This is a genomic window from Amycolatopsis sp. NPDC057786 (genome assembly GCF_042797905.1).
In the GTDB taxonomy this organism is placed as follows: Bacteria; Actinomycetota; Actinomycetes; order Mycobacteriales; family Pseudonocardiaceae; genus Amycolatopsis.
This window is the reverse complement of the sequence record NZ_JBHVKW010000010.1, coordinates 1-55485: the sequence shown is the minus strand read 5'-3', so window position 1 is coordinate 55485 and position 55485 is coordinate 1. Positions and strand designations below refer to the sequence as shown.

The window sequence follows — 55485 nt, the reverse complement described above, 5'->3', positions numbered from 1 at the left end:
GGCAACCGCGAGCGTAACCAGATCTTCCAGGGCGTCGTGCTGCGTCGCCAGGGCGGCGGCATCCGCGAGACCTTCACGGTCCGCAAGGTGTCGTTCGGCATCGGCGTGGAGCGCACCTTCCCGGTGCACTCGCCGAACATCGCCGAGGTCGAGGTCTTCAAGCGCGGCGACGTCCGCCGGGCGAAGCTCTACTACCTCCGCGAGCTGCGCGGCAAGGCCGCCAAGATCAAGGAACGCCGCGAAAACCGCGAGACGACCTCCGCCAAGTAGGTAGCCGCACGGTTACAGGTAACCTGGCGTCGTGGTCGAACCCGTGTCCCAGAACACCTCCGAAGACGAGCCCGATCGCCCCGACGAGGAGCGCCCTACCAGGGCCTCCCGACGGGGCCGATCCGGATCCAAGAAATTCGGCAAGGTCAACAAGAAGCGGTCGTTCTGGAAGGAACTGCCGATCCTGATCGTCGTGGCACTCGTGCTGACGATCTTGATCCAGCAGTTCCTCGCCAAGGTCTACATGATCCCTTCGGGGTCGATGGAGACCACGTTGCACGGCTGCGCGGGATGCACGGGCGACCGGATCCTGGTCGACCGGATCACGTACGACTTCACCGATCCCGGCCCGGGCGACGTGGTGGTCTTCAAGGGACCGCCCGCGTGGGTCGGCGAGATCGACACGCCGGAGTCCAGCAACATCTTCGTCACCGGATTCCGCACGCTGGGTTCCCTGATCGGGTTCGCGCCGCCGGACGAGCGTGACTTCGTCAAGCGGATCATCGCGACCGCCGGGCAGACGGTGCAGTGCTGCGACCCGCAGAACCGGGTGATCGTGGACGGCAAGGCGCTCGACGAGCCGTACATCCACTGGGAACCGGGTTCCAACGTGGACGAGAGCGGCAAGCCCGTCCAGGACACGTTCGCTCCGGTCAAGGTGCCTGCCGGCTATGTCTGGGTGATGGGCGACAACCGCAACAACTCGAGCGACTCACGGCGCCAGGGCGGCGGCGGGGTCAACGGCGCGATCCCGGTCGAGAACATCATCGGGAAGGCGCGGATCATCGTGCTCCCGCCCGGCCGCTGGGGTGGCGTTTCGGACCACAACCCGCAGGCGAACGCCCAGCCGCTGGCGCTCAGCGCGCCCGCCTGGCAGCAGGGGCTTCCCCTCGGCGTCGGTATCGCCTCGGCGTGGCCCGTGCTCTTCCTCGGCAGGCGGATGACGGCCGGAGTGCGCAAGGCGGTCGACCGGAGGCGGTAAGGCCTTGAGATTTCCTGTACCGCTCACACCGGCCGAGCCGCTTCGGCCGCCGCGGGCAGTGGTGCGTGGTGACCTCTTCTGGGGGTTGCAGGGTGCGCTGGACCGGCGGGGCCTCGGGCCCGTCGCCGGAGTCGACGAGGCAGGGCGCGGTGCTTGCGCCGGCCCGCTCGTCGTGGCCGCCTGTGTCCTGCGTCCGGGTGACGCCGCCCGCCTGCCCGAGCTCACCGATTCGAAGGTGCTCACGGCCAAGGCCCGCGACCGGGTGTACGACCGGGTCGTCCAGCGTGCCGTCGACTACTCGGTCATCGTCATCCCGGCGGCCGAGATCGACCTGTTCGGCATCCACGTCATGAACCTCGAAGGCATGCGGCGCGCCGTCTCGGCGCTGCGGAACACGCCCGGCTACGTCCTGACCGACGGATTCCGCGTGTCCGGGCTGCCCGCCCCGAGCGTCCCGGTCCTCAAAGGGGACAAGGCGGTCGCGTGCGTGGCGGCGGCGTCCGTGCTGGCCAAGGTCACCAGGGACCGGATCATGGGCGACCTGCACGACGCCCACCCGCATTACGGTTTCGACGTGCACAAGGGCTACAGCACCACCGACCACAGCGCGGCACTCGACACTCACGGTCCGAGCCCGGTCCATCGCTGGTCGTACACGAACGTGGCCACCGCGGCCGCCGCACATCGCGTGCCACCACCTCATCCGGTGGTGCTGACCGTCGCGGCACTGGAAAACCCGAGCGTGCCGATACGTGCCCTCGGCCCGTACGTGGGTAACAATGAACGCTCCGCCGCTGGAACAGCAGCAAAATCGCGAGGAGGGGCGCGGATTTCATGAGCGCAGAGGATCTCGAGAAGTACGAGACCGAGATGGAGCTCTCGCTTTACCGCGAGTATCGCGACATAGTCGGCCAGTTCTCGTACGTGGTGGAGACCGAGCGGCGGTTCTATCTGGCCAACGCCGTCGACGTGCAGGTGCGCGACGGCGGCGGTGAGGTGTACTTCGAGGTCCGCATGTCCGACGCGTGGGTCTGGGACATGTACCGGCCGGCGCGGTTCGTCAAGCACGTCCGGGTCATCACGTTCAAGGACGTCAACGTCGAAGAACTCGACAAACCGGATCTGCGGCTGCCGGAGGACGGGCCGTTCTCCGGCTGATCTCCGGAACGTCCGTGAAGGCCCCCTTCATCGCTTGAAGGGGGCCTTCGTATCTCCAGGACGCCGTATAGCACAGCCCACCGACGATTCCGCCCGGCGACCTCCCGTGACGGCCGAACCATCCACAACACCCCGGTTGTCCACAGGCGGCGAAATCAGACCTGTCCGCCGCCCCCTCACCCCGGCAGCATTGATCGCACACGCACCGTGACGATCGCTGAGGGGGATCGAGATGACGAGCACGGCCGAACAGCCGTCCACCGGGGCAGCACATATCGAACTGGGCCGATGGGGCGAGGACCTCGCGGTCCGGCATCTGGAAAAGACGGGTTACGTCGTCCTGTGCCGCAATTGGCGTTGCCGTGACGGCGAACTGGATCTCATAGCGACCGATACCAAACGTCTCGTCTTCTGCGAGGTGAAGACGAGGTCCGGGGTGGGGTTCGGCACGCCAGCCGAGGCGGTGACCCCGGACAAGGCGGATCGCATCCGTCGTCTGGCGTACCAGTGGCAGCGTCAGTTCATGCTCCGCTGGTGCCCTGTCCGCTACGACATCATCGCGATCGTCGCCCGGCCCGACGCCAAGCCCAAGGTGCGGCATATCAAGGCGGCGTTCTGAATGGCGCTCGCGAGGGCCTGGTCCGTCGCGTTGCTCGGTGTCGAAGGCCGGATGATCGAGATCGAGGCCGACATCGGCGGCGGCTCGCCGAAGGTGACGATGGTCGGGCTGCCCGACACCGGGCTGAGGGAGGCCAAGGACAGGGTCCGCTCCGCCGTCCGCAATTCGGGGCGGACCTGGCCGGACGAGCGGGTGATCCTCGGTCTCTCGCCGGCGAATCTGCCGAAGGTGGGGTCCGGCTACGACCTGGGGATCGCGGCGGCGATCATGGCCGCGACCGGGTCGGTTCCCGCCACGAAGCTGCTGAACACCGTGCTGCTCGGCGAACTCGCCCTGGACGGCCGGGTGCGAGCGGTCCGTGGGGTCCTGCCTGGACTGCTGGCGGCGCGCAACGCGGGGTACCGGAGGGCCGTCGTTCCCGCCGAGTCGCTGTTCGAAGCCGCTCTCGTGGACGGCTTGGAGGTCGGCGGGGTAGCGCGACTGACCGAATTCGTGGACTGGCTCAAAGGCGAAGGGGAACTCGCCCGCCCCGAGCCGTCCGTCGTCCAGGAGCCGGCGCGGGTCCCCGACCTCGCCGACGTCGTGGGTCAGCCGGAAGCGCGGTGGGCACTGGAGGTGGCCGCGGCGGGCGGGCATCACCTGCTCATGACCGGACCGCCAGGGGTGGGCAAGACGATGCTCGCCAAACGCCTTCCCGGCCTCCTTCCGCGACTGACCACCGAAGAGTCGTTGCAGGTGACAGCCGTTCATTCGATCGACGGTTCCCTGTCGCGGTCCGCGCCGCTCGTCACCGTGCCGCCGTTCGTCGCGCCGCATCATTCGATCAGCGTGCCCGCTCTGATCGGTGGTGGAAGCGGCCTCGCCGTGCCCGGCGCGATCAGCCGGGCGCACCGGGGAATCCTGTTCCTCGACGAGGTGTGCGAATTCGGCCCGGAGCGGCTGGAGTCGTTGCGCACGGTGCTGGAAGAGGGTGAAGTGAGGATCGCGAGGGTCAAGGGTGCCGTGCGGTACCCGGCACGGTTCCAACTGGTGCTGGCGACCAATCCCTGCCCTTGCGCTCCGGCGAAGGACGCCGACTGCACGTGCTCCGCGACCGTGCGGCGGCGCTACTTGAGCCGGCTCTCCGGGCCACTGCTCGATCGGGTGGATTTGCGGGTTCGGCTACGCCCGCTTTCCGCGCTCAGCGCGCACCTGAGCGAGCCGCCCGAAGCGTCGGCGGCCGTCCGGGAGCGAGTGCTGGAGGCGCGCGAACGAGCCGGAAAGCGCTGGGCGGAGCAGGGCTGGCTCACGAACGCGGAGGTGCCGGGCCCGGCGCTGCGCCGCGAGTTCGCGCTGCCGCCGCAGGTCACGGCGTTGCTGGACCGGGCGTTGGAACGGGGCGCGATCACCGCGCGCGGCGCCGATCGCTGCCTTCGCATCGCTTGGACGCTCGCCGATCTGAAGGGCGCCGACAAACCGGAGGCCGACGAGGTCGCGGCCGCCCTGAACTTCCGAGAGAGGTCATCCGGATGAGTGAATTCGACGCCGAGCGCATCGCCCGGTCGTATCTTCTGCGCGTGGCCGAGCCGCCGGCGCCCGCTTTGGCCGATTTCATCGGTGAGCTCGGCCCCGTCGCCGCCGCGGAACGGGTGCGGAGCGCCGAGTGCCCGCCGAAGGTGCGCGACGAGACCGCCGCGCGGCGAGCACACGACTACGCCGAGCGGGATCTGGAGCGAGCCGAGGCGGGCGAGGCCCGTCTCGTCATCCCGGAAGACGACGAATGGCCTGCCTGGCCGTTGCTTTCGCTGGCCGTGGCCCAGCGCAGGGGCGTTTCCGGCGTGGCACCCCCGCCGGCGCTGTGGGTACGCGGCCCCGCGAGACTCGACGAGGCCGTGGACCAGGCGATCGCGATCGTCGGTGCCCGCGCGGCGACCGGGTACGGCGAGCACAACGCGGCCGAGGTGGGCTACCACCTCGCGAGCCGCGGGATCCCGGTGTTCTCGGGGGCGGCGTACGGCATCGACGGCGCGGCGCACCGGGGCGCGTTGAGCGCGGACGGTACGACGGTCGCCTTGCTCGGCTGCGGTGTCGACGTCGGCTATCCGGCCCAGCACGCGACCTTGTTGCGTTCCATCGGGAAGACCGGGGCGGTGGTCAGCGAGTACCCGCCGGGCACCACACCCGCGAGGCATCGCTTCCTCGTCCGGAACAGGCTCATCGCGGCGCTCACGGAAGGGACCGTCGTGGTCGAGGCGGGCAGGCGCAGCGGCGCGCGGAACACCGCGGGGACGGCGGGAGCGCTCGGCAAGGTCGTGATGGCCATGCCGGGACCGGTGTCTTCGGCGATGTCCGCCGGCTGTCACGCGCTGATCCGCGAAGGCGAGGCCACGCTGGTGACCTCGGTCGACGAGATCCTCGAAACGGCGGGACGGTTCGGGGTGGCGGGAGCGGATCCGCCGAAACCGGGCCGTCGCACCGATCGGCTCGGTCCGGAGGCTCTGCGAGTGCACGACGCGCTGTCCGATCGGTCGGCGAGGCAGGTGGAACGGATCGCCGCCGAGTCCGGCGTCCCGGTCGACCGTGTCCGTTCGCTGCTTCCGGCGCTCGAACTCGACGGCTTCGCGGAAAGGGGTGACACAGGGTGGCGAAGACGGGCAGCCAAGACCTGACTGGCCTACCCCTGAGACGCCATCCCGGCACGATCCGACCACGGACACCGCAACAGGGTGCGGCGATACTTGACCATCCGCCGTACATCGCGCAGCGTGATCGGCATGCCGTCGACCGAAGGTGCCCACGGCACGGGGAAACGCGCCCGCAGACCCGATCTGCGCGCCGCCCGTGCCGCGCTGCCGGAGCCTGTCCGGAAGCTGATCGACGACTACGAGCGGCACCTTTCCCTCGAACGGGGGCTGTCCGCGCATACGGTGCGTGCCTACCTCGGCGACGTGGTGTCGCTGATGGGTTTCGTGGACGGGAGCGGCGGCCGGTTCTCCGACCTCGACATCGGGACGCTGCGCGGCTGGCTCGCCCGGCAACGCGAGGAGGGGGCCAGCCGGACGACGCTGGCGAGGCGGGCCGCGGCGGCTCGCACCTTCACCGCGTGGGCCCACCGAGGCGGCGCGCTCGCGTCGGACCCGGGTGGGCGGCTGGTGGCGCCGCGCGCGCATCGCAAGCTTCCCGGGGTCCTCCGTGCGGAGCAGGCCAGCGACGTCATGCGCTTCTCAGCCGCCGGTGCCGAACAGCGCGACCCGGTGGCTTTGAGGGACAGTGCCATCGTGGAACTGCTCTACGCGACCGGTGTGCGGGTCTCGGAACTGTGCGGGCTCGACGTGGGCGACGTCGATTTCTCCCGCCGGGTCGTGCTCGTGCTGGGCAAAGGCGGCAAGGAACGGGTCGTGCCGTTCGGCGTCCCAGCCGAGGCGGCCTTGCGGGCGTGGCTGGACGAGGGCAGGGGAAAGCTCGCCGTCGAAACGAAGGGACCCGCGGAAGCGGCGCTCTTCTTGGGGGCGCGGGGAGGCAGGCTCGATCCGCGGGCGGCCCGCCGGGTCGTCCACGAAGCCGTCGGTTCGGTGCCGGGCGCGAACGACATGGGGCCGCACGGCCTGAGGCATTCCGCGGCCACCCATCTGCTCGAAGGCGGCGCTGATCTTCGAAGCGTTCAGGAACTGCTTGGTCACGCTACGCTGGCCACAACGCAGCTCTACACTCATGTGACCGTCGATCGGCTGAAGGCGATCCACGACCGCGCGCACCCCCGGGCCCGATGATGCCGGGGAGAACTCGGCAGGAGACCCGGCGGCCCGAACCGGCGGCGCACGCGCATCCGCACGAGCACGGAGAACACGCTGAGTCGCATGCTGAGAACGGCGGCCCGATGACCGCCGACCCACATGTCACCGAAGCCGCCGGGAAACACCGCCCCGGCGGGGACGGTCCTGCCGTCGCGCCCGAAGCGCGGACCGGCTACGAAGTGGACGCCGGGATCCAGGCGCTGTGGCGTGAGTTCACCGAGTCGCCGGACCAGATCGTGCGCGACCGGCTCGTGCTGCACTACGCCCCGCTCGTCAAGTACGTCGCCGGCAGGGTCGGCACCGGGCTGCCGACCCACGTCGACGTCGGCGACCTGATCCAGTCCGGGATCTTCGGCCTGGTCGACGCGATCGAGAAGTTCGAACCCGCCAGGGGCCTGCGCTTCGAGACCTACGCCATGCAGCGCATCCGGGGCGCGATCCTCGACGACCTCCGCTCCCAGGACTGGGTGCCCAGAGCGGTACGCAGCAAGGCCCGCGAAGCCGAACGCGCCCTGGAACGCCTCGGCGCCCGGCTGAACCGCACCCCGACCGACGCCGAGCTCGCGGCCGAGCTCGAAATCAGCGTCGACGACCTCCGCGAGTTCTACGGCCAGATGCAGCTGACCAGCGTCATCGCACTGGAAGACCTGGTCGCCGCGGGCAAGGACAGCGGCTCGCTGGTCGACACCCTGCCCGACGACGGCGCCGTCGACCCGGTGGCTGTCCTGGTCGACCAGGACAACCGCCGTCAGCTCGCGCAGGCGATCGCCCAGCTCACCGAACGCGACCGGATCGTGGTCGGTCTCTACTACTTCGAGAGCCTGACGCTCGCCGAGATCGGCAAGGTCCTCGGCGTCACCGAGTCGCGGGTCAGCCAGCTGCACACCCGCGCCGTCATGCGGTTGCGGGCCAAACTGGTCGAGCAGGCCTAGCGCCGCCGGTGACAGCGGGACGACACGTTTGTCCAGCCGGATCACCTGGTGCGGAACCCGGTCCCGGCGTGTTCGCTCCCCAATCACGCGTGTTCCGTCTCTGATCACGCGTGTTCCGCGCCTGAACACTCGAATCGCGCCATCCGCCAAGGAAGGGCACGGGCCACAGGCGCCGAAGACGAGACAAGGGCGACGAGGACTCCGCGACCCGCCCTGGCGACCTCGCGGGCAACGCCTGGCGCGACACCACAAGACCCAGCCTGCCGTGGAGACCTCATCGGGCCACGGGCGCGGCCTTTCCCCGCAACGATCACTCAGTCTCCTTCCCAGGGTTTGAGGCGGATCTCGGACGGCTCACCGATCACCGTGAGCGGATCGACGTACTCCTCGCCCCGCCGCACGCCGAAATGCAGGCACGCCGGCTCCGGGCAGCCAGGGTGGCCCGCCGCGAGCGTTCCGAGCACCTGGCCGCGGTAGACCTGATCACCCGCGGTGACCGTCGCGGCGAGCGGTTGGTAGGTGGTGCGCAACCCGCCGTCGTGATCGATCGACACCACTCCGCGGCCCGCCACCTGCCCGGCGAACATCACCACTCCCTCGGCGGCCGCGAGCACGTTCGCGCCCGGTGGCGCGGCGAGGTCGACGCCCCGATGGCCGGGGCCGTACGGCGTCGAGGGCGGCTCGAAGTACCTGGTGACGCTCGGTGCCGGCGAGAGCGGCCAGGAGAGGCGTCCCTGTGGTGAGGGCGCCCCTCTCGCCGTCCCGGGCATCGCCGCGGACGTGAGGATCGCGAGCACGGTCGCGAAGATCGCGAGGCGGGGAAGGCGCCTGGCGTGCCCTGGGCGGCGGTGCCTGCCGCCGGTGCGGTCGAGTGCGAAGGAATGCCTGGTGACAGGGCGGGAAGAGGTCGTCGAGGTCATGTGTTCCAGGTTGGGGGTACGGCGTGGCGTGCGGGGCGCGCCGGTGGAATCTGTGGATAACCGAGGCGGTTGTGGACAACCCCTCTCATCCGGGGCTGCCGGTGCGGTACCCGGTGGCGACAGGGAGTAGACTCTTTTGCGCGGTCCGCGGCAGCGGACTGACTTCGCGTGCACGTGCGCGCTCCCGATGGCCGATCTCCTCACGGAGGGTCAGGACAGCCGGGGGCACACGGCCCGGCGGTCCCTGGGGTACTTCGCTCCCGGGTCCGGGCCCGAGCATCGGCACCAGGGCTCTCGGCCACCCGGCCGAGAGCGACGAACCGAGCAAGCGCGTCCCGGCGGAGCCGGGCGCGCACGACACAGAAGAGGTTGATTCCGGCAATGGCCGTCGTCACCATGAAGCAGCTGCTCGACAGCGGCGTGCACTTCGGGCACCAGACCCGTCGGTGGAACCCGAAGATGAAGCGCTACATCTTCACCGAGCGCAACGGCATCTACATCATCGACCTGCAGCAGACGCTGACCTACATCGACCGTGCGTACGAGTTCATCAAGGAAACCGTCGCGCACGGCGGCACCATCATGTTCGTCGGCACGAAGAAGCAGGCTCAGGAAGCGATCGCCGCCGAGGCTTCGCGTGTGGGCATGCCCTACGTGAACCAGCGCTGGCTCGGTGGCATGCTGACCAACTTCCAGACGGTGCACAAGCGTCTTCTCCGCCTGAAGGAGCTCGAGTCGCAGGAGCAGACCGGTGGTTTCGCCGGCCTGACCAAGCGCGAAATCCTCACGCTCACCCGTGAGAAGGACAAGCTCGAGAAGACCCTCGGCGGTATCCGCGACATGGCCAAGGTGCCGAGCATCGTGTGGATCGTCGACACGAAGAAGGAGCACATCGCCGTCGGCGAGGCTCGCAAGCTGAACATCCCGGTCGTCGCGATCCTGGACACCAACTGCGACCCGGACGAGGTCGACTACCCGATCCCGGGTAACGACGACGCCATCCGTTCGGCCGCGCTGCTGACCAAGGTCGTTGCCGAGGCCGCCGCCGCCGGTCTGATGGCCCGCTCCAGCCGCAACGGTTCCTCCGCCGACGCCAAGCCCGAGGCCGGCGTCGCCACGGACGAGCCGCTGGCCGAGTGGGAGAAGGAGCTGCTCGCCGGCTCCGAGACCGCCGCCGCGGACGCCAAGGAAGCCGCCGCCGCGACCGAGGCCCCCGCCGAGGCTCCGGCCGAGCAGGCCACCGCCTCCTCCTGATCCACCCCGCTCGTGGGGCCGCCTCCGGGCGGCCCCACGGGTGACTTCCCCAAAAGACTTTCTCGTACCTGAAATAGGACGGACACACCCACGATGGCGAACTACACCGCCGCAGACGTGAAGCGTCTCCGGGAGCTGACCGGCTCCGGAATGATGAACTGCAAGAAGGCGCTGGAGGAGAACGACGGCGACTTCGACAAGGCCGTCGAGTTCCTGCGCATCAAGGGCGCCAAGGACGTCGGCAAGCGCGCCGAGCGCGCCACCGCCGAGGGCCTCGTCGCCGGTGACGGCGGCGTGCTGATCGAGCTCGACTCCGAGACCGACTTCGTCGCGAAGAACGAGGACTTCCAGGCGCTCGCCGCGAAGATCGTCGAGGTCGCGAAGGCCGAGAAGACCAGCGACGTCGAGAAGCTGAAGGCCGCCTCGCTCGACGGCAAGACCGTCGACGAGCAGGTCCAGGAGCTCGCCGCCCGCATCGGTGAGAAGCTCGAGCTGCGCCGTGTCGCCGCTTACGAGGGCACCACCACCACGTACCTGCACCGTCGCGGTGCGGACCTCCCGCCCGCCGTCGGCGTGCTCATCGAGTACACCGGTGAGGGCGAGGCCGCCGCGGAGGCCGCTCGTGGCGCCGCCATGCAGGTCGCCGCGCTCAAGGCCAAGTACCTCACCCGCGAAGAGGTCCCGGCCGAGATCGTCGAGAACGAGCGTCGTGTCGCCGAGGCCACCGCCCGCGAAGAGGGCAAGCCGGAGCAGGCCATGCCCAAGATCATCGAGGGCAAGGTCAACGCGTACTACAAGGACAACGTCCTGCTCGAGCAGCCGTCGGTCAAGGACAACAAGAAGACCGTCAAGGCCCTGCTCGACGAGGCCGGCGTGTCCGTGAGCCGGTTCGCCCGGTTCGAGGTCGGCCAGGCCTGATCCAGGCGCGGAACACAAGAATCACCACTGTGCCCCGTCTCCGTCCATCGGGGACGGGGCACAGTCGGGTTCGGAGCATTAGGGAGGGCGACATGGGTGTCCGGGTCGAAGGCGGATACCGGCGGGTGCTGCTGAAGCTGGGCGGCGAGATGTTCGGCGGCGGTTCCATCGGGGTTGATCCGGATGTGGTGCACTCGGTCGCTCAGCAGATCGCCGACGTCGCGCGGACGGGCGTGCAGATAGCCGTCGTGATCGGCGGTGGCAACTACTTCCGCGGCGCGGAGCTGTCGCAGCGCGGGATGGACCGCGACCGCGCGGACTACATGGCGATGCTCGGAACCGTCATGAACTGCCTGGCGTTGCAGGACTTCCTGGAGAAGGAGGGCCTGCCGACCCGCGTGCAGACCGCCATCACCATGGGACAGGTCGCCGAGCCGTACATCCCGCGCCGCGCCGAGCGTCACCTGGAGAAGGGCCGCGTCGTCATCTTCGGCGCCGGGGTCGGCATGCCGTACTTCTCGACCGACACCGCCGCCGCGCAGCGCGCGCTCGAACTCGGCTGCGAGGCCGTCTTGATGGCGAAGGCCGTCGACGGCGTCTACACCGCGGACCCGAAGAGCGACCCGACCGCCGAGATGTTCCACGAGATCAGCCACCGCGAGGTGCTCGAACGGGATCTCAAGGTCGCCGACGCCACCGCGTTCAGCCTGTGCATGGACAACAACATGCCGATCATCGTGTTCAATCTGCTCACCGAGGGGAACATCGCCCGCGCGGTCAGTGGTGAGAGGATCGGCACGCTGGTCGACACCCCCGCCGACGGGGTGCCCGCGTAGGCCTGCTCTGATCTTCGCAATCGGTACGCATACACAACTACGGGAGTTGCCGTGATCGACGAGACCCTCCTCGACGCCGAGGAGAAGATGGAAAAAGCGGTGTCCGTCGCCAAGGAGGACCTGTCGTCGGTTCGCACCGGCCGGGCCCACCCCGGGATGTTCTCGCGCATTGTCGTCGAGTACTACGGCGCGCCGACCCCGCTGAACCAGATGGCGAGCGTCAACATCCCCGAAGCCCGGATGGCGTTGATCAAGCCTTACGACCAGACCTCGCTCAACGCCATCGAGAAGGCGATCCGCGAGTCGGACCTCGGGGTCAACCCGAGCAACGACGGCAACGTGATCCGCATCGTCATCCCGCAGCTCACCGAAGAGCGCCGCAAGGAGATGGTCAAGGTCGCCAAGGCCAAGGGTGAGGACGCCCGCGTTTCGATCCGCAGCGTCCGCCGCAAGGCCAAGGAAGAGCTCGACCGGATCAAGAAGGACGGCGAGGCGGGCGAGGACGAGGTCGTCCACGCCGAGAAGGAACTCCAGAACCTCACCGACACCTACAGCCACAAGGTCGACGAGCTGGTGAAACACAAGGAAGCCGAGCTACTCGAGGTCTGATGAGCCAGGTGAGCGAGGAACGCGAGGACCGGGTGGACGCCCCGGAACCGGTTCCGGCCGAGAAGCCGGAACCGGCGAAGAAGGTTTCCCGTGCCGGCCGCAACCTGCCCGCCGCGATCGGGGTCGGGCTGCTGCTGGGGGCGGCGATCGTCACGTCCCTGCTCACCGTGCGCTATCTGTTCATCGGCATCATCGCGATCGCCATCGCGGTCGGCACGATCGAGCTGGCCGGGGCACTGAAGCGCGCGGCGGGCATCCGGATCGCGCTGGTCCCGGTGCTCGTCGGCGGCCAGGCGATGATCTGGCTGGCGTGGCCGTACGGCCGTGAAGGCGCGCTGACGGCGTTCGTGCTGACAGTGCTCGTCTGCCTGCTGTGGCGGTTGCCCGGCGGCGCGGACGGCTACCTGCGCGACATCAGCGCGTCGGTCTTCGCTGCCGCGTACATCCCGCTTTTCGGCGCCTTCGCCGCCATGCTGGTCCCGCCGGAGGACGGCGTCGGCCGGGTGCTGGCGTTCATGATCGGCGTCGTCGCTTCGGACACCGGTGGCTACATCGCCGGTGTGCTGGGCGGCAAACATCCGATGGCGCCCAGTATCAGCCCGAAGAAGACCTGGGAAGGGTTCGCCGGTTCGCTCGTGGCCGGTGTCGTCGCCGGCGCGCTGACCCTGAGCCTTCTCCTCGACGGTCACGCCTGGCAGGGTGTGCTGTTCGGCGCGGCGATCGTCTGCACGGCGACGCTGGGCGATCTCGTCGAGTCGCTGATCAAGCGCGACCTCGGCGTCAAGGACATGGGGAACATGCTGCCGGGCCACGGCGGGCTGATGGACCGGCTCGACTCGTTGCTCCCTTCGGCCGTCGTCTCCTGGCTGCTGCTCTCCGCGTTCGTCCCCGTTTAGCCCGAACCCACGTGACAAGTCCGGGGCGCCGGGCCAAGGTCGGGGTATGCGAACTCGACGGATGAGTAAGCGACTTCTGGCCATGGCACTGAGCGTGGCGACGCTCGGCGCCCTGACGACGACCGTGGCGGAGGCGGGCGGAAGCCCCGTCGTCCGCACGGATTCCGGCCCCGTTCGCGGGGTGAGTACCGCCGAATACCGGAGTTTCCAAGGCATTCCGTTCGCCGCGCCACCGGTCGGCGACCTGCGCTGGGCCCCACCGCGGAGACCCGAGCCGTGGACCGACGTACGGGACGCGAGCAAACCGGGGCCTCGGTGCGCGCAGGGGCCCGGACTCGGCTCTGCGCCGAGCGAGGCCGAGGATTGCCTGTATCTCAACGTGATCAGCCCGGCCAAGCCCGCGCGTAAACCGCGTCCGGTGATGGTCTGGGTGCACGGTGGCGGCTTCACCTCCGGCGCGGGCAGCGACTACGACTTCAAGCGCATGGCCCTCGGCGGCGACGTCGTCGTGGTGACCGTGAACTACCGGCTGGGTGTGTTCGGCTTCTTCGGGCATCCGGAACTCGGCCGCGACTCCGGTGCTTTCGGCTTCCAGGACCAGCAGGCCGCCCTGCGCTGGGTGCAGCGCAACGCGCGTGCCTTCGGCGGGGATCCCCGGAACGTCACGTTGTTCGGCGAATCCGCCGGTGGGATGAGCACTTGCGTCCAGTTGGCCTCCCCTTCGGCCGCCGGTCTGTTCCACCGCGCGATCATCCAGAGCGGGCCTTGCACGCTGACCTGGCCCGACGGCGGGTTCTTCCCTGGTGTCCCCGGGGGCTCGCCGTATCTGCCCCGCGCCGACGTCGAAGCGATGGGTGCCGCGGGGGCCGAGAAGCTCGGCTGCGCCGACGTCGCCTGTATGCGTCGGCTTCCTGTCAAGGATTTGGTGAACCAGCCGCTCGGGACGCCCGCCTTCGGTACCGGCTTGCTGCCCGAGCATCCGGCCGCGGCGCTGAAAGCGGGCCACTTCGCCCGTGTCCCGGTGCTGACGGGGGTCACCAGGGACGAGGCGAGGCTGTTCGTCGCCCTGTTCCCGGGGCATCCGTTCACCGAGGAGCATTACCAGGGACTGCTGCGGACCGCGTTCAAGGAAAAGGCACCGCTCGTCGCCGCCCGGTACCCATCGGCGAAGCACGGCGGCCCGGCGATGGCGTTCGCGGACGTGATGACCGATCGGATCTGGGGCTGCCCGCAGGTGGGGACCGAACGGTTGCTGCGCGAGCGCACACGGACCTTCGGTTACGAGTTCGCCGATCGGGCCGCTCCGCCCCTCGTTCCCGCGCCACCGGGGATGAACCTCGGCGCCGCCCATGGCAGCGAACTGGCTTATTTGTCGGATTTAACCGGATTCCCGGCGAATTTGACGCCCGCGCAGCAGGAACTGGCGGGGCAAATGATCCGGTATTGGACCGCGTTCGCGCGCACCGGTGATCCGAACGGCGAAGAACTGCCGAAATGGCGTCCTTCGCCGCGGACGCAATCGCTGGCGCCGGGTGAAATCGGCCCGGTCGACCTCGCGGAAGTGCACGACTGCCGATTCTGGGCGGGTATCTGACGGAAGAGCCGGGGCGGCCTCGTCGCCCCGGCTCAGTCGTCGTAGGGGTCGTCGACTTCGGCGGTGCCCCAGCGCTCGACGGCCCGCGAGTGGTCGATCACGGCGAACACCGAACCGTCCGGGTCGGCGAGGATCGCCATCCGACCGTACGGGGTGTCGTAGGGCTGGACCACGACGGTGCCGCCGAGCATCAAGGCCTGTCCCGCCGCGGCGTCGGCGCCGCGGGCCGGGTCGAGTTCGAAGTAGACCATCCAGTGCGGGGGAGTGTCCGGCCGGTACTCCGAACCCATCACGTACCGGTACAGCACAGGTTCGTGCTCGATGAGCCATTCGGCGTAGTCGAGCGTGGCGCCGTCGCCGATCTGGTGGCTGGTGTAGTTGAAGAGCCGGCAATAGAAGTGATCCGCCGCCGCCCCGTCGTGGGTGTTGAGATCCGCGCCGCTGAAGGTGTTCGGCACCCCGGTCGCGAACTCCCAGGTGGCGGGCGGCTCCCAGAAGACGACGTGCGCGCCGCAGGCGTCGACGGCGTGGATGATGGTGCCGCGATGGGGAATCGCCACCGGCCCGAGCGTGACCCGGCCACCGAGACTGTCGACCCATTCGGCGGCCGCGGCCGCCTGGGGCACCGAGATGTGGACGCTCCAGCCGGACGGCCCGCCCGAGCCCGCGCGGTACAGACCACCGGCCGGGACGCCGTTCAGCGTCGCGATCGAGTAGCGGCCGGTCGGCGTCGCCGGGTCACGCTGGACCACGTAGTCCCAGTCGAAAAGCCCGCTGTAGAAGGTTTGCGCGGCCGTTTCGTCTCTGCACGCGAGCTCGATCCAGCACGGGATTCCCGAAGGTAAGACGGAAGTGTGGGCGGCCGAGCCGAGCGACATGCGGTTCTCCCTTACCGGTGGGAGTAAAGTCTAGTCGCTGACCGCATTGTTTCCGTCAAGGATTTCGACCGGATGACCCCGGAACCCGGCCCGGTGTCCCTTCGTTGGAGCTTCCGTGCGCTGGTTTCCCCGAGCCCTCTCCTCCTTCCGCCGCGGCGGTGAGGAGGTGCTGCCGAGCCCGAACATCTGGTACTACCAAAAGGCCTACGAGGTCGAGAACCGCGCGCAGGACGTCGACGACGAGATCTGGCGCGTGCTCGCCGGGTATCGCGACTGGTCCGGTGCGGACGTGCTCGACATCGGCTGCGGTGACGGTTTCCATCTGCCGCGGTTCGCCGCGACGGCGCGGTCGGTGGTCGGGATCGAACCCCATGAGCCGCTCGTCCACGACGCGCGGAAACGGGTGGGGCGACTGGAGAACGTCGAGGTGCGGCAAGGGCGTGCGCAGCGGCTTCCCTTGCCGGACGCGGCTTTCGACGTCGTCCACGCGCGCACCGCGTACTTCTTCGGCCCCGGTTGCGAACCCGGCCTTCGCGAAGCGGAGCGGGTGCTGCGTCCTGGCGGGCTGATGATGATCGTGGATCTCGATGTGGCGAGCGAGCCCTACGGACGCTGGATGCGGCTGGATCTTCCGCACTACGACCCGCCGGGAGTGGAGAAGTTCTTCGCCCGTCAGGGATTCGGCTGCCGCAAGGTGATGACGCGGTGGCGGTTCGAGGACGCCGCCGCGATGGAGGCGGTGCTGAAGATCGAGTTCAGCGCTCCGGTCGCGGCGAAGGCGATCGCGGAGGTCCGGCGCCTGAACGAGGTTTCGTCAGGGGCCGGGGAGACGTGGATGACGCTGCCGGTGGGCTATCGCGTGCATACCCGCGTCAAGCCCACCGGCCTCGTCGTACCAGGTCACTCCGAGTCCTCGTCCGGAGCCGCGTCCTCGGCCTCACCGAGGACGCCGTAGATCGTCCGGCGTGCCTCGTTGAGCACGTCGACGGTGCGGGCCTGCTGGCTTTCGCTGCCGGCGTGCATCACCTGGGCGACCGCCGCGGCCAGGGTCGCGCCCGCCTTGCGCAGGTTGACCTCGACCGGGTCGACGTCGTGGGCGATCTGCTCCCACGGCGGGACCGCGTCCTGCTGCTCGGCCGCGGCGCGTCCGGATTCGGTGAGCTCGAACAGCTTCTTGCCGCTCTCGTCCTTGCTGATCACCAGGCCTTCGTCGGCCAGCAGCTGCAAGGTCGGGTAGACCGAGCCGGGGCTCGGCTTCCAGAAGCCGCCGCTGCGTTCGCCGATCTCGCGGATGATCTCGTAGCCGTGCCTCGGCTGCTCGGAAAGCAGCGCCAGGATCGCGGCGCGGACGTCACCGCGTTTGCCGCGCCGCCCTGGGCCACCCCGGCGGCCGTGCCGGTGCCGGTGGCCCGGTCCGCCCGGTCCCGGCGGGAAATCGCCGAAGCCGCCGCGGGCCCAGGGGCCGAAGGCCGGTCGGCCGTGTTCTGGAGGGAAAGGTCGTCGTCGCATGATGTGAATCCTCTCTACGTACTGTTCCGACATGTTCACGATATATCGTAAACAGTCGTATGGCAACCCGTTCTCGGTGATCTGGGTCTCAGGAGAGGTCGAACGCGAGCAGATCGATGCCGCCGGAGTCGAACTCGCCGACCTTCCGCCAGCCCCAGCGGCGGTACAGCCGCCGAGCGGGCGCCTCGACGCGGGACGCCAGTACGGCGAACCGCTCGGGGCGCTCTTTCAGCAGGTCATCGAGCAGAGCGCGGCCAAGCCCGCGACCGCGGAGCTCGGGGAGGAGCGCCAGCTCGTACACGTAGAACAGCTCTTCGCCGTCGAGCCACGAGGGCGCCGGAGCCGTCGCGCGTTCAGGCCACCAGCCTGCTTCTTGCCGGACTCCGTAGGCGAAGCCGCCGAGTGCCCCGGCTTCGCGCACCGTCGTCATGGCGAACCCCGGGAGCGCGGCGTGTTCGGCGAACAGCACGCCGAACCGGGCGACGTCGTCCTCGCCTTCGAGGTACGGCGGTTCGCGGTAGACGCGGCGATAGACGTCGTCCAGCTCAGAGCGCACGGTTCAGTCTGCCCAGTACCACGATGGCCACGCCACAACAGCCGATCAGCACCAGCCACGGCAACGCCGCGCCGTGTGACAGCAGCCAGGTGAACGTCGCCGGCGCGATGACCCGCGCCGCGCTCCAAACGAGTTCTTCGAGGCCGAGATAACGACCGCGCAGCCGCGCCGGGGCGATCGCGACGGTCAGCGCGCTGCTGGTCGGTGCCTGGAGCAGTTCGGCGCCGGTGAAGACGATCATCGCGAGGGTGAGCACGAGGAACGCCATGGTGGGTCGCCCGGTGGGTACCAGCGCGAACAGGACGAACGACGCCGCCCACACCGCGGCGGAGACCTGGAGCGTGCGCGGCATCCGGCGCCGCTCGACCCGGCGGGACACCACGGTCTGCGCGAGCACGACGAGCACCGTGTTGATCGCGAACAGGACCCCGGGCTGCCAGGCCGGCAGCTTCAGGCCGTCGAGGACGTACGCGCTCAGCAAGACGGTCAACGCCAGATCGCACAACGCGAAGACGAAGACCGTCACGAGTACGCCGCGAAAGATCCGGTCGGCGAGCACCTTCCGGTAGCCGCCCGCGGGCACGGCCTCGGATCCGGTCTCGCGAACGGTGCTCGCCGGGGCTCGCCACGACGCGACGAGAACCGCCGCGACGACGAAACTGGCCGCGTTGACGAGCACGATGACCGTGTAGCCGCCGGTGCCGCCCCAGGCGACCATCGCGGCGCCGAGGAGCCCGCCGAGCCCGATGCCGACGTTGCGCAGCGCGCGTTCCATCGCGTACCAGCGGGCGCGCTGGCCGTCGTCGGCCACCTGCGCCACCAGCGCGCCGGTCGACGGCCAGAACATGCCCTCGCCCCAGAACGTCACCGCGGCCAGGACGACCAGATGCCATGCCTCGCCGGCGAAGACGTAGCCGGTGAAGGTCACGGCGCGGATCAGGTTGGCGGTGATCACCATCCGTCCCGGGCCGAACCGGTCGATCAGCCGTCCCGCGAGCGGTCCCGACGGCAGCGCGATCAACGCCGCGATCGACAGCGCCGCCCCGACGGCCGTCAGCGACAGACCCTTCGCCGCGTGGAAGTACACGACGGCGAACGGCAGGAACAAGCCGGTCCCCAGCGCGTCGATGCTTTGCGCCGCGATGAGCGGGAACCGGCCGCGAGTGCTCGGCAGACCGAGCAGGTCGGCGGTGGCCATCACGCGTGGGGGAGCGGGAAGACGTTGAGTTCGTGCTCGGCGAGCGGTTCGTCCCGCCAGCCGAGCGCCACCGCCGCTTCGGCGATCCTTCCGTTGCCCCAGAACGGCGATCCGGCGGGGAAGTTCGAGACGAGGCCAGGGACCAGCGTATGCGCGGCGTGGAATCCGGCGGCCGCGACGTCGCAGGTCGTCAGGTCGACGCTGATCACCTCGAATCCCCTGGCTTCGACGCGGGCTTGGTAGGCCTTGAGCCGTCGCTCCCCGAGGGCGGGAAGGTCGTCCCAGCCGCGGCTCGGCAGGTCCATGAGCCAGGGGGCCACTCGCTTCACGGCCCGAGGGTCAAGGTAGATCTGTTGCTGGCAAAGGAGATCCACGACATCGGCGAAGTCTTCGCGGTACGAGTCCAGGTAACGCCGATCTGCCCGGTGCGGCTTGAGGTTGCCCAGATGCGGCAGATCCCGGCGCATGCCGGACAGTTCGCGTTCGTCGTCGAGGGCGCGGCAGGTGTGCTGGAGCGTGAATCCTTCGGCGAGTGCCTTCTTCGCTGCCTCCAAGGCATCCGGCCGGGTCGCGAAGCCGATCGACAACCAGCGTTTCACGCGGTCGAGTACGACCGCGGCGACCACCGGGACATCGAACTCGTTGTCCAGATGGATGAGCGTGACTTCGTAGTCGTCGGTGGCGTCGGCGATGAGCGACCGGATCTCGTCCGGGATCGTGAGCCTGCCGAGGCGTGGCGTGTTCGCCCACCAGAGCATGGTCGTGTCGCGTTCGAGGACCTCTTCGAGGCCGGAGGTGACGGCGTGCTCCTCGGTGGTCCCGCTCGCGAGGCCGGCGATCAGCGGATCGGCGAAACGCGCTTCCCCCGGTTGGCGTTCGTTCGAGAACAGGAACGCCGGAAGCCAGACGGGTTCGTCGGTGGTGTGGGAGAAGCCTTCCACCCACGAGCATTCCGTGTCCTGGGTCAGCGGCGCGAACGGGAAACCCGGGGACCGGTACTGCGCGGCCGAGTAGAGGTTCAGCCGCTGCGGGTCGAGTGCAGGGATTCCGTAGCGGGCGAATTGCTTGTAGCTGCCGAAGCACACTTCGCGCTCCGGAGCGAGCCAACTTCCGCAGTAGCGCTCCACCGCTTCCCCGATGGCCGACTGACGCGCGAGGTCGAAGTCGTGCCACGACGTCCCGAAGGCCTGACGGTCGTTGGGCCAGTTCGTCACCCGGCGCATGTCCGCGACGTCGACCGCGCAGACCCGCAGCCGGGCGGGCATCCCCGGCGCGGGCGGGATCTCGCCGACGCCGGTCACGATCCCGGTCTGGTCGTCGACCAGCAGTTCGGGGTCGGTCGTGGCGGGAACAGGGCGGGCCCGGTCGGGTACGGGGAGAATCGGACGGCGGATCTCGGTGAGGTCCGCCGGGTTCAGCTCGATCTCGCCGGTGGTCATGCCGGATCGTCCGCCGGAGAGCCAGCGTTCGAGATGGACGGCGAGGGTGGTCAGTGCCCAGCGGGCGTCGCCCGGCCGAAGCGGGGTGGAATCCGAGGGGGCCGAAAGGAACGCCTCGACGACTCGCGGGTCCTGCGCGGCGGAGCGGCGCCGTGCGACGACGTCGGCGAAATCGATGCCGCCCGGCGTGATCGCCGGACCGGCGATCACCCGGCCGCGTTCCCGGCGCAACGGCAGCCAGCGCACCCCGCTGCCGGCGCACAACGCGTCCAGCGCGATCAGTTCGGTATAGGCGGGGTGGTCGAAGGCCGCGACCACGACCGCGTTCTCTATGTCCATTTCGGACAGGTCGTGGAAGTAGGGGACCGTCTCGACGCTCGCGTACCCGGTGCCGTCGAGGATCTCCGCCAAGGGCTCGATCAGCGCGGGCGAGCCGGTGAGAAGGACCGAGGTGGTGGCGACGTCGTCCGCCCCGGTGTCCCGGTCGTGGCGGAGGCAGCCGTCGGCTTCGAGGATGTCCATCATTTCCTCGTAGTCCGGGGCCATGCCAGCCAGCAGCTCGGCGCGGGTCCGGGTGCCGTCACAGCGGCTCGCCCAGACGCGGAACTCCCGGGTGGGCGCGGCGACGTAGAACTGTCCCCCGTTGGGGGTGACGAGAAAGCAGAGCTCCGGTTCGAGATCGGTGATCTCGATTCCGTCGAGCCGCGGTCTGATCTCTTCGGACCCCATGGCAACCCCATCGTTTCCAGGACGCCCGCCTCGCCGCCGCGAGCCCGGTGGCCGGATCGCGGCGGCGCGGGCGGCTTATCGGCCGGTTACTTGGCGGCGGAACGGTTGTGGACGACCGCGCGGTTGTGGACGACGGCCCGGTTGTGCACGACGGCGCGGTTGTGGACCACGGCGCGGTTGTGGACGACGACGGCGGCGGGGCGCTCGTAGGTCGAGATCATGGTTCCTCCTGTAGTTCACTCGGGACCGTCACGCTCCGTGGCGCGACATGACCAAGTCTCGGTCCGGACGTGACCTTCCGACGTCTCCTGAAATGCGATCCGCACGGTTCTTCGGGAAGAACGCACGGTCCGGCCCGGGTGCGGTTCACGTGACCTGGAAAACAGCGATCAGGGGCGGCTCAGGCGCGTCAGAGGTGGACATGGGACACTGAGTGAGCTATGACTGCCCTCCCTCTCGTCTTCGACGCGCCCAAGCGCGGCCTCCCGCCGCGCCACCTCGCCGACCTTTCCGCCGCCGAGCGGGCCGCTGCCGTCGCCGAGCTGGGGGAGAAGCCGTTCCGCGCGAAGCAGCTTTCGAACCATTACTTCTCGCGGCTCTCGGTGAACCCGGAGGAGATGACCGACATCCCGGCGGCGTCGCGGGAGAAGCTCGTCGGCGATCTGATGCCGACGCTGCTCACCGAGATCAAGGCGCTCGCGTGCGACGACGGCACCACGCGCAAGACGCTGTGGCGCGCGCACGACGGGACGCTGCTGGAGAGCGTGCTGATGCGCTACCCGGACCGCGCGACCCTGTGCATTTCGAGCCAGGCGGGCTGTGGGATGGCGTGCCCGTTCTGCGCGACCGGTCAGGGCGGTCTCGACCGGAACCTGTCGACCGCGGAGATCGTCGACCAGGTCCGCGCCGCGGCCGCGGTGATGCGCGACGGAGCGATGCCCGGCGGGCCCGGCCGTCTGTCGAACATCGTCTTCATGGGCATGGGCGAGCCGCTGGCGAACTACAAGCGTGTCGTGGCGGCGGTCCGGCGGATCACGGATCCCTCGCCGGACGGGCTCGGCATCGGCCAGCGTTCGGTGACGGTGTCGACGGTGGGCCTCGCGCCGGCGATCCGCAAGCTGGCGGACGAGAAGATGCAGGTGCGGCTGGCGGTTTCGCTGCACACGCCGGACGACGAGCTGCGCGACACGCTGGTACCGGTGAACGAGCGCTGGTCCGTGGACGAGGTCCTGTCCGCGGCCCGGTACTACGCGGACACCTCCGGCCGCCGGGTGTCGATCGAGTACGCGCTGATCCGGGACGTCAACGATCAGCCTTGGCGTGCCGAGCTGCTGGCGAAGCGGCTTCGGCAGCACCTTGGCCAGCTGGTGCACGTGAACGTGATCCCGCTGAACCCGACGCCGGGCAGCAAGTGGGACGCCTCGCCGAAGCCGGTGGAGCGTGAGTTCGTCCGGCTGGTGAACGCGGGCGGTGTGGCGTGCACGGTCCGTGACACGCGTGGTCAGGAGATCGCGGCGGCGTGCGGTCAGCTCGCTGCCGAGAACTGAGTTCTACCTTTCAGATGGAGATTCTGTCGTGATGTATGCCCCCAGCCTGCTGGACCCGGCTGCGGAGGAGCTGAAGCTCACGGACGTCATCGGCCACGGCGCGACAGGTGTCGCGCGCGAGGCCAGGACGTTGCTCGGTGACCGGTTCAGCTCGGTGACCTTCATGTACGTCTTGATGCGGGCGTTCGAGGTGGAGTACATGGCGGCGCGGGACGCTTCGCGGTGGCACGAGTTCCACGGCGGGCCGTACGCGTTGTCGGACGCCGACCTCGAAGCCCTGCTGGCGCCCTGGCTCGGTTCTCACCGCCGTCCGGCGGTCGGGTCGGGCACCGTCTAGGCAGGCTCGACAGGACCGTCCTTTGTGGAGGGTCAGCTCGATTCGTGCCGGGTCGGCCGGTAGACGAGCTCCTGGACGCGCCCGTCGAAAGTGCGGCTCTCGAGCAGTTCGAGGTCGAAGTCGGCCGCGCCCCGGAAGATCGAGTCGGCTCCGGTTTTCCCTGTGATCACCGGGAAAACCGTCACCTGGACGCGATCCACGAGCCCGGCTGCCAGCAGCGCCCGGTTCATCGCGAGGCTGCCGTGCGAGCGCAGCGGGACGTCGGACTCCTCCTTGAGCCGGGCGACGACGTCGACCGCGTCCCCGCTCACGACGGTCGCGTCCGGCCAGTCGAGCGGCTCCCGCAGCGTGGTCGACACCACCGTCGCCGGCAGGTGCTTCAGCCGGGTGACCCACGGGTCCAGAGCCTCGCGCTCCACGTTCAGCATCTCCATGTTCGCGCGGAATGTGGTGGCGCCGAAGACCATCCGCTGCTCCTCGGAGTACAGGGCGAGGCGGTGCCGGAGGAGTTCGGGGCCCTGCTTGCCCCAGTAGCCGCCCCAATCGCCGGTGTGGGAGCCGTAGCCGTCGAGGCTGGAAAAGAACGTCGAAGGTGTAGGTCGTGGTCATGGTGCTCCTTCGGTGGGTTCCGCATGGAGGGCGCTCCTCGTCCCTCACCCTGGCTACGAAAGGACCCCGCGCCGATCGACATCGGCCCGGAAAAGATCTGCCGCCGGGCCACGAGGTGACAGGATGCGGGCGTGTATCGCCTGCAAGCTGTCCTCGCCACCGAGTCCGCACGTGGTGAAGTGCTCGATTCGATCGAGGGCGCGCGGTTCGTCTCACTCGGACACCATCTGTCACTGATGCCGCTGACCGAGGCGCTGCACGAAGCCGGGGAATTCTGGACAGCGCTCGCCGAGTGCTCCGAGCACGGCGCCGTGGCGTACGTCGAGGCCGAGTACTTCGGCGGTGTCGGGACGCAATCCGCGCAGGTGTGGGACGGCGGCGAGACGGTCCTCGGCCCGCTGCTCCTGGCCGAGGGAGAGCCCCTTCCGGCCGGCGGGAGTCCGATTTCCCGGGCGCTTCGCAGGCTCGGCGTGGTCAAGGGCGACCACTTCGACGAGTTCGATGCGGTGGGGCTCGGCAGGCACCGCGACACACGCGATTGGCTCTTCGCTTAGGCGACACACCACCTCCTCCCCGCTGGGCCGGACGGACCAGTCACGCGGCGGTCATGCCCGTCGGCCGTGACACTCGATGAAGACTCACGAGGAGGTGGACCCGATGTCCGCGACCAAGGCGAGACAGGTGCGCCACAACACGGCCGTCCAGGTGCTCGGCCGGATCGGGATGGGGTGCTACGGCCTGGTGTACCTGCTCATCGGGTATCTGGCGGTGCGCGTCGCCGTCGGCGGTGGCGGCCAGGAGGCCGACGGCCGTGGCGCGATCGCGGAGGTCGGCTCCACCGCCATGGGCGGTGTGCTGCTGTGGCTGCTGGCGGCTGGACTGGTGGCCTACGGCCTGTGGCAGGCCTTGCTGGCCGCGGTCGGCTACACCTGGATCGGCAAGCGCAGGTCCCGGACCGTCAAGCGCGTGACGTCCGGAGTGCGCTGCGTGGTGGGGGTTTCCTTGGGTGTCTACGCGGCAAGGGTCGCCGGGGGCGCGGGGCAGCAGGGCAGCGGCGACCAGAAACAGCAGGAGTTCACCGCGTGGCTGCTCGGGCTGCCGGCCGGGCCCTTCCTGGTGACGGTGGTGGCCGTCATCGTGTTCGGCGTCGCGGTGGGCTCGGTGGTGAAGGGCGTACGCCGCACCTTCGAGCAGGATCTCGACCTCTCGCGGCTCCCGTCGGGGACCCGGCGTTGGGTGGAGCGGCTCGGCAGGATCGGTTATGTGGCAAGGGGATTCGTGTTCGCCGTGGTCGCGGTACTCGTCGGTTTCGCGGCGCTGACGAACGACGCGGCCCGTTCCGGCGGGCTCGACGCCGCCCTGCGGACCTTGGCCGCTCAGCCGTTCGGCACGGTGCTGCTCATCGTGGTGGCACTCGGGGTCGCGGCCTTCGGCGTGTACTGCGTCGGTGCGGCACGGGCCCAGCGCGGCTGAGGAAGCGGCCTTGTCCCGCCCCGGAACCGAGGCGGGACAAGGAGCCTACTCGACGGCCAGCTCGCCCAGCTCCGACCAACCGTCCTGATCGACCTTCGCGTTGACGATGCGCGGCGTCTCGGCCAGGTAGCGCGGAAGCTCGCGCCGAGCCGCGCGGAAATGCTCCGAACCGACATGGGCGGCGCCCGCGTCGTCGTCACGGAACGCCTCGACGAGCACGTACTCGTTCGGGTCGTCGAGACTGCGGGCCCAGTCGTACCAGAGACAACCGGGTTCGGCCCGGGTCGCTTCGGTGAAGTCGCGGGCGATCTCGGGCCATCGGTCCGCGTGTTCGGGGCGGACCAGGAACTTCGCCGTGATGAAGATCATGAGAACTGGATTCCTCCGTCGATCATCACCGATTGCCCGGTCATGTAATCGGAATCCGGCGAGGCGAGATACGAGACGTACGCCGCCACGTCCTCGGGAACGGAGACCCGCCCGAGATGGATCAGGTTCGAGTACTTCTCGATCGCCTGTCCCTTCCGGATTCCTTCCGATTCCGCCAGTTTCTCGTCGATGAGGTCCCACATCGCCGTCCCGACGATGCCGGGGCAGTACGCGTTGACGGTGATGCCGTGGCGAGCCCATTCCATCGCGGCGGCCTGGGTCAGCCCGCGCACCGCCCATTTGGACGCGGAATAGTGGCCGAGCAACGCGAACGGGCGATGGGCGACGATGGACGCCGCGCCGATGATCTTGCCGCCGTTCCCCTGCTCGATCATCTGCTTGGCCGCGGCCTGGTAGCAGAGGAAGATGCCGCGCGCGTTGACGGCCATCATCCGGTCCCAGTCCTCCGGGGTCACTTCGAGCAGCGGCAGGACCTGCGCGATCCCCGCGTTCGCCACCATGACGTCCAGGGAACCCAGCGCGGCGGCGGTTTCGGCGACCATGGCGGTGACCGACGCCGGATCCGAAACGTCCGCCGTGATCGTCGCGGAGCGCCGTCCCGTTTCGCGGATCTCCTTGGCGACCGCCTCGAGTTCCGCTTCGTTGGCGGCGATGTCGTTGACCGCGACGTCGTGCCCGTCGGCGGCGAGCCGGAGCGCGATCCCCTTTCCGATTCCTCGTGCGGCACCGGTGACGAGTACGTTCTTGCTCATGCGATGACTCCCTTGTTCGCCTGGGCTTGAACGGAAGGTAGGGGCGACGGCGGCACCGTGGGAGGGGCGTCGTGTCTCACTTTGAGACAGCGGCGCGATAGTCCTTCGGCGAGGTGCCGAGAAGCCGGGTGAACATCGTGGAGAACGCGGCGGGGCTCTCGTAGCCGAGCGAAGCGGCGATCCCGGCGATGGGACGACCCTCCGACAGCAGCGAGAGGGAATGCAGGACGCAGGCCCGCTGCCGCCAGCGGGCGAAACTCAGTCCGGTTTCGGCGGTGAAGAGCCGGTTCAGCGTCCGCTCGCTCACATGCAGCCGGGACGCCCATGCGCCCACCGGTTCGTGAATGTCCGGATCGTCCAAAAAGGACTCGCATAGCGCGCGGAGCCGCTCGTGCGTCGGGAGAGGGAGATCGAGCCGGACCGGGGCGGCCCGGCGGATTTCGTGCAGGGCCAGGCCGATGACCGCGGCGTCCCGCCCGCGCGGGGCGTACAGACCGGGCACACCGACAGCCTCGTTCAGGAGTTCGCGGAGCAGCGCGGAGACTTCGACGACCTGGCAGCGGCGCGGGAACCACGGCACGGCCTTCGGCTCGATGTACAGGCTCCGGGTGCTCACGGTCGTGGTGAAGACCTGATGGACGGTCTCCGGTGGTACGAGCACCGCCCGCCGCGTCGGGATGGTCCACGTGCCGTCGGCCGTTTCGACCCGCATCGATCCCGTCGCGCTGTAGAGGAACTGCGCCCGCCGATGCCGATGCGGGAGGATCCGGTGCCCCGGCGGGTAATCGGTGCGGATCGCCACCACCGCGCGGTCGAGGTGGTCGACCTCGTCGATGGGGATGTCACGCACCTCACCGAGGCTACGCCGGGTGTCCGATCCGCGAAAGAAACTGGCGCTCTTTCGAATGCCCGCCGCGCCGCGGCCACCTACCGTCGCAGGAGTGCTGATCGAGATCTCGGTGCTCCTCGGGTTCGGTTGCCTGAGCGGCGTCACCACCGTCCTTTTCGGATTCGGTGGCGGCTTCATCACCGTTCCCGTCGTCTACGCCTTCGCGCTCGCCGAGCCGGAGCACGCGCCGGCCGCGATGCACGTGGCGGTGGCCACGTCGACCGCGGTGATGGTGGTCAACGCCGGGAGCGCGACCTTCGCGCAACTGCGGACCGGACGGTTGCGCCGCGACTACCTGTGGCCGCTCATCGCGTTCATCGGCCTGGGTGCCGTGCTCGGATCCTTCGCGGCCACCATGGCAGACGAGAGTGCCCTGCGCTGGCTCTTCGTCGCCTACCTCGCGCTGACCATCGCCGACAGCGTGGTCCGGAAGGGATTCGTGAGCAGGCGGGACGACAGCCGGCCGCGTGCGCTCAGCGGGATCACCACGACGGCGGGCGGGGCCGGGATCGGTGCCGTGGCGAGCTTCCTCGGGGTCGGGGGCAGTGTCCTCACCGTCCCGCTCATGCGGCGCAAGGGCCTGCCGATGGCCGACGCGGCGGCGCTGGCGAACCCGCTGAGCCTGCCGGTGGCGGTGATCGGCACGGCCGTCTACGCGTTCGCGGCGACGGGCCCGGCTCCGGGCGCCGCCCACCTCGGCTACATCGATCTGGTGGCCGCGGGCGCGCTGCTGTGCGGATCGTTGCCGACCATCGCCGTGACGCGCCGGGTAGTCGGCCGGATTCCGGATCGCGCGCACGCCATCGCGTACCTCGCCCTGCTCGTCACCGCGCTGATCGCGATCGTCGTCCGCTAGTGATCGGATGAGTTCTGCTGATGTCAAGCCTTGACAGGGAGGCCGTGACCTGACAAGGGGTTATCGGCAGGCAAAGATCCGACGAATCCTCTATCTCTTTCCGGGAACTTGCGCCAAGATCTCCCGCATGAAACTGAGATCGATCACCAAACGCATGTTCGTTCTCGGACTGCTGACGGCTCTCGGGACCACCGGGGCGACGTCGGTGGCCACCGCCGAACCCCAGCTGCCGCCCACCGAGGTCAACGCGACCGGGCAGCCGCACGGCACCTGGGACCCGGTCGGCCCGAACAGCGTCGGCGGGCTACTGGCGGTCTCGCCCGCCGGGCTCGCGATGATGGTGCCCGGCCCGCCCGCCCTGTGGCTCTCCGGTGACCGCGGCGCCTCGTGGACCGTGCGCAGGGGCCTGCCGGCGGACACGTCCATCCAGGGATTCTTCGCCGATCCGGTGAACCCGGACCGGATGCTCGCGGTGGGCAACTCGCCCGGCGGGATGCCCGGCGAGTGGCACGGGATGTTCCTTCGGACCACCGACCGTGGCCAGACCTGGGAGACCCTGCGCGAGTGGTACCCCGACGGCGCGTTCGGGATGGCCACGGACCCGACGGGCCGGGTTGTCGTGGTGCAGAACCTCGACTCGCTGAGCGTCAGCATCGACGGCGGCGAGCACTGGAACGACGTGCCGAGGACCTGGCCGCGCGAGGGGATCGCCTCACCGGTCGGCGCGCTCAAGCTCACGATGGTCGGCGACGACGCCTACTTCACGACGGTCTACCCCGAATACGCGCTCTGGGCGGTCCGCGGGGTCAGCGGCAAGGAGCCGCGGGCCGAACTCGTCTACCGGACCAACGGCGAGATCAATCAGGTCGCCGCGGACGGCAAGCGGTTGGTGGTCACGACCGGCCCCGAACTGCACGGCTCCACCGACGGCGGCAAGACCTGGACCGTGCTGCGGCGCGATCCCGGCGAGCAGCCCCTGCGCGAACCGCACTTCGTCGGCGGGCGCCTGTATATCGCGACGTATAACGACATAGACGTCAGCTCGGACTTCGGCCGCACCTGGACCCGCAAACCGGTGCCCGCCCCTGGCGAGGGCGTCAGCGACATGATCGAACTCCCCGCCGTTCCGGGCAAACCCGCCACCACGCTCATCTCCTCGCTCTACCGCGGCGTGTACGCGGACGGCGGCAAAAGCGGGTACCAGCAGATCGGCGTGCCCGCCGAATCCATTCGCGACCTCGTGACCACGGGGAACCTCCTGCGCGAGAGCGTCGTCGCGGCGGGCGTGCAGGAGATCTACAACACTCCGCTCCCGCGCGGCAAGGTCTCCGCGGCGGACCGCGTCTGGCAGTCACATCCCACCGACCGGCTGCACGAGGACGCGCGCCTGTCCGTGTCGCCGGGACGGCCGGACGTCGTCTGGCAGGTGACCCGGAACGGGTTCGCGCTCGACGTGCTCCGCAGCGGTGACGGCGGGCGGACCTGGCAGTTCGCGGCGAAGGCGAAGGAAGGACTCCCCAGGACGATCTTCGCCCATCCCGCCGACCCGGACCGGATCCTCGTGTCGGCCTTCACGCCCAGCGGTTACGTGCTCCACCGCAGCAACGATGCCGGGAAGACCTGGGAAAAGCTCGCGTCCGACAACGGCTTCATCGCGTTCGCCGGTGATCCGTGGAACCCGGACCGGGTCTGGGGCGGGGACTTCGACGGCCTGTCCCGGTCGGACGACGGCGGCAAGACCTGGACCCACGTCACGAGCCAGCCGGTCAGTTCGATCTCGGTCAGCCGATGGGGTGGCGGCCGCGTGCTCATCGGCGGCGCGGGCATCCACCTCAGCGAGGACGGCGGCCGGACGTTCCGCCGGGTCCACGATGGTGAGGATCCCCGTGAGATCAGCCGGATCCTGCCGCATCCGTTCGACTTCCGGGTGTGGTTCGCCAGTAACTCGACCGGGGGAGGTGTGCTGCGCAGCACGGACTTCGGCCGCACCTGGTCACCCGTGCCCGGCGCGCTGCCCGATCCCAGGGTGCTCTCCCTGGCGATCAGCGCGGACGGCCGGTACCTGTTCGCGGGCACCGCGCAGTCCGGTGCGTACCGGTTGAAGCTGTACTGAGTCCTGGCGCTTCGTGGCCGGAGAAAGTTCCGGCCACGAAGCGTTTACTCGGTCCCTCGTGGAATGTCAGAGTCGAGGGCATGGCCATCGACGTCGCCGCCCTCCGGCTCCACTTCCCTTCCCTCGCCGACGGAACCGCCTTCTTCGACGGACCGGCGGGTACCCAGACACCCCGGGCCGTCGCCGACGCCATCGCCCGGACACTCACCGGGCCACTGTCTAACCGGGGCAAGGTCAGCCCGTCCGAACTCAACGCGGAGAACGCCGTCACCGCGTTCCGGGCGGCCTACGCCGACTTTCTCGGTGTGCCCGCCGAAGGTGTCGTCCACGGCCGCAGCGCCACCCAGCTGACCTACGACTTTTCCCGGCACCTGGCCAAAATCTGGCGTGAGGGCGACGAGATCGTCGTCAGCAGGCTCGATCACGACGCCAACGTCCGGCCGTGGGTCCAGGCCGCGGAGCGAGCCGGGATTACCGTCCGTTGGCTCGACATCGATCCTCGGACCACCGAACTCGACCTCGATTCCCTGGTCCTCACCGAGAGGACGAAGCTGGTCGCGGTCACGGCGGCTTCGAACGTCCTCGGCACGAAGCCGCCGATCCGCCGGATCGCCGATCTCGCCCATGACGCCGGGGCATTGGTGTTCGTGGACGGAGTGCACTACGCCGCCCACGACCTGGTGGACGTTCCCGCGCTGGGGGCGGATTTCTTCGTCTGCTCGCCGTACAAGTTCCTCGGCCCGCACTGCGGGGTGCTCGGCGCGTCGCCGTCCCTCCTCGAAACCGTCGAGCCGGACAAGCTCGTGCCGTCGCCCGACACCGTGCCCGAGCGGTTCGAATTCGGGACCCTGCCCTACGAAATGCTCGCGGGCGCGACGGCGGCCGTGGACTTCCTCGCCGCACTCGACCCGGGATCGGCCGGATCGCGGCGAGACCGGCTGGCGAACTCGATGAAGTCGTTGCACGAGCATGAAACCGCGCTGCTTGGCAGGCTGGAGAAGGGACTGGGCGACGCCGTCACCGTCCATGGCAAGGCCGCCGAGCGGACGCCGACCGTCCTGATGAGTCTCGGCGGGCGCGAGCGCGAGGCGCAAAGGTATCTCGCGGAGAGGAAGGTCGTCGCACCGGCAGGGTCCTTCTACGCCTACGAAGTCTTCGCTGCCCTGAAGCTGGAGGACCCCGCGCTCCGCGTCGGGCTGGCACCGTACACCAGCACGGAGGACGTCGACCGGCTGCTGGACGGGCTTTCGACGTTCGGATGAAGACCACTGTGGACAGTGCGGCGTGCCGGTCCACCGTGACTGGATGGACGACACACGAAACCCCCACCTACACCGGCAGTACTGACCACTCGGCCCTACGGCCCGCCGCTGCCGAGTACATGAAGGACCCCTTCCTTGCGTCTAGCGCAGTGAATGGGTCCTTCATGTACCTGGGCAACGCGTGAAGGTCCTTCACGGACCGGGGCCTGCGACGCACCCCAAGGCGCGTAACTCGAACAGGTTGGATTTCCGCGCCGTCGCCGAGTGCCGTATTACCGTTCGAGCATGATCGACAACGGGAGGTTCGCGATGCGTTTCCGGTCGGTGGCCGCTTCTGTCCTGCTCGGCTGCGCGCTGTGCGTGGCGCCCGCGGCACTCGGAGCCGGGGCCGGGGCGCTCGCGATCCAGCCCTGCCCCGAGGTCAACGATCCGCCCGACTACAAGATCTCGAACGGCGCCAAGGCCTGGCTGAAGACGAACCTCCGCAGCGACTACCTGCGCGGACCGGGGACGATCACCTACAACAAGACCACGACCTCCTCGGTCAACGCGTCCATCACCGGTACGACCAGTGCCGAGGCGGGCGTCATCTTCGCCAAGGCGAGTGTTTCGCTGGCGGTGAGCGTCGGCGCGAGCTACTCGAAGGCCGATTCCTGGTCCTATGCCGCGACGGTGCCCGCGGGGAAGACGCTGCGGTTGCAGCAGTACAAGGAAGCCCGCTCCTTCACCGTGCAGAAGTACCGGATCGTCCCGCCGTGCAAGGTCAAGTACCTCTGGAAGAAGAACGCCGTCGCACCGGTCAAGAGCCCCAGTTACCTGTGGCAGCTCATCGGCTGACCCGGTTTGGGGTCGATCACAAGACTCGTTCACCCGATCTTGTGATCGGCCCCATGGACGTACGGTGACCGTGCCGACACGCTGGGAGGAGCGTCGCGGGCAACGGGGTCCGGACGGAACGGGACGGTGGCCACGATGGGGAAACTTCGCACACGGATACTGGTCGCCGGGATGGTCGCGCTCACGACCGTGAGTGTCACGCCCGCCGCGACGGCCGAGTCCGGCGTCGCCAGCCGGTGGAGTGAACCGGGCCCCTACGCGGTGACCGTCGAAGCCCTCGACAGCGCCCACACCGTGTACCGGCCTTCGCGGCTGGAGAAGCACCCGGTGATCTTGTGGGGCAACGGGACCGGCGCGAACCCGAAGATCTATGACGGCCTGTTGCGGCATCTGGCTTCCCACGGTTTCGTGGTCGCGGCGGCCGACACCCCGAACGCGGGTTCCGGTCAGGAGATGCTGGCCGGGGCCACGACGTTGATCGCCGAGAACTCTCGTCCCGGCAGTCCTTACCAAGGGAAGATCGACACAGCGCATATCGGCGCCACCGGTCACTCCCAGGGCGGCGGCGGGGCGATCGCCGCCGGCGCGGACTCCCGTGTCACCACGACGATCCCGATCGAACCGGGACCGCAGGGCTCGGCCACGGCGCTGAAGGGGCCTTCGTTCTTCCTGGGTGGGCAGTTCGACACCATCGTCGTACCCGGCCTGCTGGTCATCCCGCGCTACCGCCTCGCGGACCAGGTCCCCGCGATCTACGGCGAACTCGGCGGAGCGACCCATTTCACGCCCGTCGGCGACGGAGGCGGGTTCCGCGGCGCGATCACGGCGTGGTTCCGGTTCTGGCTTTCCGGTGACGAGCGGGCCCGGACGGAGTTCTTCGGCCCTTCCTGCGGATTGTGCCGTGACGGGGCGTGGTCCGACGTCCGGCGCAACGCGAAGGCGCTGGCCGTTCCGGGAGCTTGATCGCCGGATCTTGTCGGTGGCCCGGGTTAAGGTCTGTCCCAGTTGCCTGACCTGGAGGGACACCCGCGATGACCACGCTTTCCAACCGGCCGAACACCGCGCTCCTCGTCGTCGACGTCCAGAACGGCGTCGTCGACGAAGCCCACGAGCGTGACTCCGTGGTCGCGAACATCGGCGCTCTCGTCGGCAGGGCGCGCCGGGAAGGCGTGCCGGTCGTGTGGGTGCAGCATTCGGACGAGGAACTCGTGCGAGGCAGCGAAGAGTGGCGCATCGTCGGCGAACTGGACCGCGAAGACTCCGAGCCTCTCGTCGAAAAGTCCTACGGGGACTCGTTCGAGGACACCGATCTGGAGCAGGTGCTTGCCGAGCGTGGTGTCGGGCGGCTCGTGGTCGCCGGGGCGGAGACCGACGCCTGCATCCGTTCGACACTGCACGGCGCGCTGGTCCGCGGGTATGACGCGACGCTGGTCGGCGACGCACACACGACCGGGGACAAATCGGAGTGGGGCGCGCCCGCGCCGGAGCAGGTCATCGCGCACACGAATCTGTACTGGCGGTATCAGGTCGCGCCGGGCCGGAAGGGAGGAACGGTCAAGACCGAAGACGTCGATTTCCGCGGCTGAGCCGCTTCACCGCTTGCCCGGCCAACGTGCGATCAGCAGTCCGGCGTCGCCCGTGAAACCGTTGCGGCAGTGGGACTTCGCCGCGGCGAGCACACGACGGACGATTTCCGGCGGTAGGTGCCCCGTGCCGGCGGCCAGGCTGTCGGCGAGCGCGAACCGTTCGCCGTCGGCGGCGCGTGCTCCGGTGAGGCCTTCGGTGTGCAGGACGACGAGATCACCGGCCTGGAGGCGGGTGGTCGTGATGCGCCCAGGGCCTCCTTCGCCGAACGGTGGTCGCCGCGCACTGTCCACTGTGGCCGGCTCGTGTTCGGTGCCGAGCACGAGCGGTGGTTCCCCGCCCGCGTCGACATGGCGCAGCGTGCCATGGGTGAGGTCTACTTCGGCCAGGGTGCCGCGGACCGTGGTGCCGTCACCGAACTGCGTCGAAAGCGCTTTGTCGACAGCGCGCTCCTGGCCACGCAGATCCTGGCTCTCGCGGCGAGCGGATCGGTAGGCCGCGAGCGCCGCCGAGACCACCAGGCCCGAGGACACGGTGTCCCGGCCCGCGTCGAAGATCGCCAACCACGCCGTTTTCTCGGAAAGGGCGTAGTCGAAGGTCACGCCGCGAGCGTCGTAGGCGGGCTCGACGCCGCCCGCCACAACGAAGTCGCCCGTCGCCGCCGTCAACGGGGGCAGGTTCTGCCAAAGCAACTCGGTGGTGGGGCCGCGTCGTCTTCGACGCCGGGTCATGTCGAGGCCGTCGCCGTAGCGCATCGCGGCGGCGATGAGGTGACCGGACAGCGAGGCGAGCCACTGGCACTGGGTGTGCAGGGCGGGGTCGTGCAGATCCGCGTCCGTGGTGGCTTCGATCTCGAGCACGCCCATCCGCTCGTCGCCGTCCAGCAGGATGGTCCACAGCCGCGGACCGCCCGGCTCCTCGGTCAGCGTGGTGCCGGCGGTCCGGTAGACCCGGCCGGCGGTACCGGCCTCGATGGGCAATGGCCCCCGGCCGGACGCCGACTCGCCGGGCAGGGGGAAGAGCAGCCGCTGCTCGTAGTCGGCGAGATAGACCGTCAGCTCCAGGTTCAGCGCCCTGCCCGCGGCGGTGACGATCTCGGGCAGCCGCTCGGGTGAGACCCGCTGGGCGCCCTCGAGGAGTCCCACCAGCGCGGCCAGGAGACCACGAGGCCGGCTGTTCTCGCCGCCATCGCGGCTGTATGGTGCCCGTCGCGTGCCGGAGAGCTCGTCGAGTCGTTCGTTGACCGCGTGCGCCACCATGTCCCGCTGGATCCTGGGCAGGGGGAGCACTCCCCGCAGGTAGGCAGCCAAGTCGATTTCGCTGACATCGCCGCCCAGCGCGAAGTACCTCAGCCACAGTTGTTCCAAGGTGAGCCCTGTGCGCGCGAAGCAGTCGGCGATGATCCGTCGCTGCTCCGCGGCCTGGAGCGAGGACACAGTGATCACCCCCGGGGTGTTCGGCGACACCGGTCCGGGTACCACGACGGACCGAGCCGAAACATGGGCCCGAGCCGGTTGGACGGGGCGGAATTACGCCAGGTGGCCGAACCGGTCATCGCCGGTGTGACCGGAGGAGGTGATCCGGGACGGGCCGAACGTGGGTCGCGGTAGGGCGGGTGATCGCATTCGGCTAAGGTCGGCTTCCGAAAGCGGTTCTGAGCGTTGAGAAGTTAGCGCCGATCCGCCGGTAACCGGGTTGGTTGCGGCGGTTGATGGTGCGCGCTCGGCGCCGGTTCCCGCCGGTGGCTCCCGTGGTGCATCACGCCGATGTGCAGAAGTGGGAGAGGCGGGCTTTGGCCGATGAAATCGACTGGCAGCAGGACAAGAACCGATTCGTCGAGGATGTCGGCGACGGCGACCTGCCGGTGACCTCCGAAAACCGCGCCCGGCTCATCGCCGGGCCACTTGTCGCCCAGTTCGTAGCCTTGACCAGGGCGTTGCTGGATTCCGGCTCGATCGCGGCGGTCCTCGAGCGGGTGGTGTTCGCGACGCGAGATCTGGTGCCGGGTGCGGATCTGGTCAGCGTCACCCTCCTCGATCCCGACGGAGGGTTCCACACGCCGGTGCGGACCGACGAGATCGCCGGCGAGCTGGATCAGTTGCAGTATCAGTACGGCGAGGGTGCGTGCGTCGAAGCGGCGCGGGTCTCGGGCCCGGCGGCGGCGTTCAGCGACAATCTCGCGGAGGACGCGCGGTGGCCGCGTTTCGGTCCCGCCGCCGCGGCGCTCGGGTTCCACTCGCTGGTCTCGACGGCCCTCCTGCCCGAAGCGTCGAGTTCGCAGCCTTCCGGCGCGCTGAACGTCTATTCGCGTAGTCCGCACGGCATCGCCAAGGCCGACCGTGACGTGCTGCTGCTCCTGGCGACGCACGCGTCACTGGCCCTGGCGACGACACACGCGGTCACACGCGGCCAGCTCCAGGAGGAACAGCTCCAGCAGGCGCTGGACAGCCGTGACGCGATCGGGCAGGCCAAGGGCATCCTGATGGCGCGGCGCGGGATCGACGCCGCGGAGGCGTTCGAGGTGCTGCGGCACACGTCGCAGAACATGAACGTCAAACTCCGCGAGCTGGCGGAGATGCTGTCCAAACGGCATACCGAACTGCAACTGCCGGACTGAGCGGGTGGCCGCCACTACGATCGCGATCATGGGTTTCGGCGAGCTGGAGTTGTCGCGGACGTTCGAGTGGCGTGGCCGTTCGGTGGCGTGGGAACGCCTCGGCGAAGGCGCCCCGGTGGTGCTGTGCCACGGGACACCGTGGTCGGCGCAGCTGTGGGCGCCGTTCGTGCGGGCGCTCAGCGCGGAGTTCGCCGTCCACGTCTGGGATATGCCGGGGTACGGGCGTTCGTCGAAGGACGACGGCCACGCCGTCGATCTCGGGACGCAGGGCGAGCTTTTCGCCGACCTGCTCGAGTACTGGGGGTTGACCGCCCCGCACGTGATCGCCCACGACTACGGCGGGGCCGTTTCTCTGCGCGCGAAGCTGCTGCACGGCGCGGAGTACGCCTCGCTCGCCCTCGTGGACGTCGTCGCGCTGCGCCCGTGGGGTTCGGAATTCTTCCGGCTCGTCGCGGAGAACGCCGAGGTCTTCCAGGCGCAGCCCCCGGCGGTGCACAGGGGAGCGCTGGAGTCCTACATCGCGACGGCCTCCCATCGTGGTCTCACCGAGGCGCAGCTGGCCACGCTGACCGGGCCCTGGCTGGACGCCGACGGGCAACGCGCGTTCTACCGGCAGATCGCCGAGGCGGACGTCCGGTACACCGACGAGATCCAGGACCGCTATCCGGAACTGGCGTTGCCGGTGAAGGTGATCTGGGGCGCGGACGACACGTGGATCCCGGCGGACCGGGCGAAGCGCCTCGCCGACGCGATTCCCGATGCCCTCCTGGACGTCATTCCCGGAGCGGGGCATCTGATCCAGTACGACGCGCCGGTCGAACTGGCCTTTTCCCTGTATCGGTGGCTCACCGCGGAAGTGGGCCGGTGGGGACCTGCCGGGAGCGGACGCTGAGGCGCGGCGTCAAGATCGACATCAAGTCATTCGAATATCAGAAGTCGTCTACGTGATATCCGGCCACATAGGCGCTCGAAAGCAGTGCGCCGTGACATTCCGCTCTCGACGGACCGAAACCGATCGGTACCCAATGTCCGACGGTGTACCAATAGGACGATCCGGACGCGCAGTGGGCCACCACCCGGTAGGTCTCCGAGTGTCCCGGCAGGGCGAAACAGGTCAGGGAAATGCCCTCGCCGAAGAGGATTCCATAGCGGTCGCTGTCGCATCCGAAGGGTGGGAACCTGCCTTCGGTCGCCGCGGAGGCCGGTGCGGCGGCCAGGATTCCGGCCGCCGAAAAGGCGGCCATGACTAAAGCGGCGATTTTCTTCTTCATTGTTTTCTCCCGCGGCTCGTTCCCTGTGGAATGCCCAGATTAGCCGCACGGAAGAATTGTCGTGAATTCATCGGGCAGGTGAAACGAGAACGCGTGCGGTGAACCACGCTGCTCCGAAAGGGCGTCGCTCGCCCCTCTTCCGAGTTCCCGGATCCCCTTTTGGCCTAGCGCCGCCGGTACTGCGCCGGAGACGTGATGGTGGACCGGTCCTCGTACGACCCGGGCCTGCCGCGGTCGACGTGGAACGTCGTCAGGGTGCTGACCGGGGAGCGCGGGTCGCGCCGGTCGCCGATCACCCGCATATGCGTGCTCCAGCGGCGCGGGGTGACCTCGTAGACGTCGTAGCCGTACCGGTTGCCTTCGAAGTACTTGAGGTGCGGGTTCGCCGCGCCCATCTTCGGTCCGTTCGTGGCGTTCCACTCGGGGGAGTAGGCGCCGGAGGTCACCGAATGCGCGGTGAACTCCGTGCCGATCACCGGAGTGGACGGATCCGCGAAGTCCGGGCGGATGTCGTCGACGAACGCGGAATGCCAGTCGCCGGTGATCACCACGAGGTCTTCGAGGCCGCTCTGGGCCACGTGGGTCAGCACTTCCTTGCGTTCGGCGAGGAAGCCGTCCCATTGGTCGGTGAACATGTAGCCGCCGCCGGGTTTCGCGAGCTGGCTCAGCATGATCGAGTTCACCCAGCAGTGCCATGCCTCGCCCGCGCCGGTCACCTGGTCCTTGAGCCAGGCCTTCTGGTCGGCGCCGAGGATCGTGCTGTCGGGCAGGTTCTGCGCCGACCGGTACTGCCTGAGGTCCAGAATGGACAGATCGAGGAGGTCGCCCCAGCGGCGCTGCCGGTGGATCCTCGGCGTCGAGGGGTGGTCGGGTCGCACCGGCATGTGTTCGAACCAGGCCTGGTAGGCCGCCGAGCGCCGCGCCCGCAAGGACGGGGTCGTGCCGCTGTAGTCGTTGACGACCTCGTGATCGTCCCAGGTGATGAACCAGGGGTGGGCGGCGTGGGCGTCCCGTAGCGAGGGGTCGGATTTGTAGAGCGCGTGCCGCCGCCGGTACGCCGGCAGGGTCAGCACCTCGGGTCCTTCGTGATCGCGCAGCGGATTCCCGCCGACCTGGCCGTGCTCGTAGACGTAGTCACCGAGGTGGACGACGAAATCCAGCTCCTCCCGCGCGATCCCGGCGTGCGCCGCGTAGAACCCGTCGTGGAACGCCTGGCAGTTCGCCGAGGCGAACCGCACCCGCCGGACCGGCCCGACCGGCGCGGTACGGGTGCGGCCGATCCGGCTGACCTTGCCGAGCGCGTGGAACCGGTAGTAGTACTGAGCACCCGGCTCCAGTCCGGACACCGGGACGTGCACGCTGTGCCCGAGCGCGGCGGTGGCGGCCGCCGTCCCGTGTGCCACGCGACGGCGGAACCCGCGGTCGGTGGCGACCTCCCAGGCGACCTCGACGGTGTCGTCCAGCGGCTGCTCGAACTCCATCGGCTTCGGGGCGAGCCTGGTCCAGAGCGCGACGCCGTACGGGACCGGGTCGCCGGACGCGACCCCGAGGGTGAACGGCGCTTCGTCCCAGGTCGCGCCCAGCGCCGCCGCGGCCTCCTCCGCCTGCGCGACCGTCATCCGCGAACTCAACGGCCAGGCCAGCCCCAGCGCACCGGCGGTGGCGGCGCCTCGCAACAGGTCCCGGCGGTTGACGGACATCGGTGTTCTCCCTCGGCCTTCGGTGGATCGCTCCCCGAGAGCGAACACTCCCAAGATGGCCGGAGGCCGACGTGGGGGAGAACATCAGATGGTGATGACGACCTTGCCGCGTGCGTGTCCTTCGCGGACATAACGGATGGCTTCGGGCACCTCGGCCAGCGAGTAGGTCCGGTCGACGACGGGCGTCAGTTTCTCCGCTTCGATGAGCGCCCGCAGCGTCTGGAGATCATCGTGGTTCTCCGTGGAGAACAGGCCGCGGAGCTTGTGCTTCACGAACGGCCCGAGCAGCAGCGCCTGCACGGTGCGCCCGACCGCACCGATCCACTTCCCCTCGCTCTCGCCGCCGACGAGGACCAGAGTGCCTTGCGGGGTAAGGGCCTTTCGCAAGGAGGACAGCGGCCGGTTGCCCGCGGTGTCGAGGATGAGGTCGTAGCCGCCGCCGAATTCCTCACGGGTGTAGTCGACAACGCGGTTCGCGCCGAGCGAGCGGACGAGGCCGACCTTGCCTGTGCCGCAGACGCCGTCCACCTCGGCGCCGAACGCCTTGGCGATCTGCACCGCGAAGGTGCCCACGCCACCGCCTGCGCCGATGACCAGGACCTTCTGCCGGGGCGCGACCCGGCCTTTGTCCCGAAGCGCTTGGAGCGCGGTGAACGCGGAGACGGGGACCGCCGCGGCTTCTTCGAACCCGAGCCGCTCGGGCTTCCGGGCGATCTTGTCCACTGTGGTCAGTGCGTACTCGGCGAAGGAACCTCGGCAGGTGCCGAAAACCTCGTCGCCCGGCCGGAATCGGGTCACGCCGTCGCCGACGGCGTGCACTACGCCGGCGAAGTCGAGCCCACGGACGCGGGCCTTCGGTCTCCGTACGCCGAAACCCATCAGCCGCACCAGATATGGCGTGCCCTCCATGAGGTGCCAGACGCCGGGATCGACCGCCGCCGCCCGGATCCGCACGACGACACCGTCCGGTCCGGCTTCGGGGTCGGGAAGGTCGGTCAGGGTCAGGACATCGGTGGTGCCGTACTCGTTCTGGGCGATCGCCTTCACGGCGGCCTCATTCCTGGTCTGGGTACTGGAAAACGTCGTCGAGCCCGACGCCGAACACCCTGGCGATCCGGAAGGCCATCTCCAAGGACGGCGAGTAGCGGCCCTGTTCGATGGCGATCACCGTCTGGCGGGTGACGTCGATCCGGTCCGCGAGTTCCGCTTGGGTCATCTCGCCTTTCGCGAACCGCAGGGCGCGGATGGAGTTCGTGACCTTGGTCGGTTTCACCATGCCTGGAATCCCCAGCGGTAGGCGGCGATCTTCGCGATCGAGCCGAGCAGGGAGGACAGGACGAAGGCGAGGTACACGGTGTTGGCGATCCAGAAGTGGTCCAGCTCCGCCATCGCCATGACGAGTGCCGCGACACCGCCGATCACGACGAACGACTGTCCGATGTGCTCACCGAACCGGCCGATCTCGTGGTCGCGCTGGTCCTTGCGGCCCGCGTCGCGCGGTGAAGCGGCCGCCGCGGCGATGTGCAGCACGATCGAAGCCACGATGGCCGCGCTGATCGTCCACAGTAACGCCGCCACGTAAGGGACATCGACGAGCGGGCCGGAGCCCGCCCGGCCGAGGACGACGATCAGGTACGCGGCGTAGCCGAAGACCGTGACCACCACCATGATCCACGCGCGTTTCTCTTCCATTGCCACGAAGCTCAAGGTAAAGAGTTCTAGACATCATGTCAAATATTCTTTACTTCGACATCGGCAACTAGTTCGTGATGCAAATAGTGCGTACTGCGAACTTAAGGAGTGGTGATGACACTGTTCGGATTCGGGCTCGAAACCGGCGTCGGCGAGGTGGAAGACCTCCTGCGGCACGCCGAACAGGCCGACCGCGCGGGACTCGACCTGGTCAGCCTGTCCGATCACCCGTACTTCGCCGACCGTCTCGACGCGTACGCGGCACTAGGCGTGATCCTCGGCCGGACGTCGCGGGTCACCGCCGCGGTCAACGTGACCAACCTGCCGAGCCGTCCGGCGCCGATGCTGGCGAGGACGATCACGTCGCTCTCGGCACTCTCCGGTGGCCGGGTCGCGCTCGGCATCGGCGCGGGCGGGCTCTGGCGGGAGATCGCCAAACTCGGTGTCGGGCACCGGACGCCCGCCGAGGCGGTCCGGGCGATGGGTGAGGCGATCACCCTCATCAAGGCGCTTTCCGGCGGCGGGGCACCGGTGACCTTCGAGGGTGAGTTCTACTCCGTCGACGGGTTGGTGCCGGCGGCCGCGCCCGCGCCCCCGGTCTGGACGGGCGCTGTCGGGCCCAAATCCCTGGCGGTGACCGGAAAACTCGCGGACGGCTGGATTCCGGGGCATGCCGCGGACTGGCTCAGCCCGCGGTTCGCCGAATCCCGTCCGGTGATCGACCAGGCCGCCGCCGACGCGGGCCGCGACCCTGCCGAGATCGCCACCATCTACAACTTCCCGGGCCGTATAACGGAAAAGCCGCTGTCGTCGCCGCGTGACGACGACGGGCGATGGGTCGGTGGTTCGCCGGAGCAGTGGGTCGAGGAACTGGTCCCCGCGGTGCGCGACCATGGCGCAGCGGGGTTCATCTACTTCCCGGTCGAAGACGGGACCACGACGGACAGCGCGCTCGGCCGCTGGGGGAACGAGGTCGTCCCGGCGATCCGCGAGGAACTCGCCCGGAATTGACCCGGCCGGGTGCGGCGTGGTCTGGGGGCTGGGTCGCGAAAGCCACTTTGAGGACATCTGACGTCCCGAAAGTGGCTTTCGCGACACGTGCGCGCCGCCGAGGTTCAGGCGCCGACGGTGAGGGTCTCTTCGAGGGTCGCCCGGTGCGTCGGCTTCGCCTCTTCGTAGCGACGGCGGCCCTCGTCGGTCACGACGACGAAGATCCCGCGCCGGTCCGACTCGCAGAGCGCGCGCTGGACGAGCCCTTCGCGCTCGAGGCGGGCGACGAGTCGTGAGGTGGCGCTCTGGCTCAGGTGGACGACCTCGGTCAGGTCGGCCGCGCGGCATTTGCCGACAACGCAGTTCACCAGTCGTTCCAGGGCTTCGAACTCGGTGACACCGAGGCCGTGGCGCTCCTGGAGGCGGCACTCGAGCCGCCCGAAGACCGCCGCGTGCCGGGCGGACAGTTCGTGCCACTCCCGCAGCAGGTCTTGTTCGGCGACGTCGCTCACGCGGCCCAAGATAGCATGCACGCGAATTTTATGCAAAGTCATTAAATGCACTTGCATTAGATGCGTGTGCATGTAGTCTACGGATCATGAGTTCTTCCGTGCAGCTGTCCACCAGCTCGACAAGGTGGGACGCGCGCCTCTGGGGTGTCCTGCTCACTGTGTCCGTCGTCGTGGGCCTCGACGCGCTCGACGTGTCGATGGTCGCCGTCGCCCTCCCGTCCATCCAGGCCGAACTCGGCCTCTCCACCGGTGCTCTGCAATGGATCATCAGCGCCTACGTGCTCGGCTACGGCGGCCTGCTGCTCCTCGGCGGGCGCACCGCCGACCTGCTCGGCAGGCGCCGGGTCTTCCTCGTGGCCGTCGCGGTCTTCGCGCTCGCTTCCCTGCTCGGCGGCCTCGTCGACGACGGCGCGCTGCTGATCGCCACCCGCTTCATCAAGGGACTGGCCGCCGCGTTCACCGCACCGGCCGCGTTGTCCATCATCACCACGACCTTCCACGAAGGCCCCGCCCGCAACCGGGCGATCAGCATCTTCGCCGTCTTCGGTGCCAGCGGTTACTCCGCGGGTCTCGTCTTCTCCGGTCTGCTCACGGAGGTGGGCTGGCGCTGGACGTTCCTGCTGCCGGTGCCGATCGCGCTCGCCGCGCTGGTCGCCGCGATCAAGCTGATCCCGTCCTACTCGCCGCAGACCGGTGGCGGCTACGACTTCCCTGGCGCGATCACCGGTGCCGCCGGTTCGCTCCTGCTGGTCTTCGCCGTGGTCGAGGCGCCGGAGATCGGCTGGGCCGCGCCGCGGACGCTGATCTCGTTCGCCCTCGCGCTCGCCTTGCTCGTCACCTTCGTGTTCATCGAGAAGCGCAGCAAGCACCCGCTGCTCCGCCTCGGCATCCTGCGCTCCGGCCCGCTGGCCCGCGCCAACCTCGGTGGCGCGACGTTCTTCGGCGCCTACATCGGTTTCCAGTTCGTCGTCATGCTGTACCTGCAGAACGTGCTGGGCTGGTCCGCGTTGCAGACCGCGCTCGGGTTCCTGCCCGCCGCGCTGATCGTGGCCTTCGGTTCGCCGAGGATCGAGCCGCTGATCGACCGGCTCGGCACCCCGCGCACGATCCTCGCCGGTGTCGTCGCCCACGTCATCGGGTACGCGCTGTTCCTGCGGATCGACGAGAGCTCCAGCTACGCCGGTTCGGTGCTGCCGAGCATGATCCTGCTGGGCATCGGTTTCATGCTGGCGTTCTCCTCGCTGAACATCCAGGCGACCAACGGCATCTCCGACGACGAGCAGGGGCTCGCCGGCGGGCTGCTGAACACGTCGATCCAGGTCGGCGGCGCCATCGGGCTCGCCATCGTGACCGCGGTGCTGACCGGGAACTCCGGCGGAGCCACCGGCTCGGCCGCGCTGCTGAACGGGCTGGCGCCCGCGCTCACCGTGGTCACCGGTATCGCCGTGATCAGTGTCCTGGTGGCCCTGTCCGGAATCGTCGGCCTGCGCAAGGCCGAAGCCCGTTCCACCGTCGCCGAACCGGAGTTCGCCGCGGCCGAATGACCAGGGGGTGATGGGCCCCTTCCCGCGCTCGGGGGCGGGAAGGGGCTCGTCGCTACCAGCGGATCGGCAGCGATTTCAGCCCGTTCTGGAAGTTCGACCGCAACCGCACCGGTTCCCCGGCGGGTTCGACCTCGCCGAGCAGGTCCAGTACCGCTTCGAACATCGCGCGCAGCTGCACCCTGGCGAGCTGGGCGCCGAGACAGAAATGCGGGCCGTGTCCGAAGGTCAGGTGATCGTTCGGGGTGCGGCCGATGTCGAAGCGGTCCGGATCCTCGAAAACGGTCTCGTCGCGGTTCGCGGCGGAGAACCAGACGACGACCTTTTCGCCGGCGCGGATGTCCACATCGGACAGGACGACGTCCTCGGTCGCGGTCCGGCGGAAATGCATGACCGGCGTCCACCAGCGCAACATCTCTTCCACCGCACCGGGAAGCAGGGAACGGTCGGCGAGCAGCCGCCGGTACTGATCCGGATGCGACAGCAGCGCCTGCATCCCGCCGGGGATGCCGTTGCGCAAAGTTTCGTTGCCCGCCACGGAAAACAGCCAGAACAGGTTCTCGAACTCCGCGATGGACACCCGCCCGCCGTCTTCGACGTGACCCATCAGATTGCTCATCACGTCGTCGCCGGGGTTCCGGCGTTTGTACTCGCCGAGCGCGGTGGCGTAGGCGTAGAGATCCGGCATCCCCTCGCGGGTGCGCGGATCGGGCATCGACCCGTCCGGGCCCGGAACCGGCCGGACCGCCAGCGCGGCCCGCGCGAGATCGGTGACCTCGTCCGCCTCGACGGTCGCGCTCACCGCGTAGTCGGCGTCCTGATAGCCGACCACGCGATTGCTCCAGTCGTACATCAGCCGCCGGTCCTGTTCGGGGATCCCGAACACCTCGGCGAGCGTCAGCAGCGGGAGATCGGCGGCGACCGCGGCGAAGTCGCACTCGCCGTCCGCCTGCACCCCGGCGATCAGATTCCGCGCCCAGCCCTGGATCCGCTCGGTCAGCCTGCCGACCGCGCGCGGCGTGAACGCCTTGGTGAGCAGGCCCCGCAGCCGGGCATGCTCGGGCGGGTCCATGTTGAGCATCATCCGGCGGACGTAACCGAGGTCCTGTTCGGTCGCCGGGTCCCGGATCTGCGTCCCGCCCAGCCGCGACGAGAACAGCTTCGGGTTCCTGAGCACGTGTTTGACGTCGGAATGCCGCAGCACGGCCCAGAAATCGTCGACGCGCATGACCGGTGACTCCCGGCGCAGCGACGCGAGGTGCTCGTACGGCACGCCCCGGGTGTACACGTCCGGATCGGTGATCACGCCTCCGACCCTAGCCCGCGACAGGGGGACTGCGGAAAGATCCGTCCGGTGGACACGCTGAAGATGCGCACCGCCGGAACCGAAGGCCCCGCCGTGCTCCTGCTGCACGGCCTCGGCGCGACCGGAGCGGTCTGGGACGGCCTCATGGCGCAGCCGGGATATCGCTGGCTGGCGCCCGACCTGCCTGGTCACGGAGGTTCGCCCAGGTTGCCGCACTACTCGTTCGGCGGCCTGGCCGCGACGGTCGCCGACGCGCTCCCGGAACGCGGTCCGGTACTGGTGGTCGGCCATTCGCTGGGCGGGGTGGTCGGGCTCGCGCTGGCCTCCGGCTGGTTCGGGGTAAAGGTCGCCGGGGTGCTCGCGGTCGGCGTCAAGGTCGAATGGAGCGAGTCCGAACTCGCGAAGGCCGCCGACATGGCGGCGAAACCGCCCAGGGTGTTCACGGCCCGCGAGGACGCCGAACGAGCCTTCCTCAAGATCGCCGGGCTGACCGGTCTGGCCGAAGCGGACCCTGACGGCATCGTCGAAATGGAGGGCGGCTGGCGGCTCGCGCTGGACCCGCGGGCCTTCGCTGTCGGCGCTCCCGACATGCCCGGCCTGCTCGGCGCGGCGCGCTGCCCGGTCGCCCTCGCCGCCGGCGAGCATGACCCCATGAGCCGCCCCGAACAACTTCGCGCGCTCAGCGAGGCTTCTGTCGAACTTCCCGGGCTGGGCCACAACGCGCACGTCGAAGACCCGGCCGTGCTCCTGGACTTCCTCGGGCAATTCGGCGGCTAGCGCCTGATCTTGCCCAGGACGGCGATGCCCTCGGCGATGTCGCTCGCCGGGCTCGCCCCGTAACCGAGGACCAGCCCCGGATTCATCGGCCGCTGACAGTGCCACGACAGCGGCTGCACCTTCACACCCTGATCCAGCGCGGCGGCGGCGAAGTCGAGATCGGAGAACTCCGCGTCGAAGGTGATCGTCAGGTGCAGCCCGGCGGCGGCGCCGTGCACCACGGCGTCCGGGAGATGCGTCCGGAGCGCGTCGATCATCGCGTCCCGGCGGCGGCGGTGCCGCTTGCGCACGAACCGCAGCTGCCGCTCCATCTCGCCGGACTCCATCAGATGCGCGAGCACCAGCTGCGGGAGGACGGCGTTGCCCAGGTCGGCGAAGCGTTTGGCCGCGACCACCTCGTCCCGGTACCGCGACGGAACCAGCATCCAGCCCACCCGGAGCGCGGGCGCGAGCCACTTCGACACGCTGCCCGCGTAACAGACCTGCTCGGCGAGCATCGAGCGCAGCGCGGGGACGGGCGGACGGTCGTAGCGGTGCTCGGCGTCGTAGTCGTCCTCGATGATCAGGCCGCCGTCCGCGGCCCAGCGCATGAGCTCGCGACGGCGTTCCCCGCCGAGCACGACACCGGTCGGGAACTGGTGCGCGGGCGTGAGCAGCACGGCGGGCGCGCCGCTTCGCACCAGCTCGCCGACGTCGATCCCGTCGTCGTCGACGCGGATCGGCGGCGTCGCCAGCCGCCGGTCGTGCAGATGCTGCCGCGCGCCCAGCGAACTCGGATCCTCGACCGCGATCTCGGAGATCCCGTTGTCGCACAGCACCTGGGCCAGCAGGCCGAGCCCCTGCGCGACACCGGCGACGATCAGCACGTCGTCGGCGTCGGCGGTGATCCCCCTGGTGCGGGCGATCCAGTGCGCGATCGCGAGCCGCAACGCGGGCGCGCCCCGCGGGTCGCCGTAGCCGAAGTCCGCCGCCGAGAGGTTGTTGAGCACGGTGCGTTCGGCGCGGAGCCAGGCCGTTCGCGGGAACGCCGTCAGATCCGGCACGCCGGGGGACAGGTCGATCCTCGCCGGGGTCGATCGCAGCGAGTCGAAGACACCGATCCCGGGCGCGGGCTGGAAGATCGTGCCCGCGGACGGGAGACCGGGCGTGGTCTGCTCCTTCGTCCGGGCAGGCGCCGCGACGACGACCGTGCCCGCGCGGCCGCGTCCGGCGACATGACCGTCCTCGACCAGCCGCTGGTAGGCCTCGGTGACCACACCGCGGGAGACCCGCAGGTCCGCGGCGAGCGCCCTGGTCGCGGGCAGCCTGCTGCCGACCGGGAGGCGGCCGTCGGAGATGGCGTGCCGCAGCCGCGACGCCAGCCAGTCCGACCGGCGCCCCGGCGGTGCGTCCCCGATATCCAGCTGCAGGAAGTCCGAGCCCTCGGCAGTCACCCGATCATTGTGTCATTCGGGCTCGTAGGCGAGGTTCGGGCGCAGCCACTGCTCCATAGTGGACAGTTCGAGACCGCGGCGGGCGGCGTAGTCCTCGACCTGGTCCTTGCCAAGCCGTCCGACGGTGAAGTACCGCGAATCGGGGTGGGCGAAGATCAGCCCGCTGACGCTCGCCGCCGGCGTCATCGCGAACGACTCGGTCAGCCCCATTCCGAGCCGGTCGGAATCGAGCAGTTCGAACAGCTCCCGCTTCTCGCTGTGGTCCGGGCTCGCCGGGTAGCCCAGCGCCGGGCGGATGCCGCGGAACCGTTCGGCGTGCAGGTCCTCCAGCTTCGGATCGGCGTCCGGCTCGAACCAGTCCCGTCGCGCCTGGAGGTGGAGGTACTCGGCGAACGCCTCGGCGAGCCGGTCCGCGAGCGCCTTCACCATGATGGCGCGGTAGTCGTCCTGTTTCGCCTCGAACTCGGCCGCGAAGTCCTCGGCACCGAGGATGGTGACCGCGAAGCCGCCGAGGTGATCGCCCGCGCCGGCCGGGGCGATGTAGTCCGCCAGGCAGCGGTTGGGCCGCGACAGCGGTTTCTTGGTCTGCTGGCGCAGCATCGGGAACTTGACACCCGATTCCAGAATGATGTCGTCGCCCTCGGAGTGCGCAGGCCAGAACGCGTACGCGCCCTTGGCCTGAAAGCGTTCCTCGGCGATGATCTGGTCCATCAGCGTGTTCGCGTCGTCGAACAGCTCCCTGGCCACCGGGTTGTTCAGGATCGCCGGGTACTTGCCCTTCAGCTCCCAGGCCAGGAACAGGAAGGTCCAGTCGATCATCTCGCGCAGCTCGGTGAGTGACGGCGAGACGTACCGGACGCCGGTGAACGCGGGCGTCGGGATGTCGTCGAAGGAGACCTTCTCCGGGTTGGCCCTCGCCTGCTCGACCGTCAGCAACGGCGTCCGCTGCTTGTTGGCGTGCTGCACGCGCAGCGCTTCCTGGTCCTCGCGGTTCTTCTTGTCGAGGATCTCCGCGCGGTCCGCGTCGAGCAGGTCACCGACGACGCCGACGACACGGGAGGCGTCGAGGACGTGCACGGTCGTGTGCTCGTACGCGGGCGCGATGCGGACCGCGGTGTGCTGGCGTGACGTGGTCGCGCCGCCGATCAGCAGCGGCAGCTTCAGCCCGCGCCGCTCCATTTCGGCGGCGACGTTGACCATCTCGTCCAGCGAGGGCGTGATCAGGCCCGAAAGCCCGATGGCGTCGGCGCCTTCGGAGACGGCGGTGTCCAGGATGACCGAAGCCGGGACCATCACGCCGAGGTCGATCACCTCGTAGTTGTTGCAGCCGAGGACGACGCCGACGATGTTCTTGCCGATGTCGTGCACGTCGCCCTTGACCGTCGCCAAGACGACCTTTCCGTTGCCCTGGCGGGTTTCGATCCGGCCTTCGAGGCGCGCCTTCTCCTTCTCGGCCTCCATGAACGGTTCGAGGTAGGCCACCGACCGCTTCATCACGCGCGCGCTCTTGACCACCTGCGGCAGGAACATCTTGCCGGACCCGAACAGGTCGCCGACGATCTTCATGCCGTCCATCAGGGGGCCTTCGATGACCTCCAGCGGCTTCGGCAGCTTCTGGCGCGCTTCCTCGGTGTCCTCTTCGATGTAGTCGACGATGCCGTGCACCAGCGCGTGGCTGAGCCTCGCCTCGACGGTGTTGTCGCGCCAGGAGAGGTCGACCGTGCGCTGGGTTCCCTTGCCGTTGACCGTTTCCGCGAACGTGACCAGCCTGTCGGTGGCGTCCTCGCGGCGGTCGAAGAGCACGTCCTCGACCATCTCCAGCAGATCCTTGGGGATGTCCTCGTAGACCGCGAGCTGCCCGGCGTTGACGATGCCCATGTCCAGCCCGGCGCGCACCGCGTGCAGCAGGAAGGCCGAGTGCATCGCCTCGCGCACGACGTTGTTGCCGCGGAAGGAGAAGGAGAGGTTCGAGATACCGCCGCTGATGTGCACACCGGGGCAGCGTTCCTTGATCCGCGGCAGTGCGTCGATGAACGCCTTGGCGTACCCGTTGTGCTCGGAGATCCCGGTCGCGACCGCGAGCACGTTCGGGTCGAAGATGATGTCCTCGGCGACGAAACCCGCCTGCTGGGTGAGCAGGTCGTAGGCGCGGGCACAGATTTCGACCTTCCGGTCGGCGGTGTCGGCCTGGCCCTGTTCGTCGAAGGCCATCACGACCACGCCCGCGCCGTAGTCGCGGATGCGCCGGGCCTGCTGGAGGAACTGCTCCTCGCCCTCCTTGAGGCTGATGGAGTTGACGACTCCCTTGCCCTGCACGCATTTCAGCCCGGCCTCGAGCACCGTCCAGCGCGAGCTGTCGATCATGATCGGCAGCCGGGCGACCTCGGGTTCGGTGGCGATGAGGTTCAGGAACGTGGTCATCGCCTTTTCGCTGTCGAGCAGGTCGGCGTCCATGTTGACGTCCAGCAGGTTCGCCCCGCCGCGGACCTGCTCGAGCGCGACGTCGACGGCGGCCTGGTGGTCGTCGGCCTCGATCAGCTTGCGGAATTTGGCGGATCCGGTGACGTTGGTCCGCTCGCCGATCATGACGAACCCGGTGTCCTTGCCGATCTCGAACGGCTCGAGCCCGCTGAACCGGGTGTGCGGCTTCGGGGCCGGGACGTGCCGCGGCGTCATCCCGCGGACGGCGTCGGCGATCTCCTTGATATGCGCGGGGGTCGTGCCGCAGCAGCCGCCGACGACGTTGACCATCCCGGCCGTGGCGAAGTCGCCGAGCAGCCCGCCGGTCTCCTCGGGCGTCTGGTCGTATCCGCCGAACGCGTTCGGCAGACCCGCGTTCGGGTGACAGGCGGTGTACGTGCCCGCGAGACGGGACAGTTCGGCGATGTGCGGGCGCATTTCCTCGGCGCCCAGTGAACAGTTGACGCCGACGAGCAGCGGATCCGCGTGCTCGATGGAGCTCCAGAAGGCCTCGACCGTCTGCCCGGACAGCGTCCGGCCACTCAGGTCGACGATCGTCACCGAGATCCACAGCGGCAGCTGCGGTGCGACGTCGCGGGCGGCGGCGATCGCGGCCTTGCAGTTGAGCGTGTCGAAGATGGTCTCGATGAGCAGCAGGTCCACGCCGCCCTCGGCGAGCGCCTTGATCTGATCGGCGTACGCGGCGTACACCTCGTCGAAGGTGACCGCGCGGAACGCCGGGTCCTCGACCTTGGGTGACAGCGACAAGGTGACGTTCAGCGGCCCGACCGACCCGGCGACGAACTTCCCGCCCGCCGCGTCCGCCGCCTCGCGGGCGATCTGAGCGCCGCGGAGATTCATCTCGTACGCGAGGTGCTCGAGCCCGTAGTCCGCCTGGCCGATGGTGGTGGCGGTGAACGTGTTCGTCGTGGTGATGTCCGCGCCGGCGTCCAGATACTGGCGGTGGATGTCGCGCACGACGTCCGGCCTCGTGATGTTCAGCAGGTCCGGGTCGCCGGTGATGTCACGGGGGTGGTCCTGGAACCGCTCGGTGCGGTAGTCCTCCGGCTTGAGGCCGGCGTTCTGAAGCATCGACCCCCACGCCCCGTCAAGCACGACGATGCGCTCATCCAGCAGCTTTCGCAGGGCGGTCGTTTTCATCCAGCGCTCCTCCCATGTCGTGGGAGGCGCCCTTGCGGTGAAGTCCGGGGCCGAGCGTGGCGGACTCGGCGGTCCGTTGCAGCGCCTCTCGACCTTGGTGCCCAAGACTACCGGATCAGGACAAGGGCACTTCGCCTGAATTGCTCACCTGCTGGCCAACGCGGGTTCGGCTTCCCGCACTGTGAGACGGGGCGGTGACGGCCTGCGCCGGGCCACGATCCTGCGGCCGACATCGATCATGGGCACCTCGACCCAGCGGTAGAGGAAGTCCGAGATGACCAGTGCGACGACGGTCACGGCGACCGCGGTCAAGGTCCGATGGGTGCCCAGTTGCGGGATCGACAAGGCGACCACGGTCGCCGCCACCCCCTGCAGGAGGTATACGGAGTACGACCGCTCGCCGAGAAACCGCATCGGCGGGGTGGAGAAGAGCCAGGCGATCGGACCACGCGGGACCAGCGAGGTGATGAACAGCGCGACCAGTACGGCGTACGCGGTGCCGCCGATCGTGCCGCCGTCCTGGAAGAAGTCCTGGATGTCGATCACGTGGAGCTGAAGGACCACGAGAGCCGCGAGCAGGACGTAGCAGGCGATGGGATGGGTGAACACGCGGAGGACCGCGAAGCCCTTGCGGTAGTGGAGGCCGATGGCGAGCGCGCAACCGATGATGATGGGGGAGTAGGCGCCGGCGTACGGCATCACCGGGATCAGCGCGATCATGAGCGCGACCAGCCCGATCGCCAGGCCGAGCCGCTTCGGGAAGCTCAGCGCCGCGATACCGAAGGCCAGGAACGGCCAGACGAGGTAGAACTTCTGCTCGACACCCAGCGTCCACGACTGGCCGAACGGTGCGTTGTGGGCGAACTCGTTCGTGAAGGTCAGGAAGTACGGCATCGCCCCGGAGAGCCCGCTGGAGGTGTACTGGCTGCGGAGATAAGTGAACACCACGATGATGCCCAAAACCGCGAAATACACCGGAAGAATGCGAAACGCACGGCGGATATAGAAGTTCGCGAGCGAGATCCTGCCGTTTCGGTCTTCTTCACGCAGCGCGAGTGTGGTGATCAGGAAACCGGAAAGAACGAAGAACAGGTGGACACCGATCCACCCGTTGGCCATGGCCCACGACGGTCCACCGTAGTGGAACACCACCACGAGGAGCGCGGCGATCGCGCGCAGCCCGTCGAGGGCCGGGAATCTCTTCGTGGACAGGTACTGCTCATGAGTCATCATCGTGGACCCCCAGGGCGATACCGGTCTTCCTGCCGGTAAGGATGCGTCACTCTAAAGGGTGAAATGCTGCTTCCTGTGAGGGGGCTGTGTATTCGCTGTGTCGATCGACAACGCCTGTTGGAGATTCACCGGCAGACGCGGTCTGTGGGGCTCGAATTACTTGAAGGTGGATAAGCGTGGCGATCGACTATGAAGCGTGGTGCGCCGAGGAGCCGCGGATGGCCTCGGTCGCTCGTGTGGCCACGGTGACGATGCGGCTTCTCCTGGGTGTCGACAACATCGAGATCGTCGTCACCGGTGAGGCCGAGCTGACCTGGAGCTTCAGCTGGGGAAGCGCCGCCGGAGCACGGGTGATGGTCATGGGCCCGGAGTACGCCGAGATCCCGGGACGGTGGTCGCTCTTCGCCGAGGCCGACTCCCGCGGGTGGACCTCGATGAGCTTCTGTCGCTGATGATCGTCATCGCGGCCGGGTCGTACACGGCGGTGAGGTGGTCGACGAGAGCGCCAGACTCGCACAGCGCGTGAACGAGCCAGGCGAGCTCATGCTCAAGGTGTTGAGATCGGGTGAACGGGAGCCCGCGAGACTGGTGGAGTGTTTGAAGTCGTGAGCGACCGGCGAGAAGGGTGAGCGGTCATGGAGTTCGATGAGTTCGATGCTCTCGTGCTGCGAACCAGAGAAGGGCTGCCGACTCAGGACTATCCCGAAGACTTCTTCCCATTCGAGTCATGGCGTTCGTCCGAGGAGGAGATCGAGCGTGTCGAGCACGAGCTCGATGTTCGCCTTCCTGCACAGTACAAGGAATTCATGATGCGACATGGCGGCGGCGGGTTCCTCTTCGTCGATCTGCTGCCGGTCGTCGCACCCGGTCCGAGGAAAGAAGACCTGGTCTCGGTCAATCGTGGTTCCCTGCGGGAGGCTGGATTTCTCGCGGTGGCTCCGGTCGGCACCGGGGACTGGTGGGGCTTCACCTTGACAGGGAACGAGTGCGGCGAAGCGGTCGACTTCCGGTTCCACGAAGATGGCCTACGCGAACGTGAGGCGCCCGGTTTTCTCGACTTCCTGGTTCGGCACGGGCTTCGGTGGGACTCGTGAACTTCGATGGCACCGACCGGATCTTGCGCTCCTGGGCCCTGCGGATGTCCTCCCTGAGCGCCGAGTTCGAGGCGAGGTATGGCTACCCGCGGACTTCGGGGCCGCGCGGCGGAACCGGCGGATTTCCCTGCCGTCGTGCGAGAGGTGCCGTTGCCGGATTTCGGTAACGGCACTTTCGTGCGTCCGGCGCGTGATGTGATCGGATGGTGCTCTGTTCGCACTGTCCTGGCTGAAGTGGAAGGGGCAAGTCGTCGATGAGCGTCGAAGCGAGCGAGCGGCTGATCGATCTGGTGCGCGCGAACGGCGACCTGTCGAACCACGCCGGCGGTGCGGACGAGGGGATGATCAGCTCCGCTGAACGAACTTTGGGTGTCGCGTTCCCTCCTTCGTATCGACGCCTGGTCGAGGAATTCGGCACCTGGGACATCGCGGGGCGGGAGTTCCTCGGTGTGTACCGCACTCCCGGGCGAGGTCCGAGAGTGCTCGGATCCGCTGCCGAGACCTTGGAGATGCGACGGGACCACGGGCTGGCCCCCGAGTTGATCGTGGTGATGTTCGACGGCATGGGCGGGGCTGTCGTCCTCGATTCCTCGCGGCCGGACGACTCCGGTGAGTACCCCGTCCTGGCTTGGGCTCATGCCGATGATGTGCCGGAAAAGCTGGGGGACGACTTCGGTTCGTTCGCTCTCGCACTGTGCGCGCGATCTGTGCACCGCGAAGGGGCGAAGCGTCCGATCGATTCTGCGATCGCTGTCGCGCGAGATCTCCTGGGGCTTCCTGGATCACGTCGGAAGCATCCGACCGTCGACGAGGTCGTGACGGCCGTCCGTGGCTTCGAAGCCGTCAGGTTCGCCGTACCCGATGGCGCTGATACCGACGGTTTCCTCTTCGAGTACGGCGAAGTGAATTGGGGCTCCGAGCCGATGTTCGCGGTGGGGTTCGTACGGCAGATGGAGATCGTCGATGCCGACGGCGAGCACGAACAGTACTCACAGGTCGCCTTTGAGTTCCGCTGTCGTGTGGATGCGGACCTGCGGTCACTCGGGAGCCGTGCGGTGTGGTGGTTTCGCAGCGACGGTTCCGACTTCGAGGACTGGCTCGCATCGGTGACGCGGGATCCGGTCTGGAGGACGCTCCGGCGGAAGGAGATCGCCGAATTCGTTCTCTCACAGGAATCTGTCTGAGCATCGAGCGAGAGTCCGAACGGTCAGAAACGGACGGTCGCCTTCTGGATCTTCACCGGCTTCGCGGGCAGCCCGTCCTGGGGGCCGTTCGGATCGGTCGGGATGATGCCGTTCGCCACGATCCGGTCCAGCACCTCCATACCCCGCACGACCTTGCCCATCACCGAGTAGTTCTTCGGGATGTTCGCGAACGAGTGCACGATGAAGAACTCGCTGCCGTTGGTGCCGGGGCCCTGGTTGCCCATGGCGATGGTGCCGCGTTCGTAGGTCTCGGTGCCGTCGACCTCGTCCGGGAACTTGTAGCCGGGCCCGCCCTTCTCGGCTTCGTAGATGTCGCCGCACTGAAGGACGCCGAGGCGCGACGAGTTCGTCAGGCGCCAGCACTGGCTGTGGTCGTAGAAGCGCTGCAGCGCCAGGCTCGCCAGGTTGTGGACGGCGCACGGAGCGGCACCGGCGCGGTTCAGGCGCACGGTCACCGGGCCGTAGTTGAAGCGGAAGGTGACGTCGATGGTGCCGCGGGTGAACGCGAAGGGGAGCGGCGGCAGCACCGGGCGGGCCGCGGGGTTTTCGGGCGTCGGCGTGAACTCGCAGCGCACGATCGGCAACGACGCCGGAGACGCGGGCGCGGCGGTGGCCACGCCGGGCAGCAGGACGGCGGCGAGAGCGGAAACGACAGCGGTGACACCCCAGCGCAGCTTCATGTGGGGGAACCTAACCCAAAAGGGTGGTCGTCGGGTAGCGCTTCACGCCTGCCCATGTACATGAAGGCCCCCTTCCTTGCGCCAGGCGCAAGGA

At 68.7% G+C, this 55485-nt stretch carries 56 protein-coding genes and 1 pseudogene (1 of these 57 only partly in view); 34 read left to right on the top strand and 23 right to left on the bottom strand.

The features are described 5' to 3' along the window. The 9 genes from rplS to ACFVM3_RS09370 form a co-directional block, all read left to right on the top strand. Positions 1–270, top strand: the 3' portion of a protein-coding gene (gene rplS / locus ACFVM3_RS09410; RefSeq protein WP_005154717.1) for a 50S ribosomal protein L19. Its footprint begins 99 nt before the window's first position; only the last 270 of its 369 coding nucleotides appear in the window; the start codon falls outside the window, past its left edge; its stop codon occupies positions 268–270. A gap of 31 nt (positions 271–301) precedes the next feature. After that, the gene (gene lepB / locus ACFVM3_RS09405; RefSeq protein WP_125673190.1) at positions 302–1252 is read left to right on the top strand and encodes a signal peptidase I; all 951 of its coding nucleotides are present in this window, start codon (positions 302–304) and stop codon (positions 1250–1252) included. Between the two features lie 58 nt (positions 1253–1310). After that, the gene (locus ACFVM3_RS09400; protein ID WP_378437253.1) at positions 1311–2090 is read left to right on the top strand and encodes a ribonuclease HII; all 780 of its coding nucleotides are present in this window, start codon (positions 1311–1313) and stop codon (positions 2088–2090) included. Further along, the gene (locus ACFVM3_RS09395; RefSeq protein WP_003096226.1) at positions 2087–2410 is read left to right on the top strand and encodes a DUF2469 domain-containing protein; all 324 of its coding nucleotides are present in this window, start codon (positions 2087–2089) and stop codon (positions 2408–2410) included. The genes ACFVM3_RS09400 and ACFVM3_RS09395 overlap by 4 nt, the downstream gene beginning before the upstream one ends. Positions 2411–2642: 232 nt before the next feature. Continuing rightward, positions 2643–3029: a YraN family protein gene (locus ACFVM3_RS09390; protein WP_378437140.1), complete on the top strand. Its 387-nt coding sequence runs from the start codon at positions 2643–2645 to the stop codon at positions 3027–3029. Next, the gene (locus ACFVM3_RS09385; protein ID WP_378437138.1) at positions 3030–4541 is read left to right on the top strand and encodes a YifB family Mg chelatase-like AAA ATPase; all 1512 of its coding nucleotides are present in this window, start codon (positions 3030–3032) and stop codon (positions 4539–4541) included. It begins immediately after the preceding gene. Continuing rightward, positions 4538–5677: a DNA-processing protein DprA gene (gene dprA, locus ACFVM3_RS09380; RefSeq protein WP_378437136.1), complete on the top strand. Its 1140-nt coding sequence runs from the start codon at positions 4538–4540 to the stop codon at positions 5675–5677. The genes ACFVM3_RS09385 and dprA overlap by 4 nt, the downstream gene beginning before the upstream one ends. 105 nt (positions 5678–5782) lie before the next feature. Further along, on the top strand, positions 5783–6778 hold the full coding sequence (locus ACFVM3_RS09375; RefSeq protein ID WP_378437134.1) for a tyrosine recombinase XerC: 996 nt from the start codon (positions 5783–5785) through the stop codon (positions 6776–6778). Between the two features lie 107 nt (positions 6779–6885). Continuing rightward, entirely contained in the window at positions 6886–7734 is an 849-nt protein-coding gene (locus ACFVM3_RS09370; RefSeq protein WP_126733408.1) for a FliA/WhiG family RNA polymerase sigma factor, read from the top strand. Between the two features lie 314 nt (positions 7735–8048). On the opposite strand, the gene ACFVM3_RS09365 is transcribed toward ACFVM3_RS09370, so the two are convergent. Continuing rightward, entirely contained in the window at positions 8049–8654 is a 606-nt protein-coding gene (locus ACFVM3_RS09365) for a murein hydrolase activator EnvC family protein (protein ID WP_378437132.1), read from the bottom strand. Between the two features lie 381 nt (positions 8655–9035). On the opposite strand from ACFVM3_RS09365, the gene rpsB reads away from it, so the two are divergent. The 6 genes from rpsB (at position 9036) to ACFVM3_RS09335 (ending at position 14761) form a co-directional block, all read left to right on the top strand. Beyond that, a complete protein-coding gene (gene rpsB / locus ACFVM3_RS09360) occupies positions 9036–9908 on the top strand; it encodes a 30S ribosomal protein S2 (protein WP_378437130.1) in 873 nt (290 codons plus the stop codon). Positions 9909–10001: 93 nt separating this feature from the next. Next, positions 10002–10826 carry a translation elongation factor Ts gene (tsf, locus tag ACFVM3_RS09355; protein ID WP_044850881.1) on the top strand — a complete coding sequence of 275 codons (825 nt, stop codon included), beginning with the start codon at positions 10002–10004 and terminating at the stop codon, positions 10824–10826. Positions 10827–10918: 92 nt separating this feature from the next. Beyond that, positions 10919–11662 carry a UMP kinase gene (gene pyrH, locus ACFVM3_RS09350; RefSeq protein WP_005154669.1) on the top strand — a complete coding sequence of 248 codons (744 nt, stop codon included), beginning with the start codon at positions 10919–10921 and terminating at the stop codon, positions 11660–11662. 51 nt (positions 11663–11713) lie between these two features. Then, a complete protein-coding gene (gene frr / locus ACFVM3_RS09345) occupies positions 11714–12271 on the top strand; it encodes a ribosome recycling factor (RefSeq protein ID WP_034310934.1) in 558 nt (185 codons plus the stop codon). Further along, a complete protein-coding gene (locus ACFVM3_RS09340) occupies positions 12271–13167 on the top strand; it encodes a phosphatidate cytidylyltransferase (RefSeq protein ID WP_378437128.1) in 897 nt (298 codons plus the stop codon). The genes frr and ACFVM3_RS09340 overlap by 1 nt, the downstream gene beginning before the upstream one ends. An 82-nt stretch (positions 13168–13249) precedes the next feature. After that, complete coding sequence (locus ACFVM3_RS09335) at positions 13250–14761, top strand: carboxylesterase/lipase family protein (RefSeq protein ID WP_378437251.1); 1512 nt, start codon at positions 13250–13252, stop codon at positions 14759–14761. 32 nt (positions 14762–14793) lie between these two features. On the opposite strand, the gene ACFVM3_RS09330 is transcribed toward ACFVM3_RS09335, so the two are convergent. Then, positions 14794–15639: a VOC family protein gene (locus tag ACFVM3_RS09330; protein ID WP_378437126.1), complete on the bottom strand. Its 846-nt coding sequence runs from the start codon at positions 15637–15639 to the stop codon at positions 14794–14796. Positions 15640–15754: 115 nt separating this feature from the next. On the opposite strand from ACFVM3_RS09330, the gene ACFVM3_RS09325 reads away from it, so the two are divergent. Further along, entirely contained in the window at positions 15755–16594 is an 840-nt protein-coding gene (locus ACFVM3_RS09325) for a class I SAM-dependent methyltransferase (protein WP_378437124.1), read from the top strand. Here the strand turns inward: ACFVM3_RS09325 and ACFVM3_RS09320 are convergent. From ACFVM3_RS09320 to ACFVM3_RS09300, 5 genes are all read right to left on the bottom strand, one after another. Continuing rightward, positions 16540–17148 (bottom strand): PadR family transcriptional regulator, encoded by a 609-nt coding sequence (locus tag ACFVM3_RS09320; RefSeq protein ID WP_378437122.1) that lies wholly within the window; start codon positions 17146–17148, stop codon positions 16540–16542. The genes ACFVM3_RS09325 and ACFVM3_RS09320 overlap by 55 nt on opposite strands. Before the next feature lie 88 nt (positions 17149–17236). Beyond that, complete coding sequence (locus ACFVM3_RS09315; protein WP_378437121.1) at positions 17237–17704, bottom strand: GNAT family N-acetyltransferase; 468 nt, start codon at positions 17702–17704, stop codon at positions 17237–17239. Continuing rightward, a complete protein-coding gene (locus ACFVM3_RS09310; RefSeq protein ID WP_378437119.1) occupies positions 17694–18902 on the bottom strand; it encodes an MDR family MFS transporter in 1209 nt (402 codons plus the stop codon). The genes ACFVM3_RS09315 and ACFVM3_RS09310 overlap by 11 nt, the downstream gene beginning before the upstream one ends. Beyond that, positions 18902–21070: a YcaO-like family protein gene (locus ACFVM3_RS09305; protein ID WP_378437117.1), complete on the bottom strand. Its 2169-nt coding sequence runs from the start codon at positions 21068–21070 to the stop codon at positions 18902–18904. The genes ACFVM3_RS09310 and ACFVM3_RS09305 overlap by 1 nt, the downstream gene beginning before the upstream one ends. An 86-nt stretch (positions 21071–21156) precedes the next feature. Then, positions 21157–21291 carry a hypothetical protein gene (locus ACFVM3_RS09300; protein WP_255632411.1) on the bottom strand — a complete coding sequence of 45 codons (135 nt, stop codon included), beginning with the start codon at positions 21289–21291 and terminating at the stop codon, positions 21157–21159. Positions 21292–21510: 219 nt separating this feature from the next. On the opposite strand from ACFVM3_RS09300, the gene rlmN reads away from it, so the two are divergent. Together rlmN and ACFVM3_RS09290 are read left to right on the top strand one after the other, a co-directional pair. Next, entirely contained in the window at positions 21511–22617 is a 1107-nt protein-coding gene (rlmN, locus tag ACFVM3_RS09295; protein WP_378437116.1) for a 23S rRNA (adenine(2503)-C(2))-methyltransferase RlmN, read from the top strand. Positions 22618–22648: 31 nt separating this feature from the next. Next, positions 22649–22954 carry a hypothetical protein gene (locus ACFVM3_RS09290; protein WP_378437114.1) on the top strand — a complete coding sequence of 102 codons (306 nt, stop codon included), beginning with the start codon at positions 22649–22651 and terminating at the stop codon, positions 22952–22954. A 32-nt stretch (positions 22955–22986) separates the two neighbouring features. Here the strand turns inward: ACFVM3_RS09290 and ACFVM3_RS09285 are convergent. After that, a pseudogene (locus ACFVM3_RS09285) lies at positions 22987–23563 on the bottom strand (dihydrofolate reductase family protein). 131 nt (positions 23564–23694) lie between these two features. On the opposite strand from ACFVM3_RS09285, the gene ACFVM3_RS09280 reads away from it, so the two are divergent. Then, positions 23695–24117 (top strand): hypothetical protein, encoded by a 423-nt coding sequence (locus ACFVM3_RS09280; protein WP_378437112.1) that lies wholly within the window; start codon positions 23695–23697, stop codon positions 24115–24117. Positions 24118–24220: 103 nt separating this feature from the next. Continuing rightward, on the top strand, positions 24221–25036 hold the full coding sequence (locus ACFVM3_RS09275) for a DUF1206 domain-containing protein (RefSeq protein ID WP_378437111.1): 816 nt from the start codon (positions 24221–24223) through the stop codon (positions 25034–25036). Positions 25037–25081: 45 nt separating this feature from the next. On the opposite strand, the gene ACFVM3_RS09270 is transcribed toward ACFVM3_RS09275, so the two are convergent. The 3 genes from ACFVM3_RS09270 to ACFVM3_RS09260 all read right to left on the bottom strand — a co-directional run bounded on the left by ACFVM3_RS09270 (position 25082) and on the right by ACFVM3_RS09260 (position 27028). Then, on the bottom strand, positions 25082–25405 hold the full coding sequence (locus tag ACFVM3_RS09270; protein ID WP_378437109.1) for a putative quinol monooxygenase: 324 nt from the start codon (positions 25403–25405) through the stop codon (positions 25082–25084). After that, complete coding sequence (locus tag ACFVM3_RS09265; protein ID WP_378437107.1) at positions 25402–26178, bottom strand: acetoin reductase; 777 nt, start codon at positions 26176–26178, stop codon at positions 25402–25404. Before ACFVM3_RS09265 ends, ACFVM3_RS09270 begins: the two co-directional genes overlap by 4 nt. 76 nt (positions 26179–26254) lie before the next feature. Beyond that, on the bottom strand, positions 26255–27028 hold the full coding sequence (locus ACFVM3_RS09260) for an AraC family transcriptional regulator (RefSeq protein ID WP_378437105.1): 774 nt from the start codon (positions 27026–27028) through the stop codon (positions 26255–26257). A gap of 91 nt (positions 27029–27119) precedes the next feature. On the opposite strand from ACFVM3_RS09260, the gene ACFVM3_RS09255 reads away from it, so the two are divergent. The 6 genes from ACFVM3_RS09255 to ACFVM3_RS09230 all read left to right on the top strand — a co-directional run bounded on the left by ACFVM3_RS09255 (position 27120) and on the right by ACFVM3_RS09230 (position 33721). Next, complete coding sequence (locus tag ACFVM3_RS09255; protein ID WP_378437104.1) at positions 27120–27923, top strand: sulfite exporter TauE/SafE family protein; 804 nt, start codon at positions 27120–27122, stop codon at positions 27921–27923. Positions 27924–28050: 127 nt separating this feature from the next. Beyond that, a complete protein-coding gene (locus ACFVM3_RS09250) occupies positions 28051–30036 on the top strand; it encodes a WD40/YVTN/BNR-like repeat-containing protein (protein ID WP_378437102.1) in 1986 nt (661 codons plus the stop codon). A gap of 80 nt (positions 30037–30116) precedes the next feature. Beyond that, on the top strand, positions 30117–31298 hold the full coding sequence (locus ACFVM3_RS09245; protein WP_378437101.1) for a cysteine desulfurase-like protein: 1182 nt from the start codon (positions 30117–30119) through the stop codon (positions 31296–31298). A 285-nt stretch (positions 31299–31583) separates the two neighbouring features. Further along, on the top strand, positions 31584–32135 hold the full coding sequence (locus tag ACFVM3_RS09240; protein ID WP_378437099.1) for a hypothetical protein: 552 nt from the start codon (positions 31584–31586) through the stop codon (positions 32133–32135). Between the two features lie 135 nt (positions 32136–32270). Further along, on the top strand, positions 32271–33098 hold the full coding sequence (locus ACFVM3_RS09235; RefSeq protein WP_378437097.1) for an acetylxylan esterase: 828 nt from the start codon (positions 32271–32273) through the stop codon (positions 33096–33098). A 68-nt stretch (positions 33099–33166) separates the two neighbouring features. Next, on the top strand, positions 33167–33721 hold the full coding sequence (locus ACFVM3_RS09230) for a cysteine hydrolase family protein (protein ID WP_378437095.1): 555 nt from the start codon (positions 33167–33169) through the stop codon (positions 33719–33721). Between the two features lie 6 nt (positions 33722–33727). Here the strand turns inward: ACFVM3_RS09230 and ACFVM3_RS09225 are convergent, their stop codons facing one another. After that, the gene (locus ACFVM3_RS09225) at positions 33728–35164 is read right to left on the bottom strand and encodes a PP2C family protein-serine/threonine phosphatase (RefSeq protein WP_378437094.1); all 1437 of its coding nucleotides are present in this window, start codon (positions 35162–35164) and stop codon (positions 33728–33730) included. A gap of 347 nt (positions 35165–35511) precedes the next feature. Between ACFVM3_RS09225 and ACFVM3_RS09220 the strand changes: the two genes are divergently transcribed. Then, positions 35512–36336 (top strand): GAF and ANTAR domain-containing protein, encoded by an 825-nt coding sequence (locus tag ACFVM3_RS09220; RefSeq protein WP_378437092.1) that lies wholly within the window; start codon positions 35512–35514, stop codon positions 36334–36336. Positions 36337–36364: 28 nt separating this feature from the next. Then, positions 36365–37228 (top strand): alpha/beta fold hydrolase, encoded by an 864-nt coding sequence (locus tag ACFVM3_RS09215; RefSeq protein WP_378437090.1) that lies wholly within the window; start codon positions 36365–36367, stop codon positions 37226–37228. Between the two features lie 37 nt (positions 37229–37265). On the opposite strand, the gene ACFVM3_RS09210 is transcribed toward ACFVM3_RS09215, so the two are convergent. The 5 genes from ACFVM3_RS09210 to ACFVM3_RS09190 all read right to left on the bottom strand — a co-directional run bounded on the left by ACFVM3_RS09210 (position 37266) and on the right by ACFVM3_RS09190 (position 41005). After that, positions 37266–37607, bottom strand: a complete 342-nt coding sequence (locus ACFVM3_RS09210; protein ID WP_378437088.1) for a hypothetical protein — start codon at positions 37605–37607, stop codon at positions 37266–37268. A gap of 164 nt (positions 37608–37771) precedes the next feature. Further along, positions 37772–39307 (bottom strand): alkaline phosphatase D family protein, encoded by a 1536-nt coding sequence (locus tag ACFVM3_RS09205; RefSeq protein WP_378437086.1) that lies wholly within the window; start codon positions 39305–39307, stop codon positions 37772–37774. 84 nt (positions 39308–39391) lie between these two features. Then, a complete protein-coding gene (locus ACFVM3_RS09200; RefSeq protein ID WP_378437084.1) occupies positions 39392–40354 on the bottom strand; it encodes an NAD(P)-dependent alcohol dehydrogenase in 963 nt (320 codons plus the stop codon). A 7-nt stretch (positions 40355–40361) separates the two neighbouring features. Then, positions 40362–40583 carry a helix-turn-helix transcriptional regulator gene (locus ACFVM3_RS09195; protein WP_125673158.1) on the bottom strand — a complete coding sequence of 74 codons (222 nt, stop codon included), beginning with the start codon at positions 40581–40583 and terminating at the stop codon, positions 40362–40364. Continuing rightward, positions 40577–41005, bottom strand: coding sequence for a hypothetical protein (locus tag ACFVM3_RS09190; protein ID WP_378437083.1), 429 nt, complete (start codon positions 41003–41005; stop codon positions 40577–40579). The genes ACFVM3_RS09195 and ACFVM3_RS09190 overlap by 7 nt, the downstream gene beginning before the upstream one ends. Before the next feature lie 108 nt (positions 41006–41113). On the opposite strand from ACFVM3_RS09190, the gene ACFVM3_RS09185 reads away from it, so the two are divergent. Next, a complete protein-coding gene (locus ACFVM3_RS09185) occupies positions 41114–42010 on the top strand; it encodes an LLM class flavin-dependent oxidoreductase (RefSeq protein WP_378437081.1) in 897 nt (298 codons plus the stop codon). A 104-nt stretch (positions 42011–42114) separates the two neighbouring features. On the opposite strand, the gene ACFVM3_RS09180 is transcribed toward ACFVM3_RS09185, so the two are convergent. Then, positions 42115–42501 carry a MarR family winged helix-turn-helix transcriptional regulator gene (locus ACFVM3_RS09180; protein ID WP_219149891.1) on the bottom strand — a complete coding sequence of 129 codons (387 nt, stop codon included), beginning with the start codon at positions 42499–42501 and terminating at the stop codon, positions 42115–42117. Between the two features lie 86 nt (positions 42502–42587). Here ACFVM3_RS09180 and ACFVM3_RS09175 point away from each other — a divergent pair, with 86 nt between their 5' ends. Beyond that, positions 42588–44045, top strand: coding sequence for an MFS transporter (locus ACFVM3_RS09175; RefSeq protein ID WP_192740987.1), 1458 nt, complete (start codon positions 42588–42590; stop codon positions 44043–44045). Positions 44046–44097: 52 nt separating this feature from the next. Here ACFVM3_RS09175 and ACFVM3_RS09170 read toward each other — a convergent pair whose 3' ends face one another. Next, positions 44098–45348, bottom strand: a complete 1251-nt coding sequence (locus ACFVM3_RS09170; RefSeq protein WP_378437079.1) for a cytochrome P450 — start codon at positions 45346–45348, stop codon at positions 44098–44100. Between the two features lie 48 nt (positions 45349–45396). Here ACFVM3_RS09170 and ACFVM3_RS09165 point away from each other — a divergent pair, with 48 nt between their 5' ends. Further along, positions 45397–46125 (top strand): alpha/beta fold hydrolase, encoded by a 729-nt coding sequence (locus ACFVM3_RS09165; protein WP_378437077.1) that lies wholly within the window; start codon positions 45397–45399, stop codon positions 46123–46125. On the opposite strand, the gene ACFVM3_RS09160 is transcribed toward ACFVM3_RS09165, so the two are convergent. From ACFVM3_RS09160 to ACFVM3_RS09150, 3 genes are all read right to left on the bottom strand, one after another. Continuing rightward, complete coding sequence (locus ACFVM3_RS09160) at positions 46122–47558, bottom strand: PLP-dependent aminotransferase family protein (protein ID WP_378437075.1); 1437 nt, start codon at positions 47556–47558, stop codon at positions 46122–46124. The genes ACFVM3_RS09165 and ACFVM3_RS09160 overlap by 4 nt on opposite strands. 12 nt (positions 47559–47570) lie before the next feature. Next, a complete protein-coding gene (gene metH, locus ACFVM3_RS09155) occupies positions 47571–51179 on the bottom strand; it encodes a methionine synthase (protein ID WP_378437073.1) in 3609 nt (1202 codons plus the stop codon). A gap of 144 nt (positions 51180–51323) precedes the next feature. Next, entirely contained in the window at positions 51324–52412 is a 1089-nt protein-coding gene (locus ACFVM3_RS09150; protein WP_378437071.1) for an acyltransferase family protein, read from the bottom strand. A 176-nt stretch (positions 52413–52588) separates the two neighbouring features. Between ACFVM3_RS09150 and ACFVM3_RS09145 the strand changes: the two genes are divergently transcribed. The 3 genes from ACFVM3_RS09145 (at position 52589) to ACFVM3_RS09135 (ending at position 54690) form a co-directional block, all read left to right on the top strand. Beyond that, a complete protein-coding gene (locus ACFVM3_RS09145; RefSeq protein WP_378437069.1) occupies positions 52589–52864 on the top strand; it encodes a hypothetical protein in 276 nt (91 codons plus the stop codon). Positions 52865–53047: 183 nt separating this feature from the next. Further along, positions 53048–53506 (top strand): SMI1/KNR4 family protein, encoded by a 459-nt coding sequence (locus tag ACFVM3_RS09140; protein ID WP_378437067.1) that lies wholly within the window; start codon positions 53048–53050, stop codon positions 53504–53506. A 254-nt stretch (positions 53507–53760) separates the two neighbouring features. Next, the gene (locus tag ACFVM3_RS09135; protein ID WP_378437066.1) at positions 53761–54690 is read left to right on the top strand and encodes an SMI1/KNR4 family protein; all 930 of its coding nucleotides are present in this window, start codon (positions 53761–53763) and stop codon (positions 54688–54690) included. Positions 54691–54713: 23 nt separating this feature from the next. Here the strand turns inward: ACFVM3_RS09135 and ACFVM3_RS09130 are convergent, their stop codons facing one another. Continuing rightward, positions 54714–55391, bottom strand: coding sequence for a peptidylprolyl isomerase (locus tag ACFVM3_RS09130; RefSeq protein ID WP_378437064.1), 678 nt, complete (start codon positions 55389–55391; stop codon positions 54714–54716). Positions 55392–55485: the final 94 nt, after the last annotated feature.

Bases quoted from the DNA above. Each gene is read 5' to 3' on its own strand.
- ACFVM3_RS09395 (WP_003096226.1), top strand. From the start codon at position 2,087: ATGAGCGCAGAGGATCTCGAGAAGTACGAGACCGAGATGGAGCTCTCG.
- ACFVM3_RS09390 (WP_378437140.1), top strand. From the start codon at position 2,643: ATGACGAGCACGGCCGAACAGCCGTCCACCGGGGCAGCACATATCGAA.
- ACFVM3_RS09385 (WP_378437138.1), top strand. From the start codon at position 3,030: ATGGCGCTCGCGAGGGCCTGGTCCGTCGCGTTGCTCGGTGTCGAAGGC.
- dprA (WP_378437136.1), top strand. From the start codon at position 4,538: ATGAGTGAATTCGACGCCGAGCGCATCGCCCGGTCGTATCTTCTGCGC.
- ACFVM3_RS09375 (WP_378437134.1), top strand. From the start codon at position 5,783: ATGCCGTCGACCGAAGGTGCCCACGGCACGGGGAAACGCGCCCGCAGA.
- ACFVM3_RS09370 (WP_126733408.1), top strand. From the start codon at position 6,886: ATGACCGCCGACCCACATGTCACCGAAGCCGCCGGGAAACACCGCCCC.
- ACFVM3_RS09365 (WP_378437132.1), bottom strand. From the start codon at position 8,654: ATGACCTCGACGACCTCTTCCCGCCCTGTCACCAGGCATTCCTTCGCA.
- rpsB (WP_378437130.1), top strand. From the start codon at position 9,036: ATGGCCGTCGTCACCATGAAGCAGCTGCTCGACAGCGGCGTGCACTTC.
- tsf (WP_044850881.1), top strand. From the start codon at position 10,002: ATGGCGAACTACACCGCCGCAGACGTGAAGCGTCTCCGGGAGCTGACC.
- pyrH (WP_005154669.1), top strand. From the start codon at position 10,919: ATGGGTGTCCGGGTCGAAGGCGGATACCGGCGGGTGCTGCTGAAGCTG.
- ACFVM3_RS09340 (WP_378437128.1), top strand. From the start codon at position 12,271: ATGAGCCAGGTGAGCGAGGAACGCGAGGACCGGGTGGACGCCCCGGAA.
- ACFVM3_RS09335 (WP_378437251.1), top strand. From the start codon at position 13,250: ATGGCACTGAGCGTGGCGACGCTCGGCGCCCTGACGACGACCGTGGCG.
- ACFVM3_RS09330 (WP_378437126.1), bottom strand. From the start codon at position 15,639: ATGTCGCTCGGCTCGGCCGCCCACACTTCCGTCTTACCTTCGGGAATC.
- ACFVM3_RS09320 (WP_378437122.1), bottom strand. From the start codon at position 17,148: ATGCGACGACGACCTTTCCCTCCAGAACACGGCCGACCGGCCTTCGGC.
- ACFVM3_RS09310 (WP_378437119.1), bottom strand. From the start codon at position 18,902: ATGGCCACCGCCGACCTGCTCGGTCTGCCGAGCACTCGCGGCCGGTTC.
- ACFVM3_RS09305 (WP_378437117.1), bottom strand. From the start codon at position 21,070: ATGGGGTCCGAAGAGATCAGACCGCGGCTCGACGGAATCGAGATCACC.
- ACFVM3_RS09300 (WP_255632411.1), bottom strand. From the start codon at position 21,291: ATGATCTCGACCTACGAGCGCCCCGCCGCCGTCGTCGTCCACAACCGC.
- rlmN (WP_378437116.1), top strand. From the start codon at position 21,511: ATGACTGCCCTCCCTCTCGTCTTCGACGCGCCCAAGCGCGGCCTCCCG.
- ACFVM3_RS09290 (WP_378437114.1), top strand. From the start codon at position 22,649: ATGTATGCCCCCAGCCTGCTGGACCCGGCTGCGGAGGAGCTGAAGCTC.
- ACFVM3_RS09275 (WP_378437111.1), top strand. From the start codon at position 24,221: ATGTCCGCGACCAAGGCGAGACAGGTGCGCCACAACACGGCCGTCCAG.
- ACFVM3_RS09270 (WP_378437109.1), bottom strand. From the start codon at position 25,405: ATGATCTTCATCACGGCGAAGTTCCTGGTCCGCCCCGAACACGCGGAC.
- ACFVM3_RS09265 (WP_378437107.1), bottom strand. From the start codon at position 26,178: ATGAGCAAGAACGTACTCGTCACCGGTGCCGCACGAGGAATCGGAAAG.
- ACFVM3_RS09250 (WP_378437102.1), top strand. From the start codon at position 28,051: ATGAAACTGAGATCGATCACCAAACGCATGTTCGTTCTCGGACTGCTG.
- ACFVM3_RS09245 (WP_378437101.1), top strand. From the start codon at position 30,117: ATGGCCATCGACGTCGCCGCCCTCCGGCTCCACTTCCCTTCCCTCGCC.
- ACFVM3_RS09240 (WP_378437099.1), top strand. From the start codon at position 31,584: ATGATCGACAACGGGAGGTTCGCGATGCGTTTCCGGTCGGTGGCCGCT.
- ACFVM3_RS09235 (WP_378437097.1), top strand. From the start codon at position 32,271: ATGGGGAAACTTCGCACACGGATACTGGTCGCCGGGATGGTCGCGCTC.
- ACFVM3_RS09230 (WP_378437095.1), top strand. From the start codon at position 33,167: ATGACCACGCTTTCCAACCGGCCGAACACCGCGCTCCTCGTCGTCGAC.
- ACFVM3_RS09215 (WP_378437090.1), top strand. From the start codon at position 36,365: ATGGGTTTCGGCGAGCTGGAGTTGTCGCGGACGTTCGAGTGGCGTGGC.
- ACFVM3_RS09210 (WP_378437088.1), bottom strand. From the start codon at position 37,607: ATGAAGAAGAAAATCGCCGCTTTAGTCATGGCCGCCTTTTCGGCGGCC.
- ACFVM3_RS09205 (WP_378437086.1), bottom strand. From the start codon at position 39,307: ATGTCCGTCAACCGCCGGGACCTGTTGCGAGGCGCCGCCACCGCCGGT.
- ACFVM3_RS09195 (WP_125673158.1), bottom strand. From the start codon at position 40,583: ATGGTGAAACCGACCAAGGTCACGAACTCCATCCGCGCCCTGCGGTTC.
- ACFVM3_RS09185 (WP_378437081.1), top strand. From the start codon at position 41,114: ATGACACTGTTCGGATTCGGGCTCGAAACCGGCGTCGGCGAGGTGGAA.
- ACFVM3_RS09175 (WP_192740987.1), top strand. From the start codon at position 42,588: ATGAGTTCTTCCGTGCAGCTGTCCACCAGCTCGACAAGGTGGGACGCG.
- metH (WP_378437073.1), bottom strand. From the start codon at position 51,179: ATGAAAACGACCGCCCTGCGAAAGCTGCTGGATGAGCGCATCGTCGTG.
- ACFVM3_RS09150 (WP_378437071.1), bottom strand. From the start codon at position 52,412: ATGATGACTCATGAGCAGTACCTGTCCACGAAGAGATTCCCGGCCCTC.
- ACFVM3_RS09140 (WP_378437067.1), top strand. From the start codon at position 53,048: ATGGAGTTCGATGAGTTCGATGCTCTCGTGCTGCGAACCAGAGAAGGG.
- ACFVM3_RS09135 (WP_378437066.1), top strand. From the start codon at position 53,761: ATGAGCGTCGAAGCGAGCGAGCGGCTGATCGATCTGGTGCGCGCGAAC.
- ACFVM3_RS09130 (WP_378437064.1), bottom strand. From the start codon at position 55,391: ATGAAGCTGCGCTGGGGTGTCACCGCTGTCGTTTCCGCTCTCGCCGCC.